Raw genomic sequence first — 56,287 nt, forward strand, 5'->3', positions numbered from 1 at the left:
GGCCGTGCCCGCGATCCCGAGCAGCGCCGCCGCGACCGGCGGCATCCCCTGCGCCAGGAAGGCGTGCCGGAGCGTATGCCCGATGGGCTCGTGCAGCAGATAGAGGGGATAGGTCATCAGCCCCGCATTCCGCAGGCCCCGCAGCCAGGACGCCGGCAGGCGCGCGATCTCCCCGCGCCAGGCCACCGAGGCGACGATCCCGCCGCAGGCCAGCACCCAGAGCAGGATGGGCCAGGGCCAGATCGCGGCGGCATCGAGATGCCCGGGCGACTTCTCCACGATCTCCAGGGTGCGGCAGGTCATCTCCACCGGCGCCATGAGCACCGCCAGCAGCAGGGCCAGGGCCCCGGCCCGCGACAGCCGCCGCCGCGACCAGAGCCAGAGGAAGATGCCGGTGGCGAAGTAGATGCCGTGGCGCAACAGGGTGAGGTTGCGGACGCCGTAGCCGAATTCGAGCGAGGGCCCATGGATGACGCCGGCCACCTGCAGCGCATAGGCGGCGAGATAGGCGCTGCCGGCCAGGGTGAGGCCGATGCCCAGCCATTCCAGGCGATGGAAGGCGCCGCGCAGCAGCAGCAGCAGGATCAGCGCGTAGAACACGATCTCGATCGGCAGGGTCCAGTAGGCCGTGGCGATCCAGGGGCCGGTCGGCGCCAGGGCGAGCGAGGCCAGGAAGGGGCGCAGCAGGCTGGAATCGGATTGCGGCGCCAGGGTCAGGACGGCGAGGCTCAGCACGGCGCAGACCCAGGCGGCCGGGTAGAGGCGCAGCACGCGGGAGCGCAGGAAGGCCAGCGGCGTCGTGCCGTTCGCGGAATTCGCGATCACGAAGCCGGACAGGACGAAGAAGATCTGCACGCCCACCCAGCCGAACCAGCCGACCTCCGGCGTGGCCGCGTCGTACCAGGTGAGGTGGAAGAAGGCGACCATCAGCGCGGCCAGGAAGCGGATGGCATCCACGCCATAGAGGTAGTCGCCCTTCCGCCCCCCCGGCTTTGTCACGTTCGGCGTTTCCATCTTCTTGTCCTGCCTCTCCGGCCTGGCCGGGGCTGTCATGAGAACCAGACGTTGTCCGCGGTCAGGCCGCCGGTGAAGCCCTGCAGGGTGATCTGCACCTGGGTGCCGAAGCCGGACAGGTCGATCACCGTGGCGCCGTTGGCCTGCGCGACATGGCCGCTCAGCGCGGCGAAGTTGCTCAGTCCCGCGATGCCGTCGAAGACCAGCACGTCCTTCTCCGCCGCGCTGAAATCCTGCACCACCACGTTCCCCGCCACGGGGCGGAAGACGAATTCGTCCGCCCCGGCGCCACCGATCAGCGTGTCGCTCCCGCCTCCGCCGATCAGGCGGTCATTGCCGTCGCCGCCGTTCAGCGTGTTCGCCCGCGTGTCGCCGATCAGCAGGTCGTTGCCGTTGCCGCCAAGGATCGAGGTGATGCCGGAGGCGATGGCCTGGGCGGTGCCGCCGGGCGTGCCGCCGCCATTGCCCTGGGCGGCCAGGATGGCGTTCAGCCAGTACTGCGCCATCTCGGCATAGCCCGCTTCGGTCGGGTGGATGCCATCATACATGTCGGCGGTGGTGACGCCGGGCATCTCGACCAGCGTGACATGCTGTCCGCTGGCAATGGCGCTCTGCACGGTGGAGCGGATGACGGCGTTGACCGCGTTCACCTCCGACGCATCGGCCCAGGCGGTCGGCAGCATGGTCGAGACATAGACATGGGTGGCGGGATTCGCGGACGCGATCGCGTTGAGCATCGCCTTGATGTCGGTGCCCACCGTGTTCTGCGCCGCATCCTCGCGGAAGACGTCGTTGGCGCCGGCCATGAGCAGCACCGCGTCGGGCGCGCTGCTGCCGAGCAGGCTGGGCAGGATGGTGGCGAGCTCGTCCGCCTTCCAGCCCGGGAAGCCGGCATGGTCGTGGTCGGGCAGTGTGCTGGTGCCGGAACTCTGGGAGCCGACATAGTTGATCAGCATGTCCCGGTCGGTGAACTCCGCCCAGAGCGGCTGGCGGTAGCCGTTCGCCAGGTTGTCCTGCAGGTAGCCGTAGTTGGTGTCGATCTGCCGCCAGCCATAGGTGATGGAATCGCCCAGCGGCATGATCTTCAGCGCCTGGGCCCATTGCCCCGTCGCGAGATTGGCCACCACCCCGTCCGCGTGGTCGGCCAGGGACAGGGTGGCGGCGGCGCCGAGCGTGTCGCTCGCGCCGGCGATGGTGACGGTCAGGGTGGAGGTGACGGTGGCGACGCCCGTGCTGGCCTGGGTGACGGGGGTGCCGGAGGTGGCGACATAGGCATCCGCCGTGGCGCCGGCATTCAGCTGCGCGCCCCAGATCTCGAAGCTGCCCGAGGTGAAGGTGGCGAGGTCGTGCATGATCGCGACATTGGCGCTGCCGCTGCCACTGCCGGTGAAGGTCCAGGTGAAGTGCTGCCACTCGCCGTTGGCGAGGGCGGACTGGAAGTGGCTGCTGCTGCCGTCATAGTAGTTGAAGCTGAAATGCCCGTCGCCCGCGGCCAGGCGGATCCAGGCGCTGAAGGTGTACTGCCCGCTGACCGCCGTGTTGGTGTAGAGGCCGGTGCCGTAGCCCGTCATGCTCAGCAGCTCGGCCGTCCTGGTGCCGATCGGGCTCAGCGCCTCGTCCGCCATCACCGTGGCGGAGGCGCCGTTCGAGCTGAAGCGCACCCAGGCCGGATTGTCGAGTGCCTCCGAGTAGGGCAGCAGGTTCTGCGTGGTGACGGTGTGGCTCGCCCCGTCCGAGACGGTGTAGCGGAAGACGTCGGTGACGCTGCGCCCGGCCTCCAGCGCCTGCACGTTCGCCTGGGCATTGGCCAGGACATAGGTGTACTGTCCGTTGGCGCCGAGCACGAGGCTGCCATAGGTGCCCGCGATGGTCGTGCCCACGCCCGCGGCCAGCCCGTTCACGGCGGTGACGGTCAGCGTGTCCCGATCCGCGTCCGTGTCGTTGGACAGCACGTTGCCCGTGGCCTGCAGCACCCCATCCTCCGAGACGGCGGCCGTATCCGCCACCGCGACGGGCAAGGCGGGGCCGCCGGTGCTGCTGTCGGCCGCGCCGGTGATCGCGATGGTCAGAGTGGTGGTCTCGCCCCCCGTGCCGGCGCTGGTCACGGTGACGGGGCTGCCGGTCGTGGCGATGTAGCTGTCCGCCGACGCGCCCTGGTTGAGCTGCGCGCCCCAGAGTTCGAGGACGCCGGAGGTGGCGGTGGCCAAGTCATGCATGATGGCGACATTGGCATTGCCGTTGCCATTGGCGTCGAAGGTCCAGCTCAGGCGCTGCCATTCGCCCGTCGCCGTGGCGGATTGGAGGTGGTTGCTGCTGCCGTCGTAGTAGTTGAAGCTGAAATGCCCGTCGCCGCTGGCCAGGCGGACCCAGACGCTGAACGTGTACTGCCCGCTGACCGCCGTGTTGACGTAGATGCCGGCGCCGATGCCGGACAGGCTCAGCAGGTCGGCCGTGCCGCTCCCCGTCGGGCCGGTGGCGGCATCGGCCGTCACCGTGGGCTGGGTGCCCGTGACGGTGAAATGCGCCCAGGAGGCGTCGTCGAAGGCCTCCGACTGCGCGATCAGGTTCTGCGTGGTGACGGTAGTGGCGGCGACGGGAGTGCCGGTGGTGGCGACATAGGTGCCGGCGCTGCCGCCGCTGTTGATCTGCGCGCCCCAGATCTCGAAGACGCTGCCGGTGGAGGAGGCGAGGTCGTGCAGGATGGCGACATTGGCGTCGCTGTTGCCGTTGCCGGTGAAGGTCCAGCTGAAGCGCTGCCATTCCCCGGTCGCCGTGCCGGTCTGGATGCCGTCGCTGGCCCCGTCATAGTAGTTGAAGGCGAAGTTGCCGTTGCCACTGACCAGCCGGATCCAGATGCTGAAGGTGTACTGCCCGCTGACGGCCGTGGCGGTGTAGAGGCCGCTGTCTGCCGTCAGGCTCAGCACATCGGCCGTTGCCGTGCCGGTCGGCCCGGTGGCGGCATTGCTGGTGATGGTGGGCAGGGCGCCGTTGCCGTTGAACGCCACCCAGGAGGCATCGCCGAAGGCTTCCGACTGCGCGATCAGGTTCTCGCCGGCATCGGCATGGGCCTGCCCGTCCGAGACCGTGTAGGTGAAGGTCTCCGTCACCGTCTGGCCGGCGGCGAGCGCCTGCACGTTCGCCTGGGCATTGGCCAGGACATAGGTGTACTGTCCGTTGGCGCCGAGCACGAGGCTGCCATAGGTGCCCGCGATGGTCGTGCCCACGCCCGCGGCCAGCCCGTTCACGGCGGTGACGGTCAGCGTGTCCCGATCCGCGTCCGTGTCGTTGGACAGCACGTTGCCCGTGGCCTGCAGCACCCCATCCTCCGAGACGGCGGCCGTATCCGCCACTGCGGCGGGTCTGCTGTTGGTGGTTGTCGCCATGTCTCATGCCCTCCTGGCATTACCATTGCGTGAACCGCGCCCGCGGCAGACGCCCAGGGCGATGGGCCAAGCATGGCGACGAGGCCGGCTTTCCTTCCCTTGGCCCCCCGGCCCGAAGCCCGGCGGCATGTGCCGGTACGGGCCGTGACGGGGTCCGCATTCCCCGCTCCCGCCCGGCCCGGTCCAGGCCGTCAGGGCGTGGCCACCGCCCCGCGAGGCATGGCGCGGGACACGACCGGGGATCGAGCGGCGCGCCATGGCACCGCCGCCGGATCCCCGCCGGATGTCTGACGCGTCTCATCGCCCCTGGTCGCGGCCCCTGCCTGTCCTTGCGCCACATCATGAGACCCTTGAGACGGCAGCGCAATAAGTATTGCTAAAAGATGATAAAACGTCTCTATGATGAGACAAATTCCTGCCACGCCCCTCCCGGCGGCTTGATTCTCATGCCCTGAACGGCAAATTGACGGAGGCCCGGACGGTCCCATGCTGACCAAACTGCTCCCGCTCGCGGATCTCGTGACGATCGCCGGCAGCCTGTTCCTCTTCTTCCGGTTGTCGCGCCAGGAGGCGAGGCCCGCCTGGGCCATGCCGCTCCTCTGCGCCATGGCGGCGCTGGCCCTCTTCGCCATCTCGGAGCCCCGGCATCTCTTCGAGGACTTCCGGGTCGCCTACTACCTGGCCGGACAGGCCGTGCTGGACGGTCCCGCGGCGCTGGGGCCGCAGATCGAGCGGGGCGTGGACGGCTTCGTGAACCTGCCCGTCGTGGCCTATCTCTTCACGCCCTTCGCCCTGTTGCCGGACAAGGCGGCGGCGGTGCTGTTCACGCTGATCGGCCTCGCGGCCACGGCCGGCGCCTTCCTGCTGCTGGCCCGGCTCGCCGGGCTGCGCGGGACGGGCTTCTGGCTGCTGCTGCTGCTCTTCGCCATCAACGGGCCGCTGCACAACAGCCTGAAGGAAGGCAACACCACCCATATCGTGCTGCTGCTGCTGGCCGCCGGGCTCTGGCTGCTGCGCGGGCGGCGGGACGTGGCGGCGGGGCTGCTGCTCGGCTTCGCGGCGGTGATCAAGCTGCCGCTCATGCTCTTCGGCCTGTATTTCCTGCTGCGCCGGAACTGGGGCGCCACGGCCGGCTTCGCCGGCTTCTGCGGCGCGGCGGGGCTGCTCTCCCTCGCCATCTTCGGCTGGGAGATGCACTGGCACTGGCTGCAGCTCAGCGTGCTCCAGTTCAGCAGCCACCCGCTTGGCGCCTTCAACGTGCAGTCCGTGGCGGGCTTCCTGGTGCGCCTCGCCGAAGGCCCGGCGGCGCTGATGGACTGGGAGACCCTGCGCACACCAGCGCCGTTGCAGCGGATGACCGGCACGGTGGCGGTCGGGCTGCTCTACCTGACCGCGCTGCTCGCCTGCGTGCGGGGCTCCGCCCAGGGAGCGCGGACGGGGGGAAGCCGTGGGCAGGACCTGGAATACGCGCTGGTGCTGGTGCTGGCCGTGGTCAGCAGCCCGCTCTCCTGGTCGCACTACTATCTGCTGATGCTCCTGCCAGCGGCCTTCTTCCTGGCCCCCGGCTCCGCCCTCGCCGCCAGTCCGGCGCGCCGCGCGCTGGGCTGGGCGGCGATCCTGCTGACGACGCCGGCGGTGCTGGTCATCGCCTTCGCGAATCCGGGGTTGATGGAAGCCTATGCGCGTTTCGGCGTCTCCTACCTCCTCTTCGGCGGGCTGCTGTGGTTCGGGCTGCTCGCCTGGAGCCGGGCACGCGCCGCCTCGCCCCAGGGCTTCGGCCTCGGCGGGCGGGCCACGCAGCCGCTGGCGGGTTCCTGACGCCAGGGCGGAGGGGCGTCTACGCCATCCTCCGCTCGCAGGGTGGCGCCGTCCCGCCGGCGCTCAGCGCGGGACGGGCCGGGAGCCGGCCCGCCGGTGCAAGCCCAGTCCGAGGGCCAGGGCCAGAAGGGGCAGGAGCGTCCAGAACAGCGTGACCACGACCAACGGCGTCGTGGCCTCCCACCGGACCAGCAGGAGCAGCGCCGGCGCCGTGGCAAGGCAGAAAGCCGCCCTGCCCATGGGCTGCGCCGCCCAGAGCCGGCGCAGACGCGTCCCCGCCCACCAGAAGGCCGCCGCGCTGGCGAGGTACAGGAGGATCGCCATCGATCCCTTGCCGATGGCGGAGCTCGTCAGCGGGAACAGGTACGTCACCATGACGATCTGAAGGGGAAGGGACAGGAAGGAGAGGAGCAGGACCAGCAGGAAGCGCCCCATCCGGGCAGCCCATCCCAGGGTCTCGCCGTCAGCCTCCGCCAGCGCGGGCGAGCCTGGCATGAGCGGCATGGACCGGTGCATTCCCAGGCCGAGGGCGAAAGCCCCGACGGGCATCGCCGCCAGGAACAGGGCGGCCAGGAATGCCGGAACATCCGCTTCCCCCGAGGCGGGCTGGATCACCGCCAGCACCATGGGGAACAGGTACTCGGCACGGCTGAGCGGCGCAGGGCCGCTGCGGCGCCGGATCGCCCGGCCGGCGCACCAGAGGACGCCTGCCGCCAGGAGATGCGCCAGAAGGAACAGCGCCACCCGCATGTCCGTGTCCATCCCGGCCGGGAGGGCAAGACCCAGGACCAGGCGCAGCAACAGCAGGGCGAGCATGCAGAGCCAGAGCGAGATCAGGGGAACCAGGCGCGACGCCCCGGCGGCCGGAAGCCAGGGCTCCTGTGTCATCGGCGACATGGCGATCTGCTTTTCCCTAAGGTGGCCCGGCCACGCCGGACGGCCACGGAGGTTCCCCCGATGGCTGAATCCTTGCGCTCCCGCAAGACATCGGCCCGGGGGCATGCAGCCCGCGGCCTCCCGGCGCGTTCCGCGCCAACACGGCCAGGACGAAGCCGGCGGGCGGATCGGCATGTGCGGCGGGGCCGTGCCTTTCCGCGGGGAACAGAGGGGGCAGGGCCATGCCGGAACAGCGGGGGCCGGAACAGCGAGGGCCGGAACAGCGCGGAGCGAGCACGCCATGGGTGGCCGGGAGCGGCGGCGCCTCGCTGCGCAACGCCTTCCGCAACCTCGCCGACGCGATTCCGCAACTGGCCTGGATCGCCACGCCCGATGGCGACATCCACTGGTACAATCGCCGCTGGTACGAATACACCGGCCGCAGCTTCGCTGAGATGCGCGGCCAGGGCTGGCGCGCGCTGCACCACCCGGACCACCTGGACCGCGTGGTCGCGCGTTTCCAGGCCGCGCTGGAAAGCGGCGAGGAATGGGAGGACACCTTCCCGCTGCGCCGGCACGACGGCACCTATCGCTGGTTCCTGTCCCGCGCCCTGCCGCTGCGCGACGCGGGCGGACGGATCATCCAGTGGAGCGGCACCAACACCGACGTGACCGAACATCGCGACGCCCTGGACAGGCTGCGGCGGAGCGAGGAGCGTTTCCGCACGCTGATGGATGCCTCCTCCGCCATCATCTGGACCACCCCGGGCTCCGGCGAGTTCGAGGCGCCGCAGCCGCGCTGGATGCAGTTCACCGGCCAGTCCTGGGAGGAGCATCGCGGCTGGGGCTGGCTGGAGGCCATCCATCCCGAGGACCGCGGCCGCACCGCGGAGATCTGGGGCCATGCCAAGGAAACGCGCGGCCTCTATGCCATGGAGCACCGGGTCCGCCGCTGGGACGGCACCTGGCGCCACATGGAGGTGCGCGCGGCCCCGGTGCTGGCGCGCGACGGGTCGTTGCGGGAATGGGTGGGCTCGCACACCGATATCACCGACCGCAAGCGGGCGGAGGAGGAGCTGGAGCAGGCGCGCGACGCGGCCGAGGCCGCCAACCGCGCCAAGAGCCAGTTCATCGCCAACATGAGCCACGAGCTGCGCACGCCTCTGTCCGCCGTGATCGGCTACAGCGAGATGCTGGCGGAGGAGGTGGAGGATCTGGGCGAAGCGCATCTCCTGGCCGACCTGCGCAAGATCGAAAGCAATGCCCGGCACCTGCTGGGCCTGATCAACGACGTGCTGGACCTGTCGAAGATCGAGGCCGGGCGCATGACCGTCTCGGTCGGGAGCTTCGATGTCGCCGCCCTGCTCACGGAGACGGCGGAGGCGGTGCGGCCGCTGGTGGCGCGGCGGGGCAACACGCTGTCGCTGCGGCTGGAGGAGCCGCTCGGCGCGATGGAGTCGGACCAGACCAAGATCCGCCAGTGCCTGCTGAACCTGCTGGGCAACGCCGCCAAGTTCACCGGGGAGGGCCGGATCACCCTGTCCGCGCGGCGCGAGGCGGCGGAAGGGCGCGACTGGCTGGTCTTCCAGGTCGGCGATACCGGCATCGGCATGAGCGCGGAGCAGCTTTCCCGGCTCTTCCAGCGCTTCACCCAGGCCGACGAATCCACCACGCGGCAGTTCGGCGGCACCGGCCTCGGCCTTTCCATCACCCGCGCCTTCTGCCGGGAGCTGGGCGGCGAGGTGAGCGCCGAGAGCACCGCCGGGGAAGGCTCGGTCTTCACCATGCGTCTGCCGGCCCGCTTCCAGGCGGCGGCACAGGCCGAGGCCGAGATGGCGGAGGCGCCCCCGGCGGGACAGGAGGGGCGCATCGTGCTGGTGGTGGATGACGACCCCGCCGCGCGGGAGCTGATGACGCGCTTCCTGGAGCGGGAAGGCTTCCAGGTGCGCTGCGCGGGCGACGGGCGCTCCGGCCTGGCCCTGGCGCGGGCGCTGAAGCCGCGCGCCGTGCTGCTGGATGTCGAGATGCCGCAGATGGACGGCTGGTCGGTGCTGCATGCCATCCGCAGCGACCCGTCGCTGTCCGGCGTGCCGGTGGTGATGGCCTCCGTGGTGAACGAGAAGGGGCTTGGCCATGCGCTGGGCGCCACCGACTACCTGACCAAGCCCATCGCCTGGGAACGGCTGCGCCGGGTCATGGAACGCTTCCGCCCCCCGGCGGTGGAGGGCGGCGAGGTGCTGATCGTGGACGACGATGCCGGGGCGCGGGGCATGCTCCGCACCATGCTGCAACGCGACGGCTGGCGCGTGGCCGAGGCCGGCGACGGCCGCGAGGGGCTGGAGCTGGCGGCCCGCTCCCTGCCCTCCCTCGTGCTGCTGGACCTGATGATGCCGGGGATGGACGGCTTCGGCTTCCTGGAAGGGCTGCGCCGCCGGCCGGAGGGGGCGGAGGTGCCGGTGATCGTGCTGACCGCCAAGGACGTGACGCCGGAGGAGCGCGCCTGGCTCGGCCACCGGGCGGAGCGGCTGATCCTGAAGGGCAGTGTCAGCCTGAACGAGCTGGCGCATGAGGTGCGGGATCTGGTGCCCGCGCCGGAGGAGAACGGCCGGGAGCGGCCGCCACCGGGTGCGGGGGGCCCCGCATGACGCGCATCCTGCTGGTCGAGGACCACGAGGAGATCTGGGATTTCCTGTCGCGCCGGCTGCGCCGCCGTGGCCATGAGGTCCTGCTGGCCATGGACGGGGAGGCGGCGGTGGAGATGGCGCGGCGGGAATGCCCCGACATCGTGCTGCTCGACATGAACCTGCCGGTGATGGATGGCTGGACCGCCGCGGGGCTGATCAAGGCGGGGACGCCGCCGGGCGGCGCCATCCCGATCATCGCCCTGACCGCCCACGCCATGGCCGGGGACCGGGAAAGGACGCTGGCGGCGGGCTGCGACGACTATCACCCCAAGCCGGTGGATTTCACTCGCCTGCTGCAGCAGATCGAGGCCCTGACGGGTGCGCCAGGGACCAGGTGACAGGATCAGGGGACAGGTGATGGGGTCCGGGTAACGGGGCTGTCTTCCTGCCAGGACCGCGCGCCGGCGATGGTGCCGGCCTTTCCGGGGGCCGGCATGGCCGGAAGCGGTGTTCCTTCCGCAGCTCCGGCGGCCGGTCCGCCGCCTCTGGCCGGGCGGCGGACCAAGGGCCTGGCGGCGCATCCGGCGGGGTAGCTCGTCGGGGAGCCGGTCCGGGCGTGTTCAGAGGCCGGCCAGCCAGGACCGTGCCAGGGACAGGTCCATCTGTGACAGGCCGTGCCCCGCCGGCAGGGGATGATACGTGACCTCGGCCCCCGCCTGGCGCAGCCGCGCCGCCAGCCCCTCGCTGTTCGCGGCGGGCACGATGGGATCGGCCGTGCCGGACAGCAGCAGGACCGGTGTGCCGGCCAGCCCCGGCGGCGGGACCGGCTCCTCCTCCCGGAAGGGCTGCATGGCCCGCAGCAGCACCGCGCCCCGCAACAGGCCCGGATGGCGCAGGAGCAGCGCCGCGGCGATGTTGGCGCCGTTGGAAAAGCCCAGGGCCACCGGTGCCTCCAGCCCGTAGGCCTCCCGCGCACCACGGATGAAGGCGGCGAGTTCGTCGGTGCGATGGCGCAGGTCCGCCTCGTCGAAGACGCCCTCCGCCAGCCGCCGGAAGAAGCGCGGCATGCCGTTCTCCAGCACCTGCCCGCGCGGCGAGAGCAGGGCGGAACCCGGCGCCGCCGCCTCGCCCAGCGGCAGCAGGTCGTCCTCGTCGCCGCCGGTGCCGTGCAGCAGCAGAAGCGGCGGACGGCCCGGCCGCGTGGCCGGCCGGAACCGGTGGCGGAAGCCCAGCCGGGCGTCGTGGCCCGTCCTGGTATCGGTCTCGGTGCTGCTCATGCGGCTGTCTCCTTTCGTGTCACTCTCCTGCCGGGGGCGGCACGCCCCCGGCAGGAGCGCACCGCCAGGGGTCAGGCCAAAGCGGGCAGCGCGGCCTCGATCGCCGCCCGGTGCGGCCGCAGGAAGGCCGGCAGTTGCAAGCCCGCGCCCAGGGCCTCCGGTGGCTCGTCCACCGCGAAGCCGGGGATGTCGGTCGCGATCTCGAAGAGCACGCCGCCCGGCTCGCGGAAGTAGACGGACCGGAAGTAGTCGCGGTCCTTCTGCTCCGTGGTTCGGATGCCGTGGTTCTCCGTGAGCCGCCGCGCCATCTCCATCTCCGCCGCGTCGTCGGCGGCGCGGAAGGCCAGGTGATGCACCGAGCCGCGCCCGAGCCGCGCCGGCAGGAAGCCGCCGACGCCCTGCAGGTCCACGATCCCGCCCAGCGCCGTGCCTTCGGCGCGGTAGCGCACGGTGTCGCCCTCGCGCCCCGCCTCGGCGAAGCCGAAGACGTCGGCGAGGATGGCACCCGTTGCCTCGGTGCGGTCCAGCATCAGCCGCACGCTGTGGAAGCCGCGGATCGCCACCTCGGCCGGGATCCCGTCGGCACTCCAGGCGGCCTCGGCTTCGATGCCGGGCAGTCCCACCAGAGCGAGGCGCATGCCGTCCGGATCGCGGAAGCGCAGCAGCGTCTCGCCGAAGGCCTCCGCGCGCTCCACGCCATGCGGCGTCAGGCGCTGCGTCCAGTAGCCGATCGCGCCCTGCGGCACGCGGAACACCGTCTCCTGCAGCTCACCGATCCCGGCGCGGCCGGGGGCGGCGTTCTCCCAGGGGAAGAAGGTCAGGATGGTGCCAGGGCTGCCGGCCTCGTCGCCGTAGTAGAAATGGTAGGCGCCAGGGTCGTCGAAGTTCACCGTCTTCTTCACCAGCCGCAGCCCGAGGGTGCGCGTGTAGAAGTCGAGGTTCCGCTGCGCCTTGCCGGCGATGGCGGTCACATGATGGATGCCGTTGCGGGCCATGGAAGTTCCTCCAGGCGGGTTTCACTGTCGGTCCTGCATATGGGCAATGGTCGCATCCATTCCACCGGAAACGGATTGCACCAACGCAATGCGAACCGTGCGATAAGGCACGCCCCTTCCGGTGGGCCGTACGGGATGCGAGGCTGCGGCGCATCGTGACCGATGCTCCCCGCTCCACCCCTGCCCTCGCCTGGGACGACTTCCGGCTGATCCAGGCGGTGGCGGAAACGCGGGCGTTGCCGGCGGCGGCGGCGCGGCTCGGGGTAGCGCATTCCACCGTCTTCCGCCGCCTGCGGCAGATCGAGGAGATGCTGGGCTATCCGCTCTTCGAGCGGCACCGGGGCGGCTATGCCCCGACGGCGGCGGGGGAGGAGATGGCCGCCCTGGCCGGGCGGGTGGAGGAGGACATCACCACCGTCACCCGCCGCCTCGCCGGGCAGGCGCCGGGCCCCGCCGGCGAGGTGCGCCTGGCCACCAGCGACAGCCTGCTGGCCGACCTGCTGATGCCGATGCTGGCGCGCTTCCGCGCCGCCTGCCCCGATGTGCGGCTGGACCTCGTCACCGGCAATGCCGCCGCCAACCTGTCGCGCCGGGATGCCGATGTCGCGCTGCGGGCGGGCGATTCGCCGCCGGACACGCTGGTCGGGCGCCGCGTGGCGCGGATCGCCTGGGCGCTCTACGAGGCCGCCGCCACGGCGCCCGTTCCGGAGGCCGATCCGATGGGACGGGACTGGGTCTGCCTCGGCGACAACCTCGCCGCGCTGAAGGTGACGCGCTTCGCCCGGGAACGCGTGCCGGCGGCCCGGCTGGCGGCGCGGTTCGACGGGGTGCTGGCCCTGGCCGATGCCGTCGAATCGGGGCTGGGGATCGGGCACCTGCCCTGTTTCGTGGGGGATGGCCGGCCGGGCCTGCGCCGCCTGGCACCACCGGAGCCGGATTTCGCCGCCGATCTCTGGCTGCTCACCCATCCGGACCTGCGGCACCTGCCGCGCATCCGCGCCGTGACGGATTTCCTGGCCGACGCCATCGCGGCGCGGCGTGCGATCATCGAGGGGGAGGCGGGCCGGGGCGCCACGGCATTTGGCCGTGGCGATGCCGGGCGGGTATGAAGGGATTCGCAGGAGCGTCCCCTTGGCCGACACGACGAGCGAATTGACGGAGCCACATTTCCGCCGGAACGATCCGGAGCGCACGAAGCGGGAGATCATGGAGGCGGCGCGCGAGGAATTCGCGCGGCACGGGCTGACGGGCGCGCGGGTGGATGCCATCGCGGCGCGCACCAAGACCGCCAAGCGGATGATCTACTACTATTTCGGCAGCAAGGAGGGGCTCTACCTCGCCGTGCTGGAAGCCGCCTATGACGACATCCGCTCGGTGGAGCGGGAGCTGCGGCTGGAGGCACTGGCGCCGGAACAGGCGATCCGCCGGATGGTGGAGTTCACCTTCGACTACCAGTGGGACCATGCGGACTTCACCCGCCTCGTCACCATCGAGAACATCCATCACGGCCAGTACCTGCGCCAGTCCCGCAGCGCCCGCGGCCTGAACGTCACGATCATCGACGCGCTGCGCTCCATCCTGGAGCGGGGGCGGCGCGAAGGGCTGTTCCGCGGGGATGTCGATGCCATCGACGTGCATCTCTTCATCAGCGGCTTCTGCTTCTTCCGCTCCGCCAACCGTCACACGATCGAGGTCCTGTTCGGCAAGGATCTGGGCGAGGAGGCGCTGCGGACGCGGCACCGGGAGATGCTGGTGCAGGGCGTGCTGGGCATGCTGCGGCCCCCCGGAGCCGGGGATGGAGATGGGGCCGGTGCGGAGGGCGGCGGCTCCACGCCATGAGGCGGCGGAGCGGCATGGAAACCGGCCCGGCCCGGAAACCCATCACAAGCCAGGGAGCTTCTTCGGCATGATCTTTCGCCCGCCCGCCCCGCGAAACCTCAGCCCCTCCGTTCCTGGCCCCTTCCCTTCCCGGCCGCCGGTGAGCCCGCCGTGCTGCCGCTGATCCTGCTGATCGCCCTGGCCGGGGCCTGCCTGGCCGCGCCCGTGTCGCGCCTGCTCGGCCGCGCCGGCGGCTGGGGGCTGGCGCTGCTGCCGGCGGGGCTCTTCGGGATGTTCCTGAGCTTCGCGCCGTTGATCGCCGGGGGCGGCGTGGCGGAGACACGGCTGCCCTGGGCGCCGTCGCTGGGGGTGGAGCTGGCCTTCCGGCTGGACGGCTTCTCCTTCCTTTTCGCGCTGCTGATCACCGGCATCGGCACGCTGGTGGTGATCTATGCCGGGGCCTACATGGCAGAGAAGTCGCCAGGCGACCGGGCGCGCTTCTTCACCCTGATCCTGCTCTTCATGACCGCCATGCTGGGGGCGGTGCTGTCGGACAACCTGCTGGTCTTCTTCATGTTCTGGGAGGCGACCAGCATCCTGTCCTTCCTGCTGGTGGGCTTCGACGGCAAGAGCCCGGCCTCGCGCCGCTCGGCGCTGCAATCGCTGCAGGTGACGGTGGGCGGCGGGCTGGGGCTGCTCTGCGCCATCGTGCTGATCGGGATCACCCTGGGCAGCTTCAGCTTCTCGGGGGCCAGCGACCGGGCGGAGGAGCTGGCACGAAGCCCCTGGGTCGCCCTGATCGTGGTTGGGCTGCTGCTCGGCGGCTTCACCAAGTCGGCGCAGTTCCCCTTCCATTTCTGGCTGCCCAACGCGATGCAGGCGCCGACCCCGGCCTCGGCCTATCTGCATTCGGCCACGATGGTGAAGCTGGGCATCTATCTGCTGGCGCGGTTCGAGGGGTTCTTCGCCGAGGTGCCGGGCGGGCGCAGCATCCTGATCGGCTTCGCCGCGGCGACCATGCTGGTGGCGGGGGTGCAGGCGCTGCGGGCACAGGGGTTCAAGGCGGCGCTGGCCTATTCCACCGTCGCCTCGCTGGGCATCCTGGTGATGCTGATCGGGCTGGACGGGCCGATGGCCAGCGTGGCGACCGTGGGCTTCATCCTGGCGCACGCGCTCTACAAGGCGGCGCTGTTCTTCTGCGCGGGCAATGCCATCCACGCCACCGGCAAGTCGCATCTGCGGCAGATGGGCGGGCTGGTGCGCTTCCTGCCGCTGACGGCGGTGGCGGCCAGCCTGGCCAGCCTTTCCATGGCCGGGCTGCCGCCCTTCATCGGCTTCATCTCCAAGGAGTTCCTGTTCGAGGCACAGATCCAGAGCTCCTGGGACGCCGTGCCGGTGGCCATCGCGGTGCTGGTGAACGCGGTGATGGTGGGCGTGGCCGGGGTGGTCTCGCTGCGGCCCTTCTTCCTCGGGCACGGCAAGATCACCGAGGTCAAGCATGGCGAGACGGTCGGGCTGACGCTGGGGCCGCTGCTGCTGTCGCTGCTCGGCCTCGCCATCAGCCTGGAGCCCGAATGGATGCGCGACAACGTGCTGAACCCGGCGGTGCTGGCGATCTACGGCCAGCCGGTCGAGGTGAAGGTCGAGCTCTGGCACGGGCTGACGCCGATGCTGATGCTGAGCCTGGTGGTGGTGGCGATCGGTGCCGTGATCGTCACCTTCTGGCGGTCGATCCACACCTGGCTGCTGGCGCTGCAGCCCATCGACCACTATGCCGCCGAGATCGGCTACGACGCCCTGATGCGCGGGCTGGTCGGCTTCGCCGGGTGGCTCACCCGCTTCGTGCAGAACGGCGACCTGCGGCGCTATCTCTGGCTGGCGGCGGCCTCGGCCATGGGGCTCTGCCTCTTCGGCGCGGTGCGGGCGGGCACGGTGCCGCGCTGGCCGGAATTCGGTCGCTTCGACCCGGCCACCGCCGCCATCCTGCTGGTCGGGCTGGCCGGGGGCTTTGCCGCTGCCCGCGCGCGCTCCCTGCTGTCCGCCCTGGTGGCGGTGGGACTGGTGGGGCTGGCGGTGGCGCTGGTCTTCCTGCGCAACGGCGCGCCGGACCTGGCGCTGACGCAGTTCTCGGTGGAGGCGCTGATCGTCGTGCTGCTGACCGCCGTGCTGCTGGTGTTGCCGCTCGCGGCCCCGGCGACGCGCAACCGGGCGGAGCGGCAGCACGACATCCTGCTGTCCTGCTGCTTCGCCGCGTTGGTCTTCCTGGCGACCGCCGACATGCTGGCCGGGCCGGCGGAGGGCACGGTCTCCGCCTTCTACGGCGCGCAGAGCTATGTCGCCGCCTTCGGCCAGAACGTGGTCAACGTGATCCTGGTGGATTTCCGCGGCTTCGACACGCTGGGCGAGACGGTGGTGATCGGCATGTCGGCGCTGATGGTGTGGTCGCTGCTGAAGGCCGATCCCGCCCCGGCGCGGGACAGGCCGGCCGCCTTCATCCTGGCCGCCACCAGCCGCGCCTTCTTCGCGTTGCTGCTGGTGGCGGCGGTGATGATCCTGCTGCGCGGGCACAACCAGCCCGGCGGCGGCTTCGTCGGCGGGCTGGTGGCGGCGCTCGCCTTCGCGATGCTCGCCCTGGCAGGCGGCGTGGAGCGGGCGCGGGCGGCGCTGCGGCTGCATCCGATGGTGCTGGTCGGGCTGGGGATGGGCCTGGCGGTGCTGAGCGGCGTGCCGGGCCTGCTCGCCCATGGCAGCTACCTGAAGCACATCTGGGTCGAGGCCCATCTCCTCGGCCTGACCATCAAGCAGGGCACGACGCTGCTTTTCGACCTGGGCGTCTTCTCCGTGGTGCTGGGCGGGGTGCTGGCCTACCTGTTCGGGCTACAGCGGGAGGCCGAGCGATGAACCTGCTGACCGCCTTCGTGGCCGCCGCCCTGGCCGGGTGCGGCCTCTACATGGCGCTGTCGCGTAACCTGGCGCGGCTGGCCCTGGGACTGGCGCTGCTGTCCACCGCGGTGAACCTCGTGCTGTTCATGACCGGGCGGCTGCGCTCGGACCAGCCGCCGCTGATCCCCGATGGCGCGCGGGTGCTGGGGCTGTCCGCCGATCCCCTGCCCCAGGCGCTGGTGCTGACCGCCATCGTGATCGGCTTCGCCCTGACCGTGGTGCTGATGTCGCTGGTGCTGCGCGCTTGGCGGGGCGAGGGCACGATCAACGCCGCCCGGATCACCGCCGCCGAGCCGCCTTTCCCCGAGGATGAGGAGGAGGATGCCGATGCGCGCTGACCTCGTTCCCGGCATCCTCCTGCTCTGGCCGGTGGTGGGCACGCTGCTGGCCGCGGCGCTCTGCGCCGTGCTGCGCCGCCGCCCGGACTGGCAGCGCGCCACGATGGAGACCGCCACCGGGCTGATGCTCGCCGCCTCGCTCGGCCTGCTGGCCGAGGTGTCGCAGAACGGGCCGCTCACGATCGGCTTCGGCGGCTGGCCACGCTCCTTCGGGGTGAGCTTCACCGCCGACCGGCTGGGGGCGATGCTGTCCGTCTTCACCGGCATCGTCGGGCTGACGGTGGCCATCTATGCCCGGGCGGATATCGGGCCGCGCCGCCGCGCCGCCGGCTTCGACGCGCTGTTCCTGGCCATGCTGGCGGCGGTGAACGGCGCCTTCCTGACGGGCGACCTCTTCAACCTCTATGTCTGGTTCGAGCTGATGCTGGTGACGGCGCTGGGCCTTACCGTGCTCGACCGGCGGCGGGCGCAGATCGACGGGGCGATCCGCTATGCCGCGTTGAGCATGCTGGGCGCGGCCTTCATGCTGCTCGGCATCGCGCTGCTGTTCGGCGAGGCGGGGACACTGAACATGGCCGACCTGTCCCGCGCCCTGAACGGCCGGGCGCCGAGCCTGGCGCTGGTGGCCTCGGCCTTCCTGCTGCTGTCCGGCTTCGGGCTGAAGGCGGGGCTCTTTCCCTTCTTCTCCTGGCTGCCGGCGGCCTATCCCACCGCGCCGATGACGGTGCTGGCGGGCATGGCGGGGCTGCTGACCAAGGTCGGCTTCTATGCCTGCCTGCGCGTGCTGGTGCTGGTCTTCGGCCTGGGGACGGCGCCGGTCATCCCGGGCCTCGCGCCCATGCTGGGCCTGCTGGCGGCGGCGACCATGGCGCTGGGCGTGCTGGGCGCCATGGCGCAGGAGGACACGCGGCGGATCCTCGCCTTCCAGATCGTCGCCTCGATCGGCACGATGATGATGGGGCTGGCGCTGGCCAGCCTGGCGGGGCTCGCCGCCGCCATCCTCTACATGCTGCATTCCATCCTGGTGACGACGAGCCTGTTCTTCGCCGCCGGGGCCATCGCCCGCGCCAATGGCAGCACCGACCTGAACCGCTGCGGCGGGCTGATGAAGCGGCAGCCGATGCTGGCCGTGTATTTCGCCGTCCCGGCCCTGTCGCTGGCCGGGATTCCGCCCTTCTCCGGCTTCTGGGGCAAGTTCGTGCTGGCGCAGGCGGGCTTCCTGTCGGGCGGCGCCGCGCTGGCGCTGATCCTGCTCGCGACCGGCTTCATCACCGTCTATTCCATGAGCCAGATCTGGGTGGAGGCCTTCTGGAAGGCGCCCGGCAGCGGCCGCGCACCGCGCCGCGTGCCGCCCGCCATGCTGGCGGCCATGGGCATCCTCGCCTTCCTGATCCTCGCCATGGGAATCGGGGTGGAGCCGCTCAGCGCCTTCGCGCGCGAGGCGGCCCAGGGGATGTTGCCCGGGATGCTGCCCGGGATGTTGCCGGCGGGAGGCGGGGCATGAGCCTGTCGCGCCTCCCCCTGCGCTTCTGGGCGCTGCTCTGCCTGATCGTCACCTTCCTGTGGGACCTGCTGGCCTCCTCCCTGTCCGTGGCGCGCATCGTGCTGTCGCCCTATGCGCAGCCGCTGCCGGCCATCGTGGTGGTGCCGGTGGAGGCGCGCACGCGCTGGGGCGTGGCGCTCTTCGCCTATTGCGTCTCGCTGACGCCGGGCTCCACCTGCCTGCACGTCTCGGACGACCTGCGGCGCTTCTACGTGCATGTGCTGGATGCGCGGACGGACGAGGAGGTCATCGCGCAGTTCAAGCGCCTCTACGAGCGCTGGATCCTGATGCTGGAAGGAAGCCGATGAGCATGGACGGGATCGAGACCCTGGCCGGGCTGCTGGCCTTCGTCCTGGTGCTGCCGCTGGGCCTCGCCGCCTATCGCATGATCGCGGGGCCGGGCTTCGCCGACCGTTTCGTGGCGCTGGACATGCTCACCGCCGTCGCCGTGGCCTTCGCCGCCATGACAGCGTTGGCGACGGGGCGCAGCGCCTTCCTCGATGTCGGGCTGGTGATCGCGCTGGTGAACTTCGTCGCCACCTGCGCCTTCGCCGCCTTCCTGGAACGCAAGGGAAGCCAGCGATGATCGCCGCCAGCCTGATGATCCTGGGCACCGCCTTCCTCTGCATCGCCGCGATCGGCGTGGTGCGTCTGCCCGATGCCTTCCAGCGCATGCATGCGGGCACCAAGGCGGGCACGCTGGGCACCATGCTGGTGCTGGTCGGTGCCCTGCTGGCAGGCGACGCCGTGAAGCTGCCGACCGGCGTGCTGACGATCCTCTTCCTGCTGCTCACCCTGCCGGTCGCGGCGCAGCTCCTCGGCCGGGCCGCCTACATGTCCGGCGCGACGCTGCGCGGGCTGAAGGGCGAGGACCCGCTGGCGGAGGTGCTGGAACGGCAGAAGGCGCCGCTGGAGGAACGGCTGCGCGGCTGACCGGGCCGCGGGCCCGCGGCCCACGGCCCCGGCGTTGCGCTGCCCCACCCTCCGGAGGAGCCGTCAGAGCAGGGGGTGGCGCAGCGAGGGCAGGCGGCGGAACCAGCTTTCCCATTCGTCGGCCGGCAGGGGGCGGCCCAGGTAGAAGCCCTGCGCCTCGTCGCAGCCTTCCTGGCGCAGTCGGTCGAGGATCTCCGGATTCTCCACCCCTTCCGCCACCGTGGTGACGCCCAGGCCGCGGGCGAGGCCGATGATGGCGCGCACGATGGCGGCGTCCTCGCGCTTCTGCGGCAGGTTCTGGATGAAGGAACGGTCGATCTTGATCCGGTTGACCCGGAAGTGGCGCAGGTAGTCCAGGCAGGAGAAGCCGGTGCCGAAATCGTCCAGCGCGACGCTGACGCCATCGCGGCGGAGCGCATCGAGGGTCTGGGCGGTGCTGGCGCTGCGGTCCATCACCACGCCCTCGGTCAGCTCCAGCTCCAGCCGCGACGGGTCGATGCCGGCGGCCTGGGTGGCCTGCATCACCAGGCGATGCACGTCCTGCCGGCGGAACTGGTTGGGCGAGACGTTGATCGCGACGCGCAGCGGCGGCAGGCCCTGCGCCTCCCAGCGCCGGATCTGGGTGCAGGTCTCGTTCAGCACCCATTCGGTCAGCAGCACGATCAGCCCGCCATCCTCCGCGGCGCTGAGGAAGTCGGCGGGCGAGCAGAGGCCATGGCCGGGGCGGTTCCAGCGCAGCAGGGCCTCCAGCCCGATCACCTGCCCCGAATGCAGGTTCACCTGGGGCTGGTAGTGCAGGACGAACTGGCCGCCGGCGATGCCTTCCCGGATCCCCGCCTCCAGCGACTGCGCCTGTTCCAGCCGCAGCCGCAGGTCCGGGCGGAAGAAGCGGTAGCCGTGGCGCCCCTCGGCCTTCGCCTGGTACATGGCGAGGTCGGCGTTCTTCAGCAGCTCGTCGATGTTGGAGGAATCGCGGCCGCAGACGGTGATGCCGATGCTGGCGCTGATGTTGACCTGATGCCCCCTCACCTGGATCGGCGCCGCCAGGACCTGGCCCACCGAATCCGCCAGCGCCGCGGCCTCCCGCGGATCGGAGATGCCTTCCTGCAGGATGGCGAACTCGTCGCCGCCAAGGCGGGCCACCGTGTCATGCTCTCCCACATGCGTGCGCAGGATGCGGGCGACGGTGATCAGGAGCTGGTCGCCGAAATCGTGGCCGAGCGAGTCGTTCACGTTCTTGAAGCGGTCGAGGTCGAGGAAGTGCAGCGCGCAGAAGCGGCCGGAGCGCGCCGCGCGCTCGATCCCTTCCTCGATCCGCTGTGCCAGCAGGGAGCGGTTGGGCAGGTCGGTCAGGGCATCGTGGCGGGCCAGGTGGTGCAGGTGCCGCTGCGCGCTCTTCTGGTCGGTGATGTCGAGGGAGGTGGTGAGCACGTTCACCACCTCCCCGATGCTGTTGCGCAGCGGCGACTTGGTGGTGAGCTGGGTGCGCAGCACGCCGTCCCGGTCGATGAAGTTCTCCTCGTAGCTCGGCAGCGGCGCGCCGCGCTCGAAGACCAGGCGGTCGAACAGAACGTCGCGCTCGATCTGGTCGCGCGCCGTCAGCTCCTTCATCGGCAGCCCGACGCACTGCTCCACGCCGCGGCCGACATGGCGCGCATAGGCGGCATTGGCGAAGCGGCAATAGCCTTCCGGGTCGGCGGTGTGGACCAGCACGGGCATCGTGTCGATGACCTGGGCCAGCAGGTCGGCCCGCTGCGGCGCCCTCCCCGGGGCCCTGACGGCCCCCTGGATCTGGTCGTTGGCCGGGGGCGGCGGGAAGGGGTGGCGCGCGGCGTCCAGCAGGTCGCGGACCTGGTTCTGGAACTCGGCGTGCTTGATCGGCGTCTGCAGGAAGCCGGTCGCCCCGGCCTCCAGCGCCCGGATGCGGAAATTCGGGTCGTCATAAGCGGTGATGACAAGGATAGGCGTCGCGGCACAGCCGGCGATGGCACGCACGGACCGGGTGAAGTCGGCCCCGTCCATGCCGGGCATGCGATAATCGGTGATGATCAGATCGGGGCGGTGGTGCGCGATCCAGGCCAGGGCAGCATTGGGGTCGGCGAAAGCCTCCGCCGTCGTGTCCCGCGTGACCGACTTGGCCAACATTGTAAAAACTTGCCGATTCGTATTCTGATCATCGACAATCGCAATGACTGGCATCGGCCAAATACATCCACATCTGGACCTCAATCCAGATCGACCCGAGTGACGTGTATCGTGCTGGATGCTTTTGTTTCATAGTGAAAAACTGCAATGAACTCAACTTAAAATTGCCGTGTTCACCACCCCGGCACGAAAGGCAGCGGGACGTCGCCTGATGGACATCCTGTGGCTGTCGCACCCGCGATGTCCATGGCCCGGGTCATATCAGGACCGGATTCATGGCGGGTTTTTCGTTCCATCCGCCCGTTTCTCACGGCACGGAAAGGTCCGTGACAGAGGCGGAAGCCGCTGTCCCCGCCGGATGGCAGGCCTCAGCCCGCCGAGGCATCCCCGGAATCGCCAAAGGCCATCCAGCCGCCATCGACGCTCAGGACCGTCCCGGTGACATAGGAGGCGGCCGGCGAGCAGAGGAACCAGGCGGCCTCGGCCAGTTCCTCCGGCTCGGCCAGGCGGCCCATGGGGATGCGGCGGCGGATGCGCGCCCCGTCGAGCCGCCCCTCGGCCTCCAACTTCGCGACCAGGGCGGTGCGGACATAGCCGGGGACGATGGCGTTGACCCGGATGCCCTGCCCCGCCCATTCGCAGGCCATGCCGCGCGTCATGGCGACGATGCCCGCCTTGGCCGCGCCATAGGCATTGCGGCGGGGCAGGCCGGTCAGACCGGCGATGGAGGCGAGGTTCAGGATGGCGCCGCCGCCCGATTCCGCCATTGCCCGCGCCGCCTCGCGGGAAGCGGTGAAGGTGCCCCTCAGATGCACCGCCAGGATACGGTCGAAGGTCGCGGCATCCTGCTCCAGGGTCGGGCGCTGCGGGTCGCCGATGCCGGCATTGTTCACCAGCATGTCCAGCCGCCCGAAATGTTCCAGCGTGCCGCCGACCATGCGGACCACCGCTGCCTCCTCGGCGACATCGGCGGCCAGGGCGAGATGCTCGCGGCCGAGCTCCCAGGCGCGTTCCCGGACCCGCTCTTCCGCCAGATCGGCCAGGGCGACGCGGCAGCCGGCGGCGGCGAAGCGGCGGGCGATGGCCCAGCCGATGCCATCCGCCGCACCGGTGACCAGGGCGACGGGCTTGCGGTCGGCGCTCATGCCGGCCGGGCCTCGCCCGGCTTCTCGAAGCCCGGGCGGGGGATCAGGTTCATGATGCCGCGGGTGAAGCCGCCATCGACCACGATCTCGTCGCCGCTGACATAGGCGGCGCGGTCACTGGCCAGGAAGAGCACGGCATCGCGGATATCCTCCGGCTGGCCGATCCGCCCCACCGGCACCACGGCATTGCGCCGCTCCGTCACGCCCGGCGTGTCGTAGAATCCCTGGCTGAGCGGCGTCACCACCATGCCGGGGCTGACCACGTTGCTGCGGATGCCGGCGGGGCCCCATTCGGTGGCGATCTGCCGCGACAGCATCACCGCCCCGGCCTTGCTGACGCTGTAGGCGCCGCTGAAGCCCTGGGCATGGCCGGCGGCGATGGAGGCGACATGCACCAGCGCGCCGCGCCCCGCCCGCCGCATCTGCGCCCCGAAGGCCTGGGAGCAGAGGAAGTAGCCGGTCAGGTTCACCGCGAGCAGCGCGTTCCAGGCGGCCAGCGTCAGGTCCTCCAGCGGGCCGGGGCGCAGCAGGGCGGCGTTGTTCACCAGCACATGGGCGGGGCCGAAGGCCTCCTCGCCGGCGCGCGCCGCGCCGGTCACGCTCTCCGGGTCCGAGACGTCGCAGGCCAGGGCCAGCGGCGCGGCGCCAAGCGGGGCGCCCAGGGCACGGGCCGCCGAGAGGGTGCCCGCCATGGCCTCCGCCGTGCGGTCCAGCAGCACCAGCCGCGCGCCCGCCGCGGCGAAGCCCAGGGCGATGGCGCGGCCCAGGCCGCCGCCCGCGCCGGTCACCACGCAGGTCCGGCCTTCCAGGCCGAGCCAGCTCATCTGCGTCATGGCAGCGTGTTCCTCAACCGGCCAGGGAGGGCATGTTGGCGCGCAGGATCAGCCGGTTCTCCTGCGCCACGATCAGGTCGGCCGAGGCCTTGAGATAGGCGGGCCAGTCGGGGTCCCGGTCGCGCTCGGCATGGCGGCGCTGGAACTCGCCCATGTCGTCGAAGCCCCAGAGATGCACCACCTGGTTCAGCGGCCCGACGGCGCTGGTGAAGATGCCCAGCGGCCGGCCCAGGTAGCGGAGCTGCACCGGCATGGCGAGGCGGTCGAAGACCTCCAGGAACTCGCCCATGCGGCGCAGGCGGATGGTGTAGGTGCGCAGATCGACCAGCGGCTTGCTGTCCGTCATGGGCGGGCTCCTTCTCGTGCTTCAGCTACGGGTGATGGGGCAGCCGCCATCGGCGATGGGGCGGAAGGCCTCCTCCGCGCCGACGGTGGAGACCAGCTTGTAGATGTCGCCCACCTGCCGGCTTTCCTCGGGCGGCTTCACCTGGAAGAGATAGGCCGGGTGGATCTTGCGCCCGTCGGCGCGGATGCTGCCGGGGCCGAAGGCGTCGTCGTCGGTGGGCAGGCGCTTCATCATCGCCACGGTCTCGCGGCCGGAGGCCTTGGCCTTCTCGACGCCAAGTTCCTTCACCGCCTTGAGGTAGTGCAGCAGGCCGGAATAGTCCCCCGCCTGGCTCATGTTCGGGAAGGTGCCGGCGGGCAGCTTCGGCCGGATACGCTCCATGAAGGCGCGGGTGCGGTCGTTCAGGTCCCAGTAGAAGGTCTCGGTGAGCGTCAGCCCCTTGGCCACCGGCAGCCCCATGCCGAGCACGTCGGTGACGTAGCCGACCATCGCCGCCATGCGCACGCCGCCGCGCGACAGGCCGAATTCCTGCGCCTGCTTCAGGCAGTTGATCAGGTCCGTGCCGGAATTGGCGAAGGCGATGACATTGGCGCCGCTGCGCCGCGCCTGCAGCAGGAAGGAGGTGAAGTCCGTGGTGCTGCCATAGGGATAGCGCACGGAGCCCAGCACCTTGCCGCCCGCGCCCTCGACGAAGCGCGTCGCATCCGCCTGCGCGGCATGGCCGAAGGCATAGTCGGCGGTGACGAAGAACCACTTGTCGCCGCCGGTCTTCACCAGGCTGGTGGCGGTGGAATGCGCCAGGCACCAGGAATCCCAGGACCAGTGCAGCGTGTTGGCGGAACAGGCCTTGCCGGTCAGGTCGGAACTGCCGGCGGAGGTGACGATGGAGACCTTGTCGCGCGCCTCCACCAGATCCTTGGCGCCCAGCGCCACGGAGCTGTTGCCGACATTGGTCAGCACGTCCACGCCACCCTGGTCGAACCACTGGCGGATGATGGAAAGGCCGATATCGGCCTTGTTCTGGTGGTCGGCCACCAGAAGCTCGACGCGGATCCCCGGGTTCTGCGCGGTGAACTCGTCGATCGCCTGCTGCGCGCAGGCGACGCTGGTGGGGCCCTCCACGTCGCGATAGACGCCCGACATGTCGGTGATGTGGCCGACCCGGATCGTGCTGGCCGCCTGCGCGCGGGATGGCCCCGCCGCCAGCATGGCGGCCGCCGCGAGGCCGGAGGCCAGGATGTCACGCCTGTTCCACTGCATCTTGTCCGTTTCCCTGTTCTTGTCGTGGTTGTCGTTGCTGCCTCCGGCGCCGCTCAGTGCACGGCGCCGGCCGTTTCCCGCCCCGGGCGGGCAGCCTCCGCCGGTGCCACGTCGCGCCCCGCCAGGTGGTGGCCCAGCACGTAGCCGAAGGTCAGGTGCGGCCCGAGGGTGATGCCCGCGCCGGGATAGTTGCCGCCCATGATGCTGGCCGCGTCGTTGCCCAGCGCGTAGAGGCCGGGGACCGGCCGCCCTTCCTCGCCCAGCACGCGGCAGGCGGCATCGGTGCGGATGCCGTTGAAGGTGCCGAGGTCGCCGACATACAGCTTCACCGCGTAGAAGGGGCCGCGCTTCACCGGCGCCACGTTCGGGTTCGGCTTGTGCGCGGGATCGCCGAGGAAGCGGTTGAAGGCCGTGCTGCCGCGGTGGAATTCCGGGTCCTCGCCACGCTCGGCGGCGGTGTTGTAGCGGCGCACCGTTTCCTCCAGCCCGGCCGCGTCGATGCCGGCCTTGTGCGCCAGTTCGGCGAGCGTCGCGCCCTTCAGGAGATAGCCGCTGCGCGTGTAGAGGGAGAGCGGCATCGGCGCCGGCTTGGCGAAGCCCAGCCCGTACTTGCGGATCGTGGCATGGTCGGCGATCAGCCATGCCGCGGTCTCGCGCTCGCCCTCGCAGGTGCGCTGCATGGCGGCGCCGACATCGTGGTAGCTGTTGGACTCGTTGCAGAAGCGCTGTCCGTGGCGGTTCACCGCGATGATGCCGGGCTTGTAGCGGTCCACCAGATGCGGGAAGACGCCGGTCCTGCCGCCGCCGAGCGGCACCTTGGAGACGGGAATCCAGGCGGCGGCCTCGGGATAGTCGGTGACCATCCCGGCGCCCACCGTCCCGGCCAGGCGCGCGCCGTCGCCGGTATTGCCCGGCGGCGCGGGCGAGACATGCTCGCCGCCGCGCTTCACATGGCGGAACTCCTCCCCGGTGCGTTCCGGGTTGCGCGGATAGCCGCCCGCGGCCAGCACCACGCCGCGCCGCGCCAGCACGCGCACCGGCCCTTCCGCGCCCTGCACCACCGCGCCGGTGACGCGCCCGCCCTCGCGCAGCAGCTCGCGCGCCGGGCTGTCCGTCCAGATCGGGATGCCGAGGTCGAGCGCCGACTTCGCCAGACGGGCCGCCAGCGCGTTGCCGGCGGTGAGCTGCACGCCGCGGCGATGGGTGGCGAGGTCCTTGAAGTGGCTGGCGAGCCGCTTCGCCACATAGGCGGCGGAAACGGGCGAACGCGTGACGTTGAAGAAGTGCTTCAGGTCCGCGTTCGAGGAGTTGAACATCATGCCGAGGAAGGTAATCGTGCGCAGCGGCGGCCGCAGACGGGCCAGTTCCTTGCCGAGGCGGCGCGCGTCATAGGGCGCGGCCACCACGGAGCGGCCCACCGCCACGCCGCCCTCCACATCGGGGTGGTAGTCTGGATAGTCGGTGGCGACGAAGCGGACCTCAGTGTCCTCGCCGAAGAACTCGATCATGCGCGGCCCGTTCTCCAGGAAGACCTCGGCCTTCTCCGCGTCGAAACGGTTGCCCGCCTCGTGGCGCAGATAGGTACGCGCTGCCTCCTTCGTGTCCGCGATGCCGCGCGCCTTCGCCTGCGGGTTGCCGGGGATCCAGAGCACGCCGCCGGAGAAGGCCATGGTGCCGCCGAAGAAAGGCTCCTTCTCCACCACCAGCACGTCGAGGCCGAGCTTGCGCGCCGTGACGGCGGTGGAAAGCCCGCCGGCACCGGCGCCGATCACCAGGACGTCGCATTCGACGCTGCGCTGCGGGGAGGAGGTTTCGCGGGAAGAGGACATGGCAAGGGCGTTCCTGGCCTTGGGCCACGCGGGGCGGCCGTGCAGGGGCGATCACCGGTCCCACCACATCGCGGGATGGGCGGAAGGGCGGCGGGCGGAAAGGGGTGCCGGGCAGGACGGGCCGGAAGAGACGGCTCCGCGTCGTGGGGCGGGGGCTTCTAGCCGGGTGGGCCGGGGGGCATGGCGTTCGTTCCTCCTGAACCGCGCCTTCGTCCTGGCCAGGGGGCCATCGGGGCGCTTGCCTGATCCGGAAGCTAGCGGAGGCGGCTGTCCGTCATCCATGGACACAACCCGGTCATGCTTGCACTTTTCCCGGCCCTTCTCCGGCGGCGGTGCGGCGCGCCGGGAAGGAAGTGGGAGGAAGGCCATGGGGGCGAAGACCCCGGACATCGAGCGCTTCGCTCTCTATGGCGAAAGGCTGGAAGGCAGCGAGGTCCGCTTCCTGCACCTGGAGATGATCCACGAGCGCAGCGGCGCGCATGGCTGGACCATCGCCCCGCATGCCCATTCCGGCCTGCACCAGATCCTGCTCGTCGAGGTCGGCGGCGGCCATATGCGGGCCGAGGCGACCCGTTCCGGCATCGAGCCGGCGGCGCTGGTGGTGGTGCCGGCCGGGGTGGTCCACGCCTTCGACTTCCGGCCGCAAACGGATGGCTGGGTGATGACGGTGGCCGATGCGCTGGTGGCCGAGGTGACGCGGGGCGATCCCTCCGTCGCCGCCCTGCTGCGGCATCCGGCCTGCCTGTGCGACCTGCCCGGGCCGGCGCGGCGGGCGCTGTCGGAGACCTTCACCGAGTTGTCACGGGAATTCCGCTGGTCCGCCCCGGCGCGCTCCCTGGCGATCGAGGCGGGCCTGCTGCGGCTGCTGGTGCTCTGCGTGCGGCAGGCGATAGAGCGCAGCGAGGTGCAGGGCACCACGCGCAGCGCGGATGACGGGCTGCTGGACCGTTTCCGCGCCCTGGTGGAGGAGGATTTCCGCAGCGCCGCGCCGGTTGCCGCCTATGCCGCCAAGCTGCATGTGACCGAGGACCGGTTGCTGGCCGCCTGCCGCCGCCGGCTGGGCGACACGCCCAAGGCGTTGATCCAGCGCCGCGTCATGCTGGAGGCCCAGCGCTACCTGCTCTACACGGGCCTTTCGGTCAGCGAGATCGGTGCCGAGCTCGGCTTCGAGGACCCGGCCTATTTCTCGCGCTTCTTCCACCGCCACGCCGGGCGCTCGCCCAGCGCCTTCCGCACCGCGCAGATGCCGGAAATCTGAAGCCGCCTCGCGGCCCTATCCCTGCGCGCGCAGCAGCATGCCGAAGAGGTCGCGCGGCTCGTCCGGATCGGCCAGGAGGTCGAGCTCCTCGAAGAATCCCGTACCCTCGATCCGCGCGCGGACATAACGCAGGGCCGAGAAGTCCTCGATGGCGAAGCCGACGGAATCGAAGAGGGTGATCTGGTCGGCGCCACGCCGGCCCTCGGCACGGCCCGCGATCACCTGCCAGAGCTCCGTCACCGGATGGTCGGGGGGGAGCTGCTGGATCTCGCCCTCGATGCGCGTCTGCGGCGGGTACTCCACGAAGATGTCGGAGCGCAGCAGGATGTCGGGATGCAGCTCGGTCTTGCCCGGGCAGTCGCCGCCGACGCCGTTGATGTGGATGCCGCGTCCGACGAGGTTGTCCGTCAGGATGGTGGCGTTCTGCTTGTCCGCCGTCACGGTCGTGACGATCTGCGCACCCTGCACCGCCTCCGCCGCGCTGCCGCAGGCGGTGATGTCGAAGCCGAAGCCCGCGAGGTTGTGGATGCATTTCTCCGTGGCGGCGCGGTCGATGTCGTGGAGGCGAAGCCGGTCGATGCCCAGCATGGTCCGGAAGGCCAGGGCCTGGAACTCCGCCTGCGCGCCGTTGCCGATCACCGCCATCACCCGCGCCTCCTTCGGCGCCAGGTATTTCGCGGCGAGGGCCGAGGTGGCGGCGGTGCGCAGCGCGGTGAGGATGGTCATCTCCGTCAGCAGCATCGGATAGCCGTTGCCGACATCCGCCAGCACGCCGAAGGCGGTGACGGTCTGCCGCCCCTGGCGCGTGTTCCTGGGATGGCCGTTGACATACTTGAAGCCATAGGTGGTGCCGTCGCTGGTGGGCATCAGCTCGATCACCCCCTCCGCGCTGTGGGAGGCGATGCGCGGCGTCTTGTCGAACAGCTCCCAGCGCCGGAAATCCTCCTCGATCGCCGCGGCCAGCTCGGTCAGGAACCGCTCGATGCCGGTGGCGAGCACCAGCTTCATCATGTTGTCCACGCTGACGAAGGGGACGATGTTGAGCCTGTCCGGCATGGTCAGAAGCTCCGTGTGGGGCGATCGAAGATGCTGCGGCCCAGCAGGCTGGCGGCGAGATCGACCATCAGCAGCGCGGTGCGCCCGCGCTCGTCGAGGAAGGGGTTCAGCTCCACGAGGTCGAGGCTGCGCGCCAGGCCGCTGTCATGGACCATCTCCATGATCAGGTGCGCCTCGCGGAAGGTGGCGCCGCCGGGCACGGTGGTGCCCACGGCGGGCGCGATGGAGGGGTCGAGGAAATCGACATCCAGGCTGACATGCAAGATGCCGTTCGCCGCCCCGACACGCTCCAGGAAGGCGCGCAGCGGCGCCGCCACGCCCGATTCGTCAAGGGCGCGCATGTCGTGCACCGTGACGCCACCCTCGCGCAGCGCCACGCGCTCCGCCGGATCGACGCTGCGCAGGCCGATCATGCAGACGTTGCGCGGATCGACCGGCACCCGCAGCGGCGGCATATGCCCCGCGAAGCCCGGCCGCCCCGTGGCATAGGCCATGCCGACGCCATGCAGGTTGCCGCTGACCGTGCTGTCCAGCGTGTGGAAATCCGGATGCGCGTCGAGCCACAGCACGAAGAGCGGGCGCCCCTCCGCGGCGGCGCGGCGGCTCATGCCAGCAATGGTGCCGGCGGACAGGCTGTGGTCCCCGCCCAGGAAGACCGCGAAGCCCTCGCCGCCCGCCGCGAAGGCCGCCTCGTCCAGCGCCGCCGTCCAGGCCGCGATCTCCGGCAGGTGGCGGATGGCCGGGTTGGGATGCGGCTCCACCGCGACGACGGGCGGCACGAGGTTGCCGTTGTCGCGCACGGCATAGCCCAGCTCCGCCAGGGTCCCGGCGATGCCGGCGACGCGGAAGGCGCTGGGGCCCATCTCGCAGCCGGGGCGGCTGGCGCCCTCATCGACCGCCGCGCCCGTCAGAACGCAAATCCTGCTCGAATCCGTCACGCCCGTTCCACTCGCCTGAATCATGGTCTGTACGGACCGTGCTTAGGCGATCGCGCTGGCGGATCGAACCTCGCAGCCTGTCGGAATGGCCGGATCGCCCGTACAGAATGACAGGACCCGCCGGACAGATTGCCATTCGCGCCCGATGACGGGATGGGTTCGCGGTGAAGAATCCGTGACAGGCGCGGGACCACGCCCGGCGCCTTCAGCCGAAGCTGTCGAGCCGCTCGTGCAGGGCCTCGATGGCGGCCAGCCGGTCGCGCACCGCCTCGCCCCCCGCCTCGGCGACGCGCGCCGCCAGGTGCGACAACACGCTCAGCCCCGCGACATAGCTGTCGAAGGGGCCGGTGCCCCGGATCTGCGCCGGCAGGCTGACCGTGGCGAGGCGCATCGCCACCGCGGCCGCCGGATCGGACAGCAGCACCACCGGCACGCCCCGTTCCACCGCCAGTTCCAGGAAGGCCTCCAGCCTCGCCGGGCGGCGGCGGAAACCGATGGCCAGCAGGACATCCCCGTCGCCGAGGGTCGCGCCTTCCTCGGCCAGGGTCATCCCCGTCTGCGGCAGCACCTGCACCCTGGGATGCAGGTGCAGCAGCAGCGCCCGCGCATGCAGCGCCAGGGTCTGCGAGGTCCGGAAGCCCAGGACGAGGATGCGCCGGGCGCCGGAGAGCAGGCGGGACGCCTCCTCGAAGGCCTCTGGCGGGATCGCCCCGAAGCTGCGGGTGAGGTTCTCGACCTCCTGCGCCAGGTGCCGGCCGAGATCGGCGCCGCGGCCACCGGATTCCACCAGTGCCTCGAAGGGCGAGGCGCCGCTGGCACGGCGCGCCTGCTGCCGCAGGTCCGCCCAGCTCTCGTAGCCCAGGCGGCGGAAGAAGCGGGCGGCCGTGGCCTGGGAGGTGCCGGCCTGGGCCGCGATCTCCGCCGCTGTCCGCGCCGGCAGGTCGCTGCCGATCTCCAGCATCGTCTCCGCCAGCCGGCGCTCTCCCGGCGTCAGGCCGGGATAAAGCGAACGGATCCTGTCACCGAGTTCCTGGTCGCCGAGTGCCTGGGCCTGCATAGCGCCCCCGAAGAAATCTGAATTTCAAATACATTGACAATGAAAACACGATTTCATACCGATGGCCATCCTTTCCGGAGGCCGCCTTGCTCCGCTTTCCGCCCGTCACCGCCTTCACCCCCAACCCGGCCATGGCCGGGCCGGACCAGCCCTATCCGCACGCGGCGGTGCTGAGCCGCGCCGAAGGAGACCGGGCGCGTGCCATGATCGGCCAGTGGCCGGGCCACGCCCCGACGCCCCTGGTGGCCCTGCCGGCGCTGGCGCGGGAAAGCGGCGTGGCGGAGATCCGCTACAAGCAGGAGGCCGGGCGCTTCGGCCTGGGCAGCTTCAAGGCGCTGGGCGGCGCCTATGCCGTGGCGCGGCTGCTCCTGCGCCGCATCGCCACGGCCACGGGGCGGGAGCCCGCGGTGGAGGAGCTGCTGGACGGGCGCCATGCCGCGCTGCTGCGCGACGTCACCGTCTGCTGCGCCACGGACGGTAATCACGGCCGCTCCGTCGCCTGGGGCGCGCGGATGTTCGGCTGCGCCTGCACCATCTTCGTCCATGCCACCGTCTCCGAGGCCCGGGCCGGGGCCATCGCCGCCCTGGGCGCACGGGTGATCCGCACCGCGGGCAACTACGACGATTCCGTGCGCGAGGCGGCGCGGATGGCGATGGAGCAGGGCTGGTTCGTGGTCTCCGACACCTCCTGGCCCGGCTATGCCGAGGTGCCGCGCGACGTGATGCAGGGCTACTCGGTGATGGCCGAGGAGACGATCGGGGCGCTGCCCGTGCCGCCGACGCATCTCTTCCTGCAGGGTGGCGTGGGCGGGCTGGCCGCCGCCGTGGCCGCCAGCTTCTGGGAGGCCTATGGCCCCGCGCGGCCGGCGACGGTGGTGGTGGAGCCGGAGGCCGCCGACTGCCTGCGCCGCAGCGCCGCCGAGGGCCGGCCGGTGACCGTGGAAGGCGATCTGGAGACCATCATGGCCGGGCTGGCCTGCGGCGAGCCCTCGATGATCGCCTGGCCGATCCTGCGCGACGCGGCCACCGCCTTCCTGGCCATTCCCGACGGCGCCGCCGCGGAGACGATGCGCCTGCTGGCCTCCGGCGCGGCCGGGCCGCCCCTGGTCGCCGGGGAAAGCGGCGTGGCCGGGCTGGCGGGCTTTCTCTCGCTCTCGGCGGAACAGCGCGCGGTGCTCGGCATCGGGCCGGACTCGCGCATCCTCTGCTTCGGCAGCGAGGGCGCCACCGATCCGGAGGCCTATCGCGCCATCGTCGGACGCCCCGCCGAAACCGTGGCCGCCGGGGAGATCGCCCGATGATCCGGCCGGAACGCCTGTCCGCCGCGCTCGCCGACCTCGCCCGGCAGGGCGCGCTGCCCGGCGGCGGGGTCTGCCGCCTCGCCCTGACCGCCGAGGACCGGCTGGGGCGCGACTGGCTGGTGGCGCGGATGCGGGCACTCGGCCTGCGGGTGGAGATCGACCCGATCGGCAACATCTTCGGCACCCGCGCCGGCCGGAAGGAAGGGCCGGTGGTGCTGCTTGGCTCGCATATCGACACGGTGGCGACCGGCGGTGCCTATGACGGGGCGCTCGGCGTGCTGGCGGGGCTGGAGGTCCTGGCGGCTCTGGACGAGGCGGGGATCGAGACCGGCCTGCCCGTCGCGGTGGCGGCCTTCACCAACGAGGAAGGCGCGCGCTTCGCCCCGGACATGCTGGGCAGCCTGGTCTTCGCCGGCGGGCTGCCCCTGGCGGAGGCGCTGGAGATCCGCGGCATCGACGGCGCGCGCCTGGGCGATGCGCTGGCCGCCATCGGCTATGCCGGCCGGGACAGCGGGCCGCGCGCCATCGCCGCCTATCTGGAGCTGCATATCGAGCAGGGCCCGATCCTGGAGGACGAGGAATTGCGGATCGGCGTGGTCGAGGGGGTGCAGGGGATTTCCTGGACGGAGATCACCCTGACCGGCGCCTCCGCCCATGCCGGCACCACGCCCTTCCGCCTGCGCCGCGACGCCGGCCTCGCCGCCGCGCGCATCGCCGTGCTGGCGCGGGAGGTCGCGCGCGAGGTCGGCGGCCACCAGCTCGCCACCGTGGGTTCGCTGACACTATCCCCCAACCTGGTGAACGTGGTGGCGGAACGGGCGCTGCTGACCGTGGACCTGCGGAACCCCGACGAGGCGGGGCTGCGGCGGGCCGAGGCGCTGCTGGCCGAGGGTGCCGCCGCCCTCGCCGCCGAGGAAGGGGTGCGGATCGCCACGCGCAGCCTCGCCCGCTTCGCGCCGGTGCCCTTCGACCAAGCGCTGGTGGCGCGGGTGGAGGAGACGGCGTCGAAGCTCGGCCTGTCCAGCCGGCGCATGTTCTCCGGCGCCGGGCACGACGCGCAGATGATCGCGCACATCGCCCCCGCCGCGATGATCTTCGTGCCCTCGGAAAAGGGCATCAGCCACAACATCCGCGAACACACCGCGCCCGGCGACCTCGCGAACGGCGCGCGCGTGCTGTTCGAGATGACCCGCGGCCTTGCCACCAGCAACTAGGAAGGCACCATGCGCAACCTCCATATCGCCGCCGCCCAGCTCGGCCCCATCGCCCGCGCGGAACCGCGCGACGAGGTCGTGGCGCGCATGATCGCCCTGCTGGAGCGCGCGGCGCAGCGGCGGGCCGATCTCGTGGTCTATCCGGAGCTGGCGCTCACCACCTTCTTCCCGCGCTGGTTCATGGCGGACCAGACGGAGGTGGATGCCTTCTTCGAGACGGAGATGCCGAACGCCGCGACGATGCCGCTCTTCGCGCGGGCCCGGGAACTCGGCATCGCCTTCAGCTTCGGCTTCGCTGAGAAGCTGCTGGAAGGCGGCCGCCCCCGCCGCTTCAACACCTCCATCCTCGTGGACCGTTCGGGGCGGATCGCGCAGCGCTATCGCAAGATCCACCTGCCCGGCCATCCGGAGAACGAGCCCTGGCGCGCCTTCCAGCATCTGGAGAAGCGCTATTTCGAGCCCGGCGAGGAGCCCTTCGGCACCTCCGACCTGCTGGGCGGGCGCTTCGCCATGGCGATCTGCAACGACCGCCGCTGGCCCGAGACCTATCGCGAGGTGGCGCTGCGTGGGGCGGAGGTGCTGCTGCTCGGCTACAACACGCCACTGCACTATCCGCTGGCGCCGGAGCATGACCACCTCCAGGCGTTCCACAACCATCTCTGCCTGCAATCCGGCGCCTACCAGAACGGGCTGTGGGTGGTGGGCGTCGCCAAGGCGGGGCGGGAGGAAGGCTGCGACCTGCTGGGCCAGAGCTGCATCGTGGCCCCCACGGGCGAGATCGTGGCCCAGGCCTCCACGGTGGGCGACGAACTGGTCTCGGCGGATTGCGACCTCGACCGCTGCGCCGAGATCCGGGCCAACATCTTCAATTTCGCCCTGCACCGCCGGCCGGAGATGTATACCGCCCTGCGCGCGGGCTGACGGGGAGGACTCCGCCTCCCGTCCCAGGCACCGCGGCGGGAGGAACAGGCGGCGATGGATCTGGAACTGCGGGGCCGGCGCGCCCTGGTCACCGGCGCCTCGCGCGGCATCGGCCGCGCCGTGGCCGAACTGCTCGCGGCGGAGGGCTGCGACCTCGTCCTGACCGCGCGCAACGCCGGGGCCCTCGACGGGCTGGCGGAAACGCTCCGCCAGCGCCACCAGGTCGCGGCCGAGGCGCTGCCGGCCGATCTGGGCACGGATGCGGAGGCACGCCGCGTGGCCGATGCCGCCGGCGGGATCGACATCCTGGTGAACAATGCCGGCGCCATCCCGCCCGGCAACCTGCTGCGCGTGGACGACGCCACCTGGCGCGCCGCCTGGGACCTGAAGGTCTTCGGCTTCATCTCCCTGTGCCGGGCCGTCTATCCGGGCATGAAGGCGCGCGGCGGCGGGGTGATCGTCAACATCATCGGCCAGGCCGGCGAGAGCTTCCCGCCCGACTACATCGCGGGCGCCACCGGCAATGCCGCGCTGATGGCGCTGACCCGCGCGCTGGGCCGCTCCGGCCCGGCGGACGGCATCCGCGTCGTCGGCATCAACCCCGGCGCCACGGCGACGGAGCGGAACGAGACCATGGCCCGGCACCGCGCCCAGGCGGAACTGGGCGACGCGGAACGCTGGCGGGAGCTGTTCCGCAACCTGCCCTTCGGCCGCCCCGCCCAGCCGGAGGAGATCGCCAATGCCGTGGCCTTCCTGGCCAGTCCGCGCTCCGGCTACACCTCCGGCACGATCCTCACCATCAACGGCGGCGGGTAGGATGGCCGGCCCCGGCGAGTACCCGCGAAGGGGAGGTCCAGGAACCTCAGGTTCCTGGCGGATAGGGGGTGTCGGGGGAAAGGCGGCACCTTTCCCCCCCGGGGTCGCAAGCAAAACGCCGGAACGGAGACGCCGTGCGCGTCACACGGATGCGGGCAGCCGGTCGATCAGCTTGTCGAGGGTGATGGGGTAGTCGCGCACCCGTATCCCGGTGGCGTTGTGGATGGCATTGGCCACCGCCGCGCCCACGCCGCAGAGGCCGAGCTCGCCCACGCCCTTGGCCTTCATGGGCGAGGACATCGGATCGGTCTCGTCCAGGAAGACCACCTCCTGGTGCGGGATGTCGGCGTGCACCGGCACCTCGTAGCTGGCGAGGTCGTGGTTGGCGAAGAAGCCCCGCCGTTTGTCCACCTCCAGCGCCTCCATCAGCGCCGCGCCCACGCCCATGGTCATGGCGCCGATCACCTGGGAGCGGGCGGATTTCGGGTTGAGGATACGGCCCGCCGCGCAGACCGCGAGCATGCGGCGGATGCGCGTCTCGCCGGTCGCGGCATCGACGCCGAGCTCGACGAAATGCCCGGCGAAGGTCGATTGCTGGTAGCGCTTGCCGAGATCGCCGTACTCGATGGCGTCCTCGGCGACCAGCTCGCCATCCCGCGCCACCTCGGACAGTGGCACGCTGCGGTTGCCCGCCTGCACCGCGCCCTCGGCGAAAACCGCGTCGCCCGCATTGAAGCCCGCCTTCTGCGCCACCGCCTCCCGCAGCCTGACGCAGGCGGCATAGACGCCAGCGGTGGCATTGTTGGCGCCCCACTGCCCGCCCGAGCCGGCCGAAACCGGGAAGCTGGAATCGCCCAGGCGGACCGTCACCTCGCCAACCGGGACTCCCATCATCTCCGCCGCGGTCTGTGCCATGATCGTGTAGCTGCCGGTGCCGATATCGGTCATGTCGCTCTCGACCGTCACCCGGCCCTGGCGATCCAGCCGCACGCGGGCACCGGACTTCATCAGCAGGTTGTTGCGGAAGCCGGCCGCCATGCCCATCCCGACCAGCCAGCGCCCGTCACGCCGTTGCCCGGGCCGGGGATCGCGCTTGTCCCAGCCGAAGCGCTCGGCACCCAGGCGCAGGCATTCGACGAGTTGCCGCTTCGAGAAGGGCCGGTCGGGATGCGCGGGATCAACCTGGGTGTCGTTGCGGATACGGAACTCGACGGGATCGAGCCCGAGCTTTTCGGCCATCTCGTCCATGGCCACCTCCAGCGCCATCAGCCCCGGTGCCTCGCCGGGCGCGCGCATGGCATTGCCCTCCGGCAGGTCGAGCCGCGCCAGCCGCAACCCGGTCAACCGGTTGGCGCCGGCATAGAGCAGCTCGGTCTGCTGCACCGCCTCCTCCGGCTTGCCGTCCGGCAGGTTGCCGGACCAGCTTTCGTGCCCGATGGCGGTGATCTTCCCGTCGCGCGTGGCGCCGATGCGGATGCGCTGGATGGTCGCCGGCCGGTGGGTGGTGTTGTTGGCGATCAGCGGCCGTTGCAGCGCCACCTTGACTGGCCGCTTCGCCTCCCGCGCACCGAGCACGGCCAGCAGCGTGTCCGAACGCAGGAAGAGCTTGCCGCCGAAACCGCCGCCGATATAGGGCGAACGCAGCCGCACCTTCTCCTTGGGGATGCCGAGGGTCTTCGCCAGGTCGCCCGTGGTCCAGGCGACCATCTGGTTGGACAGCCAGACATCCACCCGGTCGCCATCCCAGGCGGCGATGGTGGCGTGCGGCTCCATCATCGCATGCGACTGGTCGGGGGTGCTGTAGGTCTCGTCGAGCCGGACCGGCGCCGCGTCGAAGGCCCGCGCGAAATCGCCGACCGTCTTGTCGGGGCTGTCCTCCGACGGGCCGACACCGGCGGCCTTGGCGGCCGCGAGGTCAAACTTCGCCTCCGACGCCTCGTACTCCACGTGCAGCAGCGCGGCCGCGGCGCGCGCCTGCTCGAAGCTCTCCGCCACCACCAGGGCGATGGCCTGGTGGTAGTGCTCGATCTCCGGCCCGCCCAGCAGGTGGGCGACGTTCCGTGTCCCCTTACCGAGATGCCCGGCATTCTCGTGCGTGACGATGGCGATCACGCCCGGGGCGGCCCGCGCTGCGCGCAGGTCCATGGCGGTGATGCGGCCGGACGCGATAGCGCTGCCGACGATCCAGCCATAGGCCTGGTCCGGCACGACGTCATGGCGTTCATAGGCATAGGGGGCGGTGCCGGTGGTCTTCAGCGGGCCGTCGATGCGGTCCAGAGGCTGACCCACGACCTTCATCCGGTCGATGGGATTGGTGGTGGCCGGGGTGTCGAAGCGCATCGCTCAGGCCCTCGCTTCCGCCAGCACCGAGGCGAGCGTTCGCTCCGCCAGCGGCAGCTTGAAGGCATTGTCATGGGTGGTCCTGGCCCCGGCGAGCAGCGCCTCGGCCGTCCGTTTCGCACCGCGCGGCAGTTCCGCCTCCGCCCCCTCGACGCGCCAGGGCTTGTGCGCCACGCCGCCCAGGGCGACGCGCCCGCTGCCATCGCGTTGTACGATGGCCGCCACGGAAACTAGGGCAAAGGCATAGGAGGCGCGGTCGCGGACCTTGCGGTAGATCTGCACCCCGCCCGCCGGCGGCGGCAGGATGACAGCGGTGATCAGCTCGCCCGCCTCCAGCGCCGTCTCGACCTGCGGCGTGTCGCCGGGCAGGCGGTGGAACTCCGCGATGGGAATGGCACGGGTGCTGCCATCCGCCTTCACCGTCTCCACCACCGCGTCGAGCACGCGCATGGCCACGGCCATGTCGCTGGGATGCGTGGCGATGCAGGCATCGCTGGCGCCCAGCACCGCGTTGTGGCGGCTGAAGCCACCGATGGCCGAGCATCCGGTGCCGGGGGTGCGTTTGTTGCAGGGCATGTTGGTGTCGTAGAAATAGGGGCAGCGCGTGCGCTGGAGCAGGTTGCCCGCCGTGGTGGCCTTGTTGCGCAACTGCCCCGAGGCCCCGGCGACCAGCGCACGGGTCAGCACCGCGTAGTCGCGCCGCACGCGCGCATCGGCCGCGAGATCGGTGTTGCGCACCAGCGCGCCGATCCGCAGCCCGCCCTCCGCCGTCGGCTCGATCCGGTCGAGGCCGAGGCGGTTCACGTCGATCAGATGGGCGGGCGTCTCGATCTGCAGCTTCATCAGGTCGAGCAGGTTGGTGCCGCCCGCGATGAACCGCGCGCCGGGGTGGCTGGCGGCCGCGGCAGCCGCGGCGGCGGGGGTCGCCGCGCGCTCATAGGTGAAGGGCTTCATGCGCGCTCTCCCGCCACCTCGTTGATGGCCTCGACGATGTTGGAATAGGCGCCGCAGCGGCAGATGTTGCCGCTCATCCGCTCGCGGATCTCCTCGTTGCCCAGCTTCACCGGCACGGCGAGATCGCCCGTCACATGGCTGGGAATGCCTGCCTTGATCTCCTCCAGCATGGCGACCGAGGAACAGATCTGGCCTGGCGTGCAGTAGCCGCACTGGTAACCGTCATGCTTCACGAAGGCGGACTGCATCGGATGCATCCGCTCCGGCGAGCCCAGCCCCTCGATGGTGGTGATGCTATCGCCCTCATGCATCACCGCCAGCGTCAGGCAGGCATTGATACGGCGGCCGTCCACCAGCACGGTACAGGCACCGCACTGGCCGTGGTCACAGCCCTTCTTGCTGCCGGTCAGGTGCAGGTGCTCGCGCAACGCGTCCAGCAGGGTTGTGCGGGTGTCGAGCTCCAGATTCCGGGCCTGGCCGTTGACGGTCAGGGACAGCCTGGCCGTGGCGGGGACCTCGGGATTCCGGGGTGGCGCAGCCGGTGCCGCCACCTGGGCCTGGGCGGGGGCCGCATGACCATCGGCGATGCCGGCGACCGAGACGGCGGCCGTGCCGATCAGCAGGTCGCGCCGCGGAAGATGCGGATCATGAAGAGGGGGCATCGTCCTTACCTCCATGCGGGAACGGGGCAGGTGACACCGGTCCGGAGGCCAGCAAGGTCGTGGCCGCGCCAAACATCCGTGATCGGGATCACCGCATGGGCAAGGCAGGATGGCGTGCCCCGAGGCATGCCCGCTTGGCCACACCGGGACAGAACGCCGCAGAGCACGCCGGGCTGCGGGCCGGATGCGATTTCCGTGCTATGGGCGATGCGGCAGGTGGCGGACGCCGCTGCCGGGGGCTTTCCCGCGCCCCGTCCCCTGCCCCCGTCCCCTGCCCTGCGGCGGGGCTATTCCCCGTCGGCGATCCGCAGCAGGTAGCGGCCGTAGGTGCTCTTCTCCAGCCTGTGCCCCAGGGTGCGGAGCTGCCCGGCATCGATCCAGCCGAGGTTGAAGGCAACCTCCTCGGGGCAGGCGATCTTGAAGCCCTGGCGCTTCTCCAGGGCGCGCATGAACTCTGCCGCCTCCAGCAGCGTGTCCGGCGTGCCCGTGTCCAGCCAGGCGAAGCCGCGCCCCATCAGCTCCACCTCCAGCCGCCCGCGTTCCAGATAGGCGCGGTTGACGTCGGTGATCTCCAGCTCCCCGCGCGGCGAGGGCTTCAGCCCGCGCGCGATCTCCACCACCTCGGCGTCATAGACATAGAGGCCGGTGACCGCCCAGTTGGAGCGGGGCTTCGCCGGCTTCTCCTCGATGGAAAGGGCGCGGTTGCGGGCATCGAACTCCACCACGCCATAGCGTTCCGGGTCGCTGACGCGATAGGCGAAGACATTGGCGCCGGCGAGGCGGGCGCTGGCCTGCTGCAGCATGGCCGGCAGCCCGTCGCCATAGAAGATGTTGTCCCCCAGGATCAGCATGGAGGGCCCTCCCGCCACGAAATCCGCGCCGATGACATAGGCCTGGGCGAGCCCGTCCGGCTTCGGCTGCTCGGCATAGGACAGGCGGATGCCCCATTCCGACCCGTCGCCCAGCAATTCGCAGAAGCGCGGCAGGTCCGAGGGCGTGGAGATCAGCAGGATGTCGCGCACCCCGGCCAGCATCAGCGTGGTCAGGGGGTAGTAGATCATCGGCTTGTCATAGACGGGCAGGAGCTGCTTCGACGTGACATGCGTCATCGGATGCAGCCGCGTGCCGCTGCCGCCCGCCAGGATGATGCCCTTCATGCCCCTGTCCCCCGTTCCCGTGTCGCTGTGATCCTGCGGGCCATCCCGTGGCGGAATCGCGGCCGGCTCAGCCCGCCAAGAGGCCCGTTCCTTCCAGACCCAGCCGCTCGCCGCGATAGGCGCCGGAGCGCACGGCTTCCCACCAGCCGCGGTTGTCGAGATACCAGCGCACCGTGCGGCGCAGCCCGCTCTCGAAGCTCTCGGCTGGACGCCAGCCCAGCTCGCGCCCGATCTTCCCGGCATCGATGGCATAGCGCAGGTCGTGGCCGGGCCGGTCGGTGACGAAGGTGATCAGGCTCTCGCGCGGCGCGCCGGGGCCCGGCGCCATCTCGTCCAGCAGGGCGCAGATGGCGCGCACCACCTCGATGTTCCGCCGCTCGTTATGGCCGCCGATGTTGTAGCTCTCGCCCGGCACGCCACGCTCCGCCACCAGGACCAGCGCCGCGGCATGGTCCTCGACATAAAGCCAGTCCCGCACGTTCTCGCCGCGCCCATAGACCGGCAGGGGCCGGCCCTCCAGCGCGTTGAGGATGGTGAGCGGGATCAGCTTCTCGGGGAAGTGGTAGGGGCCGTAGTTGTTGGAGCAGTTGGTGACCACCACCGGCAGCCCGTAGGTGTGGTGCCAGGCCCGCACGAAATGGTCCGAGGCCGCCTTGGAGGCCGAATAGGGCGAGCGCGGGTCATAGGGCGTGTCCTCGCGGAACAGGCCATCCTCGCCCAGCGAGCCGAAGACCTCGTCGGTCGAGACATGGTGGAATCGGAAGCCGTCCCGCTCCGCGCCCGGCGGCAGGCTGCGCCAGTGTTCCAGCGCCGCCTGCAACAGGGTGAATGTGCCCACCACATTGGTCTGCACGAACTCGCCCGGCCCGTCGATGGAGCGGTCCACATGGCTCTCGGCGGCGAGGTGCATCACCACCTCGGGGCGGAACTCCGCCATGGCCGCGCGCATCGCCGCGGCATCGGCGATATCGGCCCGCAGGAAGCGGAAGCGCGGGTCGTCCGCCACCGGCGCCAGCGAGGCGAGGTTGCCCGCATAGGTCAGCTTGTCCACCACCAGCACGTGGTGCGGCGTCTCGCGGATCAGCCGCCGCGCCACCGCCGAGCCGATGAAGCCCGCACCGCCCGTGACAAGGAATCTCTTGGCCAAGCGGGCTCTATCCTTCTCCGGGGCCATGACATGTCCCGATGGGCATGTCCCATGCGCCGCGACAATTCCCGGATCGCTAGCAGAAGCATCCCGCCCCGTCCATCACGGGGCGGCGGGCGGATCAGGCCCCGAAGCCGGGCTCCCCATAGGGGTAGAAGGCTCGCAGATCGAGGTTCTCGTAGCGCAGCCCGTCCAGCCGCACCGTGCCCAGGAAGGGCTGGTCCGGTTCCACCAGCAGGATGGTCGGAGCGAAGCCCGTGTCGTGGAAGCCGCGCCGGAAATGCACGCGGGACTTGATGGCGATCACGTCGAAGCCGTCCGGGTCCAGCCCGATCCCGCGCAGGGAGTCCGGCTCCATGATCTGCGTCAGGAAGGGGGTCAGCACCAGCACATTGCCCTCCCCGAAGCGAACCTGCACCCACTGGTCGCCCCGGTTCTCGCGCAGGCCCCTGGTCACGGCCTGCACCACGCCCCGCACCCGCACCGGGTCGCCGGCAGAAGCCTCGGCCCGGCCGCCGATCTCCATGTCGAAGGCATCGCCCGGCTTCACACCCTGCGCCAGCAGCCTCTCCACCGCCGGCGCATCCGCCACCGTGGCGACGAGCGTGTTCCGCAGGCCCTGCGCCATGATCTCACGCAGCAGCCAGGTGGCATAGCCGGAACGGTCGCTGTGGTCGGCCAGCACCACGGGCCTCCTGCCCTCCGCCACGGCCTGCCGTGCCAGCGCCACGCCCTCCCCGATCCGGTGGATGCGCGTGCTGCCCAGCAGGGCCTCCCGTTGCCGCCAGGCAAAGCCCGCCATGTCGCGCGCAATGCGCTGCGCCAGCTCCGGCTGGCCATTGGCGATCACCTGGAAGGTCATGCCCGCATCCGGCACATCGGCCCAGGGAAAGCCGAAGAAGACGTTCACGAAGACATCCGGCTCCCGCGCCTCCCAGACCAGGGCGCGCTGCACGAGGTCCATCCAGGGCGAGGCCCCGGTCCATTGCAGCACCGTGGGCGAGATGACCGGCAGCTTCAGCGTCGCATGGCTCGGCGCGTAGTCGCCCCGGATCGCGCGGATCAGCATCCGCGCCGCGCGCTCGCCCTGCAGATGCGCGTCGTAATGCGGGAAGTACTTCACGGTGAAGGCCATGTCGGCGTGCTGGAGGAATTCCTCGTCCTCGTTGCCATGCGGGTCGAAGGTGGCGGCGAGGAAGACGCCGCGCCCCACCACCTCGCGCACCCGCCGCGCCAGCTCCGCCTCCGGCCGCGGCACGCCGCGCACCGCCATGGCGCCGTGCAGCGAGAGATAGACGCCGTCGAAAGGGCCCTGCGCCCGGAGGTCGGCGATCATGCGCCCGGCGAAATGCTCGAAGCATTCGGTGGTGAGCCAGCCGGAGCCTGACCCCGCGCGCGAGTCGAGCGGCGATTCGATGCCCACCAGCTCCACGCCCGCATGCTCGCGCGCCAGCTTCACGAAGCCGCCGATATAGGAGCGCGGCTCGGATCGCAGCAGCGCCTCGCCCCGCGCGGGCGAGCCGGGATAGGTGAAATCCGCCACCGTGGTGTCGTAGGGCAGGAAGGTCACCGTCTCGTGCGAGAACTTCAGCACCGCGATGCGGATGGGTCTGCCGGTCATGATCGTCGCTGCTCCGCCTGCCACGGCGCATGCTGCCGCCCCCCGCCTCGGAGGTGAAGCGGGCGGCGGCGGGAAATCCGGGACTGCCGCCCACCCACGCCCGGCGCCTATCCGCGCCCGCCGGCCAGCCGCGCCGCCAGCGGGCTGCGGCCCAGGCGCAGCATGGCGAGGCAGCCCAGCAGAGGCCCCACCGCCAGCAGGGCGAAGGCCCCGCCCCAGCCGCTCCAGGCCACGAGCAAGGGCATGAGGTGGATCGTCACCAGCGTCAGCGCGAAGCCCAGGCAGTTCTGCACGGTCAGCATGGTGCCGGTCAGGCCCGGGTCGGACAGCTCCGCCACGCTGGCCGAGAACTGCGCGGAATCCGCCACCACCGCGACGCCCCAGACCAGGCAGAGAGCCACGGGCAGCAGCGGATGCAGCCCGAAGAAGGGCCCGGCCAGCAGGCAGCAGCCGCCCGAGACCGCCATGGCCGCCACCGTGATTCGCACCCGGCCCCAGCGATCCGCCAGCAGCCCGGCGCCGATGGAGCCGGCCGCCCCCACCGCGATCACCGCGAAGGTCGCCAGGGAGGTCTCGCCCGCATGTCCCGGCGCCCCGCCGCGCCAGGCGGCGAAGCTGGCGCTGAGATAGAGGCCGACCCAGGCCCACATGGCATAGAGCTCCCACATATGGCCGAGATAGCCGAGCGTCGCGAGCCGCGTGCCCCGGTTGCGCCAGAGCTGCAGCGCCGCGCCGGGGCGGAAGGGCGGCGCCGGCGCGTGGCGCGGGCCGAGGCGGGTCCGTCCGATCAGCGCAGCGGCAAGCAGGGCGGCCAGCGAGGCCGCGCCCAGCGCCAGCCGCCAGTCCAGCGCCGCATCCGGCCCGCCCGCCGCGCCGGTCAGGGCGAGCGCCAGATGCGGCGAGGCCGAGCCGAGCGTCAGCCCGCCCACCAGCAGCCCGACCAGCAGCCCGGCATCGCCCTTGTCCGCCCAGCCGATGGCGAGCTTCATCCCCACCGGATAGACCCCCGCCAGGGCGAGGCCGGTGACGAAGCGCGCGGCGATGGCCGTCCCGGCCTCCAGCGGCAGAAGGGCGATGGCGGCATTGGCCAGGGCGCCGAGCAGGGCGCAGGCGGCGAAGAACCGGCGAGGGTCGATGCGGTCCGGCAGGGCCAGCGCGGCGCTGAGCAGGGTGCCCAGCACGAAGCCCGCCTGCACCGCGCCCGTCAGCCAGGCCTGGAAGCCCGGCCCCAGCCCGAGGCCCAGCGCCCATGCCTCCCGCAGCATGCCCGGCCCGGCGGCGGTGCCGGAGAACCAGAGGCAGAGCGCCAGCACCTGCGCCAGGGTGATCAGGGCGATGTTCTCGGTCTTGCCGGTCACGCGGCGTGCCTCCCCAGGGTTCCGACCCTTCCGCCTGCGAAGCACGGGAGCCGGGGCTTTTCCCCACCGGTATCCGAGGATGCCCGGCCTGACGAGAGGGGCGGTGGCCGGTCAGTCGATGGCGAACTCGGTGGTGCTCTTCACCTCCTCCATGACCGTTTAGGTGTGCGTCTGCCGGATGCCGGGCAGCCCCACCAGCACCGTGCCCAGGAAGTGCCGATAGGCAGCCATGTCGCGCACCCGCACCTTGATCAGGTAGTCGAAGCCGCCCGCCACCATGTGGCACTCCATGATCTCCGGCGTCCGCCGCACGGCGGCCCCGAAATCCTCGAAGACCCGGGCGCTGGTCCGGTCCAGCGTGACCTCGACGAAGATCAGCAGCGCGCGTTGCAGCTTCCCGGCATTCAGCCGCACCGAATAACCCTCGATCACCCCCTCCTGCTGCAGGCGGCGGATGCGCTCATGCGTGGCGGGCGGGCTGAGATGCGCCTGCCGGGCCAGTTCCACATTGGTCATCCGTCCGTCGCGCTGAAGCAGCCGCAGCAGGCGCTTGTCGATCTCGTCCATATCCGACGATCCTTTTGCGGAAGGGCTGTAGCACCATGGAATCCTCCGGGGAGCACCCTCCGCCCCGAAGAACCGCACAAGCCGCCCTCACCCCGCCTGCCATCCCTTCGCCCGGATGAGCCATGCCGCGAGCGCCATCAAAGCCCGAGCGGGGCGCGCCGTGTCTGCCCGCCGGGAGAGAGGCGCTGCCTCTCCCGCCGGACCCCCTCTCCGCCGGGGACCGAAGCCGGTCCCCGGACCCCTGGCTTTCGCTGGCTCCCGTGGGGGCCATCAGCCTGCGGTCCGATCGCCGGGGAGCAGGTGGAGACGTGGGACTCCCGAAAAGAGGAAAAAACACCCTGTCCGCACTCACGGCACCGGCAGTCCGCCGGAGAGCGTGGCTCTCCGGCGTGATCGGGCCGCAACGAGTGCCAGCGAACGGGGTCCAGGGCGCGCAGCGTCCTGGCGGATAGGGGGTCCGGGGGACAAGGCGGAGCCTTTCCCCCGGGACGGCGCAACGCCGGAACATCCCCTCGACAAGCCACGGTCCCACCCGGAGACTGCCGCGCACAGATCACCGCAGAAGGAGTCCCAGGGGCATGGGGGGTTATTGGCGCCTGACGGCCAGCGAGTTGGCGGCGAAGCTGCGGGGGCGGGAGGTTTCGGCCGAGGAAGTGGCGCGGGACGCGCTGGCCCGGCTGGAGGCTGCGAATCCTGCCATCAACGCCGTGGTGGACCACCGGCCCGAGGAGGTCCTGGCCGAGGCGCGCGAGGTCGATCGCCGCCTGGCCGCGGGCGAGGATGTCGGGCCGCTGGCCGGCGTGCCGGTGACGATCAAGGTGAATGTGGACCAGGCGGGCCATGCCACCACCAACGGGCTGCGGATCCAGCGGGAGCTGATCGCGAAGGAGGACAACCCCGTCGTCAGCAACTTCCGCCGGGCCGGGGCGGTGGTGCTGGGCCGGACCAACACGCCCGCCTTCTCCCTGCGCTGGTTCACCCGCAACGCCCTGCACGGCAACACGCGGAACCCCCGCGACCCGCGCCTGACCCCCGGCGGCTCCTCCGGCGGTGCCGCGGCCTCGCTGGCGGCGGGGATCGGGGCGCTGGCGCATGGCACGGATATCGGCGGCTCGGTGCGCTATCCGGCCTATGCCTGCGGCGTGCACGGGCTGCGCCCGACGCTGGGGCGGATCGCCGCCTTCAACGCCAGCAGCCCGGAACGCGCGATCGGCGCGCAGTTGATGGCGGTGTCCGGCCCGCTGGCCCGCTCCATCCCGGATCTGCGCGCGGCCCTGTCCGCCCTCGCCGCGCCCGACCCCCGCGACCCCTGGTGGGTGCCGGCGCCGCTCGAAGGGCCGCCGCTGCCCAGGCGCGCCGCCCTCTGCGTGCGCCCCGAGGGAATGGCCACCCATCCTGCCGTGGAGAAGGCCCTGCGCGCCGCCGCCCTGGCCTTGCAGGAAGCGGGCTGGACCGTGGTGGAGACCCCCTGCCCGCCGTTGCGGGAACCGGCGCACTTGCAGGCGCTGCTTTGGCTGGCGGAAAGCCGGCGCGGCGGCAACAAGGCCTATCAGGCCGAGAACGAGCCGGAATCCCTTGCCGTCCTGGCCATGATGGAAGCGCGTGCCCCGGAGGCCGGGGAGCATGGCGTCGCCGATGCCCTGACCCGGCGGGCCGGCTTCCTGCGGCAGTGGAGCCTCTTCCTGGAGCGCTATCCGCTGGTTCTCCTGCCCGTCTCGGCGGAGCCACCTTTCCCGGACGCACTCGACATCGAGAGCGAGGCCAGCTTCGAGCGGGTGATCGAGGCACAGCTCGTGCAGGTCGGGCTGCCGCTGATGGGCCTGCCGGCCCTGACGGTCGCCACCTCCGGCGCTTCCGCCGCGCCGATGGGGGTGCAACTGGTGGCCGGGCGCTACCGCGAGGACCTGTTGCTGGAGGCCGGCGCCGTCATCGCGCCGGAGCCCATCGCGCCCGTGGATCCCGTTACAGAGTGATGCAATTTGCCCCAGGGTGAGGGCAAGCCTGCCTCGATTCCGCCATGGGCCGGCACCACCTTGGGTATCGAGGAGCAATGCCCATGCGCCGCATCACCAAGATCAGTCTGGCCGCGATGACCGCCCTGTCTCTGGGCGCCGTCGCCGCAGCCCCGGCCGAGGCCCAGCCCTATTGGGGACCGGGTGGCGGCTACCACCGCCATCATGGCCCCGGTCCTGGTGGCGCGCTCGCCCTGGGCCTGGGGGCCGGTGTCCTGGGCGGCCTCGCCCTCGGGCTGGCCACGCAGGCGGCCCCACCCCCGCCGCCCCGCGTCTATTACGCGCCGCCCCCGCCGCCGGTCGTGTACGAATACGCGCCGCCGCCCGTGGTCTATCAGCCGCCGCCCGTGGTGTACCGCCCGGCGCCGGTCTATGCGCCGCCGCCCGCCGGCTATGTGGTCCGCGGCCCCGGCTACTGGTAACGGCGCGGCCGCCTGAGGGGGCTCCCTTGGGGAGACCCCGTCCGGGCGGCCCTAGCTTTTCCAGCACCGGCCGGAGGCCGGTCCCGATACACGTCGGCATGCCTCCGGGATACACTCGAAAGAAAGGCCTTTCCCCGGTGGGGAAAGGCCTTTTTCGTGGAACCGGCTGCGCGGCCCGAAGCTCAGCGCGCGGCGGTCGCCTGCCCGCTGCGGAGTTCCCTCGCCCGGGCGAGGACCTTGTCCTCCAGCTCCGCGCTGGTCGCGCTGGACACGGGAGCATCCTGCCAGGTGCCGTTGTGCAGCTCCTGGCGGAAGACCGAAACCCGGACGCCGTCGGAACGGAGCTGCCGGCCCAGGATATAGGCCGTGGCCCGGAAGCGCTCCCCGTTGGCGGCGCTCGGCGTGTACCAGTCGGTGATGATCACCCCGCCGAAGGGATCGGCCGAGGAAAGCGGCATGAAGGACAGGGTGTCCAGCGCGGCACGCCACAGATAGGCGTTCACGCCAAGCCCGGTGCCGGACTGGTCGCCGCCCGCGCCGTCGCGGTTGCTGCGGTCGGTGCCGAACAGCAGGATTCCGTCGGAGCCGCCCAGACGTCCCTGGACACGGGCGCGCCGGCTGTCATCCGTATATTCGTCGTTGCCCACTTGGCGGGACTGGGAACAGGCCCCCACCAGGATGGGCAGCAGCAGCAGAGCGAGGCGTGTCTTTGGCATGGCGGGCGCACAGTAGAAGCCAGCGCGCCACTTGCAAGAGGGGAAAAAGCGGGTGCGCCGCGAAGAAATCATGGCGGCGGATACAAAAAGGGCGGCGGATCGATCCGCCGCCCCTTCTGCACTGGATAGAAACCGCGATCAGAAGGCGATGCGGGTACCCAGGATGAAGACCTTCGAGGTCACCTTGTTGTTGGCGGCCCCCGGCGAACCGGCGATGAAGTTGTAGCCGGCTTCCTTGCGGTAGATGTCCGAGTAGTCGGTCACGATGGTCAGGCCAGGGGCCACGACATAGGTCGCGCCGACCGACCAGACCAGCTCGCGCCGGCCAGCCCCGACGGCCTGGGCACCGGCGGTCTGCAGGTCGTAGTAGTTCGCGCCGACCGTGACCGGGCCCCAGGTGTAGGATGCACCGGCGAAGACCTGGCCCATGTTGCGCGTATCGACCGCACCGCGGACCAGCGGCGCATAGGTGGCGTTCGCCTGGCCCCAGTAGTACTCGCCGCCGAGCGTGAAGCCGTAGGCGGTCGCCTGCAGGCCGCCATAGCCCATCCACATCGGCTTGGACGAGACGGCGTTGCTCACGACACCGGCGTTGATGACCTGCTGGCCCTTCGTCGCGTCCGCGGTCATGCCGCCGATGGCGGCCTGGAGGCCGACGCCGCCGAAGGAACCGCGCCAGCGGGCGATGCCGAACACCTCGTTGCGACGCTTCGGCGAGCCGCCGGAGAAGGCGTTCGCGCGGTCGCAGTCGCCGGTCACGGTGGACAGGACGCAGCCCGTGTCCTCGCCCTCGCCCTGGTTGAAGGCGAAGGAGGCGCCGACGTCGAAGCCGTAGAACTGCGGCGACAGGTAGATGATCTTGGTGTTGTCGCCCGGGTCGGAGGTGAACATCGTCGCGGCGCGGTGCGTCGCGGTCACGCTGTCGAACCAGTCACCGTCGGCGCCGCCCGAACCGAAGTTGGCGACGTGACCGACGCTCATCAGGTTCCAGGCGGTGTCTTCGTCACCGAAGCGGACCTGGCCGAAGTCGCCGGCCACGTACATCCACATCTCATCGGTGTCGACCATCGTCTTCGAGTTGCTCACACGCGCACCGGAGTAGGGCGTGTAGCGGCCGTCGTTGTTGTCGACCTGCAGCTCGATCGCGACGCCGTAACGCAGGCCGTTGGTGGCCTTGCCGTTGGCGACGATGTGGATCTCGGCATCAGAAGAGAAGTCGGACTTGCCGATACGCGCGGAGGTGGCCCCCGTCGTGGCGGAACCGGCCGTCGGGACGCCAGCGCCGCTGTCCTTGTTGGCGCTGTTCTGACCCTGCTCGGTGAAGTTGTAGTTGAAGCGGAAATAACCGCCGACGCGCACTTCAAGGGCGCGGTGGGACACCATCGGCGGGCCGGGCGGCAGGAACGGGTCGGCACCCTGCGCCAGAGCGCCCTGCGGGGCGAACAGAGCAGCGGCGGCAACGGCCGTGCTCCCCAGAAGAAGCTTACGCATCAAATCCCTCCTCACGCGCATGGGCCGTACTGCCCAGCGATCCCTTCAGCCCGCCTGCCCCCCTGACAGGGAGCTCCTCGTTCGGCGCACCACAGCGATGCACCCGGCGTGGAGCCAGGCCCGGGCGGACTATGGTTCAGGCCATTCGGAAGGGGCAATGGCCCGGATCACGGGGGCGCGACTTCTGCGAAACACTGTGACTGGCGGGCAACAGCCCCTCCAGGGCCGCGATGCCACAGGCCCAGGCGGGAAGGCGCCGGGCGCTGCGGGAATCCACGCCACCCAGCGCAACGGCGCCGCTGGCGGCACGCCGGGCCAGCGCCGCCCAGCGCAACGGCCCCAGCGCCGGGGCGCCCGGATGGCTGGCCGTGGGGAAGGCAGGGGAGAGCAACACGCCGTCCGCCCCGAGTCGCCGGGCGCGGGCCAGGCCGGAGCGCCCATGCGCCGCCCGGCTCAGCCGCCACCGGCGCGGGTCCCGCCGCCGTGCCAGGAGATAGGGCAACAGCCCCGTGGCGGGCCGGCGGTCCGGCAGGTGCAGCCCCGCCCGCAGCCGCAGTGCCGCGCGCCCGTCCCCCGCCAGCATCAGCACCAGCCCCCGCGCGCGGCAGAGCCTCGCCAGGGCGGGCAGCAGCTCTGGTGCCACGTCGCGCGCCAGCACCGCCGTGCCGCGCGGCAGGCCGCAGGCGGCCTCGCGCGGGTCAGGCAGGCGCCGGGCATCGGAAACCAGCCAGAGCCGGGGCAGGCCGTCCCGCCCCGGGGGCGGCCGGAACCGGCGCGCCGCGATGACGGTCTCCTCCGCGGCTATCTTCTTCGGGCGCGGGCGTTTATCCCTCCCCTCCATGAGCGACGCCTCCTCCCTCGCTGATGCCTCCATCCCGGCCGCCCTGGCCCGGGTGAGGGCCGAGATCGCCGAAGCCTGCGCCCGGGCCGGCCGCTCCCCCGACTCGGTGCAACTGGTCGCGGTCTCCAAGACACATCCGGCGGAAAGCGTGGTCCAGGCCCTGGCGGCCGGCCAGACCGTCTTCGGCGAGAACCGGGTGCAGGAGGCCCAGGGCAAGTTCCCGGCCCTGCGCCCGGCCCATCCGGAACTCCGCCTGCACATCATCGGCGGGCTGCAGACCAACAAGGCCCGCGACGCGGTGCGGGTGGCGGATGTGATCGAAAGCCTGGACCGGCCCAAGCTCGCCGAGGCCCTGGCTGCCGCCATGGCGAAGGAAGGCCGCCAGCCGGAGCTGCTGGTACAGGTGAACACCGGGGAGGAGCCGCAGAAATCCGGCATCGCCCGCGCGGAGGCCGGGGATTTCCTGCGCGCCTGCCGGGACGAATACGGCCTCGTCATCTCCGGCCTGATGTGCATCCCCCCGGCCGGGGAGGATCCCGTGCCGCATTTCGCCTTCCTGGCCGATCTGGCGGCCCGCCACGGGCTGACGCGGCTTTCCATGGGCATGAGCGGCGATTTCCCGCTGGCCATCGCCCAGGGCGCCACCCATGTCCGGGTCGGGACCGCCATCTTCGGCCACCGGCCCTACCCCGCCGCCTGATACAGGGCCGGCGCGCGTCCTTCCCCATCCCTTTCCCCATCCCCTGGGGCACGCGAATGGCGAGGGCGTTCCATCGCATTCGCCTTCCGATGGCGGGGCGCCCATGCTACCCGCCGCTTCACATCTCTCAGCCGATTGCAGGTTTGCCATGTCCGATCCGATCCAGCCCGCCATTCCCGGCGACGCCAACGCGCCGCCGGCTCCCCTGGTCGTCAACCTGCAATACGTGAAGGACCTGTCCTTCGAGGTGCCGGGGGCGCCGGAGGTCTTCACCCAGCTGCGCGAGCAGCCGCGCATCGATATCGGCCTGGACGTGCAGGCGCGGCCGCTGCAGCAGGACGGCAACACCTTCGAGGTCTCGCTGCAGATCCGCTGCGACGCCAAGTCGGGCGAAACCACGGCCTTCATCGCCGAGCTGGTCTATTGCGGCATCTTCACCGTCAACGTGCCGCAGGAAAGCCTGGAGCCGGTGCTGCTGGTGGAATGCCCGCGCCTGCTCTTTCCCTTCGCCCGCAACGTCCTGGCCGATGCGACGCGCGAGGGCGGGTTCATGCCCGTGCTTCTGACGCCGATCGACTTCGTGGCGCTGTGGCAGTCGCGCCGCGCCCAGGCCGGCCAGCCGCCCGTCGGCAACGCCTGAGCCCCGGCGGGCCGTCGGGGAGGGCCAGCCCTCCCCGTCGCGCCCCCCCCCCGGTCACGTCACCCGATCAAGCTCCTCGTAGCTCATGCCGCCCGGCACGATGGTGACGGGGCAGCGCAGCCGGTGGGAATGGCGGCTGGTCATCGCCGTGACCAGCGGCCCGGGATTGCCGCCGGAGGCCGAAGCGGCCAGCACCAGGATCGAGATGCGCGGGTCGCTCTCGATGAGGCCCAGCACCTCCTCGATCAGGTCGCCCTCCCGGATGATGATCAGCGGCAGCCCGTCGGTGATCTCCTGCACCTCGGCGGCCAGGGCGGACAGCATCTGCTCCGCCTCCTCCCGCCGCTCCTGCTGCAGCAACTGGCCGACGCCGGCCCATTCCTGCAGGCCCACGGGCTCCGTCACCCGCAGCAGGGCCACCCGCCCGCCGGATTTCTTCACCCGCAGGCAGGCATAGCGCATCGCCAGCACCCGTTCCGGGCTGTCATCCACGACGACGAGAAAGACGCGGTCGCTCGGCAAGCCAGTTCTCCCGGAATCCGCATCGCGGCGATCCGCGCGGCGGTGTGGTCAGCGATCCCCGGACAGGGGGCAAGGCCGGGCCCCATCCCCCGCAGCCTGCCATCACGGCCTTCCGGAAGGCCAGGATTATAGGGAAGGCCGCGACGCACGCCATGCCCGCGCCCGCCTCCCCGGAATGCAGGCATCCCGGTCACTTCCCCTGGGTCAGTTCTCCTGGGGTCACTTCCCGATGCAGAAGCTGCCGAAGACGACATCCAGCACCTGCTCGACGCCCACCCGGCCCGTGAGGCGCCCCAGGGCCAGCGACGCGGCGCGCAGCCCCTCGGAGGCCAGTTCCGGCACGGGCGCGGCCTCCGCCTCGGCCAGATGCCGCGCCACCTCCTCCAGCGCGGCGCGGTGGCGCGGGCGGGTCAGCAGCGCGGCGCCGCCGGCCCGCCGCTCCGCCTCCTCCTCCAGCCGCGCCCGCAACGCCGCCAGCCCCGCCCCGGTCCGGGCCGAGACCCGCAGCGGCGCCAGCCCCGCGTAATCCGCCGCCGGCTCCGCGAGGTCGCAGCGGTTGGCCACCACCACGCAGTCCCGCCGCGCCAGCAGGGCCAGCGTCTCGGCATCCGGCGCGGTGTCAGCCGCGAAGACGGCCAGCACGATATCGGCCTCCTCCCCCCGCCGGTGCGCACGGCGGATGCCCTCGGCCTCGATCTCGTCGGCTCCCTCGCGCAGCCCGGCCGTGTCCGCCAGCGTCGCCGGCACCCCCGCCAGGTCGAAGCGCGCCTCCACCACATCCCGCGTGGTGCCCGCCCGGGCCGAGACGATGGCCGCTTCCCGCCCCGTCAGCGCGTTCAGCAGCGAGGACTTGCCCACGTTCGGCGCACCCAGGATCGCCACGTCCAGCCCCTCGCGCAGACGCTCGCCACGCCCGCCATCCGCCAGCGCCGCGGCGATCTCCGCCCGCAACGCCCCGGCCCCCGCCCGCACCACCTCGTCCAGGTCGGAGGGCAGCCCTTCCTCGGCGAATTCCAGCGCCGCCTCCTGCTGCGCCAGCAGCCGCGTCAGCCGCTCCGCCCAGCCCCGCGCCTCCCGCGACAGGGCGCCCTCCGTCTGGCGCAGCGCCTGGCGCCGCTGCGCCTCGGTCTCCGCCTCGATCAGGTCGGCGATGCCCTCGGCCTCGGTCAGGTCCAGCTTCCCGTGCAGGAAGGCCCGCCGGGTGAACTCCCCGGGCTCCGCCACCCGCGCCCCGGCCGCCACCAGCGCCTCCGACACCGCCGCCACCACGGCCCGCCCGCCATGCAGGTGCAGCTCCGCCGCATCCTCGCCCGTGTAGGAGCGCGGACCCGGGAACCACAGCACCAGCGCCCGGTCCAGCGCCGCCCCCGCCGCGTCCCGCAGCGTCCGCAGCGTGGCCATCCGCGCCGCCGGCCGCCGCCCGGCCAGCCGGTCCAGCACCGCCCCGCAGCCCGGCCCCGACAGCCGCAGCACCGCCACCGCCGAGCGCCCGGCCCCCGTCGCCAGCGCAAAGATCGTGTCCGCCGTGCTCATGACTTCCCCAGGGGTTGCTCGTCGAGGATCTGGCCTGGGAACCGGGAGGCTCTGCCTCCCGGACCCTCCGCTCAGGGGGATAGTATCCCCCCGAGACCCCGCCATGAGCGCTCCGCGAGGAGGGGGATCGGGACACCGGTCGCCAGATGGCGCAACGGCGGTCGAAGCCCCCTCCTCGCGGAGCGCTCACAGGGTTCCCAGGGACTAACGTCCCTGGGCGGGGTGTCCAGAGGGGCAGAGCCCCTCTGGCCCCGGCCCGAAACCTCGGCGAACCCCCTGGTGGGGAGGGTGGGGGCACCTTAGGTGCGCTGGCATGGGCCAGACCTATCCGAGCGAGAACCTGCTGAGCCACGAGGCCAGCCCCTATCTGCTCCAGCATGCGGGGAACCCCGTGCACTGGCGGCCCTGGGGGGCGGCGGCGCTGGCGGAGGCACGGGCGACAGGGCGGCCGATCCTGCTCTCGGTGGGCTATGCCGCCTGCCACTGGTGCCACGTGATGGCCCATGAATCCTTCGAGGACCCCGAGACGGCGGCGCTGATGAACCAGCTCTTCGTCAACGTGAAGGTGGACCGGGAGGAACGGCCCGACATCGACGCCGCCTACATGAACGCGCTTCACCTGCTGGGGGAGCAGGGCGGCTGGCCGCTGACCATGTTCCTAACGCCGGCGGGCGAGCCCTTCTGGGGCGGCACCTATTTCCCGCCCGAGCCGCGTTGGGGCCGCCCCTCCTTCCGTCAGGTGCTGCGCGGCGTGGCCGCCACCTATGCGCGGGAGCCGGAGAAGATCGCCCAGAACACCACCGCGCTGAGCCAGGGGCTGGCGCAGCTCGCCGCCAGCCATCCCGGCGCCCTGCCAGACCGGGATCTGCTCGGGCGCGTGACCGAGGCGCTGATGGGCATCCAGGACCCGGTGCAGGGAGGGCTGCGCGGGGCGCCGAAATTCCCCAACGCGCCGATCTTCCGCTTCCTGCTGCAGATGACGCAGCGGCTGGAGCGCCCGGACTGCGCCGGGGCCGTGCATCTCCTGCTGCGGCGGATGAGCCAGGGCGGGATCTGGGATCATCTCGGCGGCGGCTATGCCCGCTATGCCGTCGATGGCGTCTGGCTCGTGCCGCATTTCGAAAAGATGCTCTACGACAACGCCCAGCTCCTGGAACTCCTGGCGCTGGCCTATGCGCAGCAGCCGGACGCCCTCTACGCCATCCGCGCGGAGGAGCTGGTCGGCTGGCTGGAGCGCGAGATGGTGGCCCCCAACGGCGCCTATACCGCCGCGCTGGACGCTGACAGCGAGGGCGAGGAAGGCCGCTTCTATGTCTGGGCCGCCGCCGAGGTGAACGCCGTGCTGGGCGAGGAGGCCGCGCTGTTCCGCGAGGTCTATGACGTCGGCAGCGAGGGCAACTGGGAGGGCAAGGTGGTGCTGAACCGCTCCGCCCATCCCGACCCCTTGCCCGAGGACCAGGAGGAAGCCCTGGCCGAGGCCCGCGCCCGGCTGCTGGAGGCCCGCGCGGCGCGGGTGCGCCCGGGGCGGGACGACAAGGTGCTGGCCGACTGGAACGGGCTGATGGTCTCCGGCCTGGTGCGCGCCGCCCTGGTCTTCGACAGGCCAGACTGGCTGGACCTCGCCCGCCGGGTCTTCGAAGCGGTGGCGCGGGACCTCGCGGCACCGGATGGGCGGCTGCTCCATTCCTGGAAGGACGGCCAGGCCGGCGCCACCGGGCTGCTGGAGGACCATGCCGCCATGGCCCGCGCCGCGCTGGCGCTGCACGAGGCGACGGGCGAGACCGGCTTCCTCGACCGCGCCGCCGGCTGGGCCGAGGCGGCCGAGCGTCACTTCGCCGCGCCGGACGGGGCCTATTTCAGCAGTGCCGGGGATGCCACCGATGTCCCCTACCGGACCCGCAGCGCGGGCGACGGACCTAGCCC

The 56,287-nt window shown here is 71.3% G+C and carries 48 protein-coding genes (2 of these 48 only partly in view); 21 read left to right on the forward strand and 27 right to left on the reverse strand.

The features are described 5' to 3' along the window. Both RGI145_RS18310 and RGI145_RS18315 read right to left on the reverse strand, forming a co-directional pair. Nucleotides 1–1,014 carry the 5' portion of an acyltransferase family protein gene (locus tag RGI145_RS18310; protein ID WP_075799499.1) on the reverse strand. The gene continues 138 nt to the left of window position 1, outside the view, so the window shows 1,014 of its 1,152 coding nt (coding positions 1–1,014); its start codon is at nucleotides 1,012–1,014; the stop codon falls past the left edge of the window. Nucleotides 1,015–1,049: 35 nt separating this feature from the next. Beyond that, entirely contained in the window at nucleotides 1,050–4,397 is a 3,348-nt protein-coding gene (locus tag RGI145_RS18315) for a phage head spike fiber domain-containing protein (protein ID WP_075799500.1), read from the reverse strand. A 486-nt stretch (nucleotides 4,398–4,883) separates the two neighbouring features. Between RGI145_RS18315 and RGI145_RS18320 the strand changes: the two genes are divergently transcribed. Continuing rightward, nucleotides 4,884–6,215: a glycosyltransferase family 87 protein gene (locus RGI145_RS18320; RefSeq protein WP_075799501.1), complete on the forward strand. Its 1,332-nt coding sequence runs from the start codon at nucleotides 4,884–4,886 to the stop codon at nucleotides 6,213–6,215. A 63-nt stretch (nucleotides 6,216–6,278) separates the two neighbouring features. Here RGI145_RS18320 and RGI145_RS18325 read toward each other — a convergent pair whose 3' ends face one another. Continuing rightward, complete coding sequence (locus RGI145_RS18325; RefSeq protein ID WP_075799502.1) at nucleotides 6,279–7,112, reverse strand: hypothetical protein; 834 nt, start codon at nucleotides 7,110–7,112, stop codon at nucleotides 6,279–6,281. 221 nt (nucleotides 7,113–7,333) lie between these two features. On the opposite strand from RGI145_RS18325, the gene RGI145_RS18330 reads away from it, so the two are divergent. After that, nucleotides 7,334–9,736, forward strand: a complete 2,403-nt coding sequence (locus RGI145_RS18330; RefSeq protein WP_075799503.1) for a hybrid sensor histidine kinase/response regulator — start codon at nucleotides 7,334–7,336, stop codon at nucleotides 9,734–9,736. Then, nucleotides 9,733–10,113 (forward strand): response regulator, encoded by a 381-nt coding sequence (locus RGI145_RS18335; protein WP_075799504.1) that lies wholly within the window; start codon nucleotides 9,733–9,735, stop codon nucleotides 10,111–10,113. The genes RGI145_RS18330 and RGI145_RS18335 overlap by 4 nt, the downstream gene beginning before the upstream one ends. Nucleotides 10,114–10,335: 222 nt before the next feature. Here the strand turns inward: RGI145_RS18335 and RGI145_RS18340 are convergent, their stop codons facing one another. Next, nucleotides 10,336–10,992, reverse strand: a complete 657-nt coding sequence (locus RGI145_RS18340; RefSeq protein WP_075799505.1) for an alpha/beta hydrolase — start codon at nucleotides 10,990–10,992, stop codon at nucleotides 10,336–10,338. A gap of 71 nt (nucleotides 10,993–11,063) precedes the next feature. Next, nucleotides 11,064–11,987, reverse strand: coding sequence for a ring-cleaving dioxygenase (locus RGI145_RS18345; protein ID WP_075799506.1), 924 nt, complete (start codon nucleotides 11,985–11,987; stop codon nucleotides 11,064–11,066). A gap of 155 nt (nucleotides 11,988–12,142) precedes the next feature. On the opposite strand from RGI145_RS18345, the gene RGI145_RS18350 reads away from it, so the two are divergent. The 8 genes from RGI145_RS18350 (at nucleotide 12,143) to mnhG (ending at nucleotide 19,562) form a co-directional block, all read left to right on the forward strand. Continuing rightward, nucleotides 12,143–13,096 carry a LysR family transcriptional regulator gene (locus RGI145_RS18350; protein WP_075799507.1) on the forward strand — a complete coding sequence of 318 codons (954 nt, stop codon included), beginning with the start codon at nucleotides 12,143–12,145 and terminating at the stop codon, nucleotides 13,094–13,096. Between the two features lie 22 nt (nucleotides 13,097–13,118). Next, nucleotides 13,119–13,826, forward strand: coding sequence for a TetR/AcrR family transcriptional regulator (locus tag RGI145_RS18355; protein ID WP_075799508.1), 708 nt, complete (start codon nucleotides 13,119–13,121; stop codon nucleotides 13,824–13,826). Between the two features lie 150 nt (nucleotides 13,827–13,976). After that, nucleotides 13,977–16,706, forward strand: coding sequence for a hydrogen gas-evolving membrane-bound hydrogenase subunit E (gene mbhE / locus RGI145_RS18360; protein WP_075799509.1), 2,730 nt, complete (start codon nucleotides 13,977–13,979; stop codon nucleotides 16,704–16,706). Beyond that, a complete protein-coding gene (locus tag RGI145_RS18365) occupies nucleotides 16,703–17,086 on the forward strand; it encodes a sodium:proton antiporter (protein ID WP_075799510.1) in 384 nt (127 codons plus the stop codon). The genes mbhE and RGI145_RS18365 overlap by 4 nt, the downstream gene beginning before the upstream one ends. Then, a complete protein-coding gene (locus RGI145_RS18370) occupies nucleotides 17,076–18,590 on the forward strand; it encodes a proton-conducting transporter transmembrane domain-containing protein (protein ID WP_075800190.1) in 1,515 nt (504 codons plus the stop codon). The genes RGI145_RS18365 and RGI145_RS18370 overlap by 11 nt, the downstream gene beginning before the upstream one ends. Next, a complete protein-coding gene (locus RGI145_RS18375) occupies nucleotides 18,587–18,937 on the forward strand; it encodes a Na+/H+ antiporter subunit E (RefSeq protein WP_075799511.1) in 351 nt (116 codons plus the stop codon). The genes RGI145_RS18370 and RGI145_RS18375 overlap by 4 nt, the downstream gene beginning before the upstream one ends. Continuing rightward, the gene (locus RGI145_RS18380) at nucleotides 18,934–19,215 is read left to right on the forward strand and encodes an MrpF/PhaF family protein (RefSeq protein ID WP_019461397.1); all 282 of its coding nucleotides are present in this window, start codon (nucleotides 18,934–18,936) and stop codon (nucleotides 19,213–19,215) included. The genes RGI145_RS18375 and RGI145_RS18380 overlap by 4 nt, the downstream gene beginning before the upstream one ends. Then, the gene (gene mnhG / locus RGI145_RS18385; protein ID WP_075799512.1) at nucleotides 19,212–19,562 is read left to right on the forward strand and encodes a monovalent cation/H(+) antiporter subunit G; all 351 of its coding nucleotides are present in this window, start codon (nucleotides 19,212–19,214) and stop codon (nucleotides 19,560–19,562) included. The genes RGI145_RS18380 and mnhG overlap by 4 nt, the downstream gene beginning before the upstream one ends. A gap of 63 nt (nucleotides 19,563–19,625) precedes the next feature. On the opposite strand, the gene RGI145_RS18390 is transcribed toward mnhG, so the two are convergent. The 6 genes from RGI145_RS18390 to RGI145_RS18415 all read right to left on the reverse strand — a co-directional run bounded on the left by RGI145_RS18390 (nucleotide 19,626) and on the right by RGI145_RS18415 (nucleotide 27,120). Next, complete coding sequence (locus RGI145_RS18390) at nucleotides 19,626–21,707, reverse strand: putative bifunctional diguanylate cyclase/phosphodiesterase (protein ID WP_237183128.1); 2,082 nt, start codon at nucleotides 21,705–21,707, stop codon at nucleotides 19,626–19,628. Nucleotides 21,708–22,075: 368 nt separating this feature from the next. Further along, nucleotides 22,076–22,852: a glucose 1-dehydrogenase gene (locus tag RGI145_RS18395; protein WP_075799514.1), complete on the reverse strand. Its 777-nt coding sequence runs from the start codon at nucleotides 22,850–22,852 to the stop codon at nucleotides 22,076–22,078. After that, on the reverse strand, nucleotides 22,849–23,685 hold the full coding sequence (locus RGI145_RS18400) for an SDR family NAD(P)-dependent oxidoreductase (RefSeq protein WP_075799515.1): 837 nt from the start codon (nucleotides 23,683–23,685) through the stop codon (nucleotides 22,849–22,851). Before RGI145_RS18400 ends, RGI145_RS18395 begins: the two co-directional genes overlap by 4 nt. Nucleotides 23,686–23,698: 13 nt before the next feature. Further along, nucleotides 23,699–24,031 (reverse strand): NIPSNAP family protein, encoded by a 333-nt coding sequence (locus tag RGI145_RS18405; RefSeq protein WP_075799516.1) that lies wholly within the window; start codon nucleotides 24,029–24,031, stop codon nucleotides 23,699–23,701. Nucleotides 24,032–24,052: 21 nt separating this feature from the next. Beyond that, entirely contained in the window at nucleotides 24,053–25,291 is a 1,239-nt protein-coding gene (locus tag RGI145_RS18410) for an ABC transporter substrate-binding protein (protein ID WP_075799517.1), read from the reverse strand. Between the two features lie 53 nt (nucleotides 25,292–25,344). Beyond that, nucleotides 25,345–27,120, reverse strand: a complete 1,776-nt coding sequence (locus tag RGI145_RS18415; RefSeq protein WP_075799518.1) for an FAD-dependent oxidoreductase — start codon at nucleotides 27,118–27,120, stop codon at nucleotides 25,345–25,347. 367 nt (nucleotides 27,121–27,487) lie between these two features. Between RGI145_RS18415 and RGI145_RS18420 the strand changes: the two genes are divergently transcribed. Then, entirely contained in the window at nucleotides 27,488–28,378 is an 891-nt protein-coding gene (locus RGI145_RS18420; RefSeq protein WP_075799519.1) for a helix-turn-helix domain-containing protein, read from the forward strand. Between the two features lie 15 nt (nucleotides 28,379–28,393). Here the strand turns inward: RGI145_RS18420 and RGI145_RS18425 are convergent, their stop codons facing one another. From RGI145_RS18425 to RGI145_RS18435, 3 genes are all read right to left on the reverse strand, one after another. Further along, nucleotides 28,394–29,434: an ornithine cyclodeaminase gene (locus RGI145_RS18425; RefSeq protein WP_075799520.1), complete on the reverse strand. Its 1,041-nt coding sequence runs from the start codon at nucleotides 29,432–29,434 to the stop codon at nucleotides 28,394–28,396. Nucleotides 29,435–29,436: 2 nt separating this feature from the next. Continuing rightward, complete coding sequence (gene rocF, locus RGI145_RS18430) at nucleotides 29,437–30,372, reverse strand: arginase (RefSeq protein WP_335740087.1); 936 nt, start codon at nucleotides 30,370–30,372, stop codon at nucleotides 29,437–29,439. A 205-nt stretch (nucleotides 30,373–30,577) separates the two neighbouring features. Beyond that, nucleotides 30,578–31,429, reverse strand: coding sequence for a MurR/RpiR family transcriptional regulator (locus tag RGI145_RS18435; protein WP_075799522.1), 852 nt, complete (start codon nucleotides 31,427–31,429; stop codon nucleotides 30,578–30,580). 86 nt (nucleotides 31,430–31,515) lie between these two features. Here RGI145_RS18435 and RGI145_RS18440 point away from each other — a divergent pair, with 86 nt between their 5' ends. The 4 genes from RGI145_RS18440 to RGI145_RS18455 are packed head-to-tail and all read left to right on the forward strand — an operon-like array spanning nucleotide 31,516 to nucleotide 35,681. Further along, on the forward strand, nucleotides 31,516–32,730 hold the full coding sequence (locus RGI145_RS18440; protein ID WP_237183129.1) for a diaminopropionate ammonia-lyase: 1,215 nt from the start codon (nucleotides 31,516–31,518) through the stop codon (nucleotides 32,728–32,730). Further along, complete coding sequence (locus tag RGI145_RS18445; protein ID WP_075799523.1) at nucleotides 32,727–33,944, forward strand: Zn-dependent hydrolase; 1,218 nt, start codon at nucleotides 32,727–32,729, stop codon at nucleotides 33,942–33,944. The genes RGI145_RS18440 and RGI145_RS18445 overlap by 4 nt, the downstream gene beginning before the upstream one ends. A gap of 9 nt (nucleotides 33,945–33,953) precedes the next feature. Beyond that, complete coding sequence (locus tag RGI145_RS18450; RefSeq protein ID WP_075799524.1) at nucleotides 33,954–34,865, forward strand: N-carbamoyl-D-amino-acid hydrolase; 912 nt, start codon at nucleotides 33,954–33,956, stop codon at nucleotides 34,863–34,865. 54 nt (nucleotides 34,866–34,919) lie between these two features. Continuing rightward, the gene (locus RGI145_RS18455; RefSeq protein ID WP_075799525.1) at nucleotides 34,920–35,681 is read left to right on the forward strand and encodes a short-chain dehydrogenase/reductase; all 762 of its coding nucleotides are present in this window, start codon (nucleotides 34,920–34,922) and stop codon (nucleotides 35,679–35,681) included. Between the two features lie 141 nt (nucleotides 35,682–35,822). Here RGI145_RS18455 and paoC read toward each other — a convergent pair whose 3' ends face one another. The 8 genes from paoC to RGI145_RS18495 form a co-directional block, all read right to left on the reverse strand. Continuing rightward, a complete protein-coding gene (gene paoC / locus RGI145_RS18460; protein WP_075799526.1) occupies nucleotides 35,823–38,021 on the reverse strand; it encodes an aldehyde oxidoreductase molybdenum-binding subunit PaoC in 2,199 nt (732 codons plus the stop codon). A gap of 3 nt (nucleotides 38,022–38,024) precedes the next feature. Then, nucleotides 38,025–38,975 (reverse strand): FAD binding domain-containing protein, encoded by a 951-nt coding sequence (locus RGI145_RS18465; RefSeq protein ID WP_075799527.1) that lies wholly within the window; start codon nucleotides 38,973–38,975, stop codon nucleotides 38,025–38,027. After that, nucleotides 38,972–39,637, reverse strand: a complete 666-nt coding sequence (gene paoA, locus RGI145_RS18470; RefSeq protein WP_075799528.1) for an aldehyde dehydrogenase iron-sulfur subunit PaoA — start codon at nucleotides 39,635–39,637, stop codon at nucleotides 38,972–38,974. The genes RGI145_RS18465 and paoA overlap by 4 nt, the downstream gene beginning before the upstream one ends. 287 nt (nucleotides 39,638–39,924) lie before the next feature. Then, a complete protein-coding gene (gene rfbA, locus RGI145_RS18475) occupies nucleotides 39,925–40,794 on the reverse strand; it encodes a glucose-1-phosphate thymidylyltransferase RfbA (protein ID WP_075799529.1) in 870 nt (289 codons plus the stop codon). 67 nt (nucleotides 40,795–40,861) lie between these two features. Next, the gene (rfbB, locus tag RGI145_RS18480) at nucleotides 40,862–41,941 is read right to left on the reverse strand and encodes a dTDP-glucose 4,6-dehydratase (protein ID WP_075799530.1); all 1,080 of its coding nucleotides are present in this window, start codon (nucleotides 41,939–41,941) and stop codon (nucleotides 40,862–40,864) included. A gap of 121 nt (nucleotides 41,942–42,062) precedes the next feature. Next, the gene (locus RGI145_RS18485; protein WP_075800192.1) at nucleotides 42,063–43,547 is read right to left on the reverse strand and encodes a M81 family metallopeptidase; all 1,485 of its coding nucleotides are present in this window, start codon (nucleotides 43,545–43,547) and stop codon (nucleotides 42,063–42,065) included. Nucleotides 43,548–43,669: 122 nt separating this feature from the next. Next, nucleotides 43,670–44,920, reverse strand: coding sequence for an MFS transporter (locus RGI145_RS18490; protein ID WP_075799531.1), 1,251 nt, complete (start codon nucleotides 44,918–44,920; stop codon nucleotides 43,670–43,672). A 159-nt stretch (nucleotides 44,921–45,079) separates the two neighbouring features. Further along, the gene (locus RGI145_RS18495) at nucleotides 45,080–45,487 is read right to left on the reverse strand and encodes an Lrp/AsnC family transcriptional regulator (RefSeq protein ID WP_075799532.1); all 408 of its coding nucleotides are present in this window, start codon (nucleotides 45,485–45,487) and stop codon (nucleotides 45,080–45,082) included. Nucleotides 45,488–46,065: 578 nt separating this feature from the next. Between RGI145_RS18495 and RGI145_RS18500 the strand changes: the two genes are divergently transcribed. Then, on the forward strand, nucleotides 46,066–47,460 hold the full coding sequence (locus RGI145_RS18500) for an amidase family protein (protein ID WP_075799533.1): 1,395 nt from the start codon (nucleotides 46,066–46,068) through the stop codon (nucleotides 47,458–47,460). An 83-nt stretch (nucleotides 47,461–47,543) separates the two neighbouring features. Next, nucleotides 47,544–47,921, forward strand: a complete 378-nt coding sequence (locus RGI145_RS18505) for a hypothetical protein (RefSeq protein ID WP_075799534.1) — start codon at nucleotides 47,544–47,546, stop codon at nucleotides 47,919–47,921. Nucleotides 47,922–48,103: 182 nt separating this feature from the next. Here the strand turns inward: RGI145_RS18505 and RGI145_RS18510 are convergent, their stop codons facing one another. The 3 genes from RGI145_RS18510 to RGI145_RS18520 form a co-directional block, all read right to left on the reverse strand. Continuing rightward, the gene (locus RGI145_RS18510; RefSeq protein ID WP_075799535.1) at nucleotides 48,104–48,637 is read right to left on the reverse strand and encodes a DUF3576 domain-containing protein; all 534 of its coding nucleotides are present in this window, start codon (nucleotides 48,635–48,637) and stop codon (nucleotides 48,104–48,106) included. A gap of 138 nt (nucleotides 48,638–48,775) precedes the next feature. Beyond that, nucleotides 48,776–50,128 carry a porin gene (locus tag RGI145_RS18515; RefSeq protein WP_075799536.1) on the reverse strand — a complete coding sequence of 451 codons (1,353 nt, stop codon included), beginning with the start codon at nucleotides 50,126–50,128 and terminating at the stop codon, nucleotides 48,776–48,778. A gap of 136 nt (nucleotides 50,129–50,264) precedes the next feature. Continuing rightward, the gene (locus RGI145_RS18520) at nucleotides 50,265–50,969 is read right to left on the reverse strand and encodes a thiamine phosphate synthase (protein WP_083670938.1); all 705 of its coding nucleotides are present in this window, start codon (nucleotides 50,967–50,969) and stop codon (nucleotides 50,265–50,267) included. On the opposite strand from RGI145_RS18520, the gene RGI145_RS18525 reads away from it, so the two are divergent. Beyond that, nucleotides 50,968–51,669 (forward strand): YggS family pyridoxal phosphate-dependent enzyme, encoded by a 702-nt coding sequence (locus RGI145_RS18525; RefSeq protein WP_075799537.1) that lies wholly within the window; start codon nucleotides 50,968–50,970, stop codon nucleotides 51,667–51,669. The two genes, RGI145_RS18520 and RGI145_RS18525, sit on opposite strands and share 2 nt — an antisense overlap. Before the next feature lie 148 nt (nucleotides 51,670–51,817). Next, a complete protein-coding gene (secB, locus tag RGI145_RS18530) occupies nucleotides 51,818–52,309 on the forward strand; it encodes a protein-export chaperone SecB (protein ID WP_075799538.1) in 492 nt (163 codons plus the stop codon). A 54-nt stretch (nucleotides 52,310–52,363) separates the two neighbouring features. On the opposite strand, the gene RGI145_RS18535 is transcribed toward secB, so the two are convergent. Together RGI145_RS18535 and mnmE are read right to left on the reverse strand one after the other, a co-directional pair. Further along, the gene (locus RGI145_RS18535) at nucleotides 52,364–52,831 is read right to left on the reverse strand and encodes a universal stress protein (protein WP_075799539.1); all 468 of its coding nucleotides are present in this window, start codon (nucleotides 52,829–52,831) and stop codon (nucleotides 52,364–52,366) included. A gap of 219 nt (nucleotides 52,832–53,050) precedes the next feature. Continuing rightward, nucleotides 53,051–54,364 (reverse strand): tRNA uridine-5-carboxymethylaminomethyl(34) synthesis GTPase MnmE, encoded by a 1,314-nt coding sequence (gene mnmE / locus RGI145_RS18540; protein ID WP_075799540.1) that lies wholly within the window; start codon nucleotides 54,362–54,364, stop codon nucleotides 53,051–53,053. A gap of 313 nt (nucleotides 54,365–54,677) precedes the next feature. Here mnmE and RGI145_RS18545 point away from each other — a divergent pair, with 313 nt between their 5' ends. Further along, nucleotides 54,678–56,287 carry the 5' portion of a thioredoxin domain-containing protein gene (locus RGI145_RS18545; protein WP_075799541.1) on the forward strand. 415 nt of this gene lie beyond the right edge of the window, so only the first 1,610 of its 2,025 coding nucleotides appear in the window; the start codon lies at nucleotides 54,678–54,680; the stop codon falls past the right edge of the window.

The organism is Roseomonas gilardii (assembly GCF_001941945.1).
Taxonomy (GTDB): domain Bacteria; phylum Pseudomonadota; class Alphaproteobacteria; order Acetobacterales; family Acetobacteraceae; genus Roseomonas.

Bases quoted from the DNA above. Each gene is read 5' to 3' on its own strand.
- RGI145_RS18315 (WP_075799500.1), bottom strand. From the start codon at position 4,397: ATGGCGACAACCACCAACAGCAGACCCGCCGCAGTGGCGGATACGGCC.
- RGI145_RS18320 (WP_075799501.1), top strand. From the start codon at position 4,884: ATGCTGACCAAACTGCTCCCGCTCGCGGATCTCGTGACGATCGCCGGC.
- RGI145_RS18325 (WP_075799502.1), bottom strand. From the start codon at position 7,112: ATGTCGCCGATGACACAGGAGCCCTGGCTTCCGGCCGCCGGGGCGTCG.
- RGI145_RS18330 (WP_075799503.1), top strand. From the start codon at position 7,334: ATGCCGGAACAGCGGGGGCCGGAACAGCGAGGGCCGGAACAGCGCGGA.
- RGI145_RS18335 (WP_075799504.1), top strand. From the start codon at position 9,733: ATGACGCGCATCCTGCTGGTCGAGGACCACGAGGAGATCTGGGATTTC.
- RGI145_RS18340 (WP_075799505.1), bottom strand. From the start codon at position 10,992: ATGAGCAGCACCGAGACCGATACCAGGACGGGCCACGACGCCCGGCTG.
- RGI145_RS18345 (WP_075799506.1), bottom strand. From the start codon at position 11,987: ATGGCCCGCAACGGCATCCATCATGTGACCGCCATCGCCGGCAAGGCG.
- RGI145_RS18365 (WP_075799510.1), top strand. From the start codon at position 16,703: ATGAACCTGCTGACCGCCTTCGTGGCCGCCGCCCTGGCCGGGTGCGGC.
- RGI145_RS18370 (WP_075800190.1), top strand. From the start codon at position 17,076: ATGCGCGCTGACCTCGTTCCCGGCATCCTCCTGCTCTGGCCGGTGGTG.
- RGI145_RS18375 (WP_075799511.1), top strand. From the start codon at position 18,587: ATGAGCCTGTCGCGCCTCCCCCTGCGCTTCTGGGCGCTGCTCTGCCTG.
- RGI145_RS18380 (WP_019461397.1), top strand. From the start codon at position 18,934: ATGAGCATGGACGGGATCGAGACCCTGGCCGGGCTGCTGGCCTTCGTC.
- mnhG (WP_075799512.1), top strand. From the start codon at position 19,212: ATGATCGCCGCCAGCCTGATGATCCTGGGCACCGCCTTCCTCTGCATC.
- RGI145_RS18390 (WP_237183128.1), bottom strand. From the start codon at position 21,707: ATGTTGGCCAAGTCGGTCACGCGGGACACGACGGCGGAGGCTTTCGCC.
- RGI145_RS18395 (WP_075799514.1), bottom strand. From the start codon at position 22,852: ATGAGCGCCGACCGCAAGCCCGTCGCCCTGGTCACCGGTGCGGCGGAT.
- RGI145_RS18400 (WP_075799515.1), bottom strand. From the start codon at position 23,685: ATGACGCAGATGAGCTGGCTCGGCCTGGAAGGCCGGACCTGCGTGGTG.
- RGI145_RS18405 (WP_075799516.1), bottom strand. From the start codon at position 24,031: ATGACGGACAGCAAGCCGCTGGTCGATCTGCGCACCTACACCATCCGC.
- RGI145_RS18410 (WP_075799517.1), bottom strand. From the start codon at position 25,291: ATGCAGTGGAACAGGCGTGACATCCTGGCCTCCGGCCTCGCGGCGGCC.
- RGI145_RS18415 (WP_075799518.1), bottom strand. From the start codon at position 27,120: ATGTCCTCTTCCCGCGAAACCTCCTCCCCGCAGCGCAGCGTCGAATGC.
- RGI145_RS18420 (WP_075799519.1), top strand. From the start codon at position 27,488: ATGGGGGCGAAGACCCCGGACATCGAGCGCTTCGCTCTCTATGGCGAA.
- RGI145_RS18425 (WP_075799520.1), bottom strand. From the start codon at position 29,434: ATGCCGGACAGGCTCAACATCGTCCCCTTCGTCAGCGTGGACAACATG.
- RGI145_RS18435 (WP_075799522.1), bottom strand. From the start codon at position 31,429: ATGCAGGCCCAGGCACTCGGCGACCAGGAACTCGGTGACAGGATCCGT.
- RGI145_RS18445 (WP_075799523.1), top strand. From the start codon at position 32,727: ATGATCCGGCCGGAACGCCTGTCCGCCGCGCTCGCCGACCTCGCCCGG.
- RGI145_RS18450 (WP_075799524.1), top strand. From the start codon at position 33,954: ATGCGCAACCTCCATATCGCCGCCGCCCAGCTCGGCCCCATCGCCCGC.
- RGI145_RS18455 (WP_075799525.1), top strand. From the start codon at position 34,920: ATGGATCTGGAACTGCGGGGCCGGCGCGCCCTGGTCACCGGCGCCTCG.
- paoC (WP_075799526.1), bottom strand. From the start codon at position 38,021: ATGCGCTTCGACACCCCGGCCACCACCAATCCCATCGACCGGATGAAG.
- RGI145_RS18465 (WP_075799527.1), bottom strand. From the start codon at position 38,975: ATGAAGCCCTTCACCTATGAGCGCGCGGCGACCCCCGCCGCCGCGGCT.
- paoA (WP_075799528.1), bottom strand. From the start codon at position 39,637: ATGCCCCCTCTTCATGATCCGCATCTTCCGCGGCGCGACCTGCTGATC.
- rfbA (WP_075799529.1), bottom strand. From the start codon at position 40,794: ATGAAGGGCATCATCCTGGCGGGCGGCAGCGGCACGCGGCTGCATCCG.
- RGI145_RS18495 (WP_075799532.1), bottom strand. From the start codon at position 45,487: ATGGACGAGATCGACAAGCGCCTGCTGCGGCTGCTTCAGCGCGACGGA.
- RGI145_RS18500 (WP_075799533.1), top strand. From the start codon at position 46,066: ATGGGGGGTTATTGGCGCCTGACGGCCAGCGAGTTGGCGGCGAAGCTG.
- RGI145_RS18505 (WP_075799534.1), top strand. From the start codon at position 47,544: ATGCGCCGCATCACCAAGATCAGTCTGGCCGCGATGACCGCCCTGTCT.
- RGI145_RS18510 (WP_075799535.1), bottom strand. From the start codon at position 48,637: ATGCCAAAGACACGCCTCGCTCTGCTGCTGCTGCCCATCCTGGTGGGG.
- RGI145_RS18515 (WP_075799536.1), bottom strand. From the start codon at position 50,128: ATGCGTAAGCTTCTTCTGGGGAGCACGGCCGTTGCCGCCGCTGCTCTG.
- RGI145_RS18525 (WP_075799537.1), top strand. From the start codon at position 50,968: ATGAGCGACGCCTCCTCCCTCGCTGATGCCTCCATCCCGGCCGCCCTG.
- RGI145_RS18520 (WP_083670938.1), bottom strand. From the start codon at position 50,969: ATGGAGGGGAGGGATAAACGCCCGCGCCCGAAGAAGATAGCCGCGGAG.
- secB (WP_075799538.1), top strand. From the start codon at position 51,818: ATGTCCGATCCGATCCAGCCCGCCATTCCCGGCGACGCCAACGCGCCG.
- mnmE (WP_075799540.1), bottom strand. From the start codon at position 54,364: ATGAGCACGGCGGACACGATCTTTGCGCTGGCGACGGGGGCCGGGCGC.